This is a genomic window from Sorangium sp. So ce381 (genome assembly GCF_051473845.1).
GTDB classification, from domain to species: Bacteria; Myxococcota_A; Polyangia; order Polyangiales; family Polyangiaceae; genus Sorangium; species Sorangium atrum.
In genome coordinates, this window is record NZ_CP150336.1 from 10361832 (window position 1) to 10418750 (window position 56919).

50 protein-coding genes (1 of these 50 cut by a window edge) are annotated in these 56919 nt (G+C 70.4%); 22 read left to right on the forward strand and 28 right to left on the reverse strand.

Annotation, left to right across the window (positions count from 1 at the left end):
- Window positions 1-428 carry the final stretch of a hypothetical protein gene (locus tag WMF29_RS38865; RefSeq protein ID WP_437325141.1) on the forward strand. 835 nt of this gene lie to the left of the window's left edge, so the window shows 428 of its 1263 coding nt (coding positions 836-1263); the start codon falls outside the window, past its left edge; it ends in the stop codon at window positions 426-428.
- Window positions 429-440: 12 nt separating this feature from the next.
- Here WMF29_RS38865 and WMF29_RS38870 read toward each other — a convergent pair whose 3' ends face one another.
- Complete coding sequence (locus tag WMF29_RS38870) at window positions 441-3926, reverse strand: FG-GAP repeat domain-containing protein (RefSeq protein WP_437325142.1); 3486 nt, start codon at window positions 3924-3926, stop codon at window positions 441-443.
- Window positions 3927-4203: 277 nt separating this feature from the next.
- On the opposite strand from WMF29_RS38870, the gene WMF29_RS38875 reads away from it, so the two are divergent.
- The 5 genes from WMF29_RS38875 to WMF29_RS38895 all read left to right on the forward strand — a co-directional run bounded on the left by WMF29_RS38875 (window position 4204) and on the right by WMF29_RS38895 (window position 11918).
- A complete protein-coding gene (locus WMF29_RS38875; protein WP_437325143.1) occupies window positions 4204-6504 on the forward strand; it encodes a GumC family protein in 2301 nt (766 codons plus the stop codon).
- Window positions 6505-6516: 12 nt separating this feature from the next.
- The gene (locus WMF29_RS38880) at window positions 6517-8058 is read left to right on the forward strand and encodes a hypothetical protein (protein ID WP_437325144.1); all 1542 of its coding nucleotides are present in this window, start codon (window positions 6517-6519) and stop codon (window positions 8056-8058) included.
- Between the two features lie 171 nt (window positions 8059-8229).
- The gene (locus tag WMF29_RS38885) at window positions 8230-9039 is read left to right on the forward strand and encodes a hypothetical protein (protein ID WP_437325145.1); all 810 of its coding nucleotides are present in this window, start codon (window positions 8230-8232) and stop codon (window positions 9037-9039) included.
- A gap of 60 nt (window positions 9040-9099) precedes the next feature.
- The gene (locus tag WMF29_RS38890) at window positions 9100-10365 is read left to right on the forward strand and encodes a glycosyltransferase family 4 protein (protein ID WP_437325146.1); all 1266 of its coding nucleotides are present in this window, start codon (window positions 9100-9102) and stop codon (window positions 10363-10365) included.
- The gene (locus tag WMF29_RS38895) at window positions 10362-11918 is read left to right on the forward strand and encodes a heparinase II/III domain-containing protein (RefSeq protein WP_437325147.1); all 1557 of its coding nucleotides are present in this window, start codon (window positions 10362-10364) and stop codon (window positions 11916-11918) included. Before WMF29_RS38890 ends, WMF29_RS38895 begins: the two co-directional genes overlap by 4 nt.
- A 21-nt stretch (window positions 11919-11939) precedes the next feature.
- On the opposite strand, the gene WMF29_RS38900 is transcribed toward WMF29_RS38895, so the two are convergent.
- The 4 genes from WMF29_RS38900 to WMF29_RS38915 form a co-directional block, all read right to left on the reverse strand.
- Window positions 11940-12686: a class I SAM-dependent methyltransferase gene (locus WMF29_RS38900; protein WP_437325148.1), complete on the reverse strand. Its 747-nt coding sequence runs from the start codon at window positions 12684-12686 to the stop codon at window positions 11940-11942.
- A gap of 56 nt (window positions 12687-12742) precedes the next feature.
- Complete coding sequence (locus WMF29_RS38905; RefSeq protein ID WP_437325149.1) at window positions 12743-14098, reverse strand: MraY family glycosyltransferase; 1356 nt, start codon at window positions 14096-14098, stop codon at window positions 12743-12745.
- Between the two features lie 1036 nt (window positions 14099-15134).
- Window positions 15135-15599, reverse strand: a complete 465-nt coding sequence (locus WMF29_RS38910) for a serine O-acetyltransferase (protein WP_437325150.1) — start codon at window positions 15597-15599, stop codon at window positions 15135-15137.
- Window positions 15596-16702, reverse strand: a complete 1107-nt coding sequence (locus tag WMF29_RS38915; RefSeq protein WP_437325151.1) for a glycosyltransferase family 4 protein — start codon at window positions 16700-16702, stop codon at window positions 15596-15598. The genes WMF29_RS38910 and WMF29_RS38915 overlap by 4 nt, the downstream gene beginning before the upstream one ends.
- Before the next feature lie 505 nt (window positions 16703-17207).
- Between WMF29_RS38915 and WMF29_RS38920 the strand changes: the two genes are divergently transcribed.
- From WMF29_RS38920 to WMF29_RS38950, 7 genes are all read left to right on the forward strand, one after another.
- A complete protein-coding gene (locus WMF29_RS38920; RefSeq protein ID WP_437325152.1) occupies window positions 17208-17825 on the forward strand; it encodes a MerR family transcriptional regulator in 618 nt (205 codons plus the stop codon).
- Between the two features lie 18 nt (window positions 17826-17843).
- Window positions 17844-19061 (forward strand): IscS subfamily cysteine desulfurase, encoded by a 1218-nt coding sequence (locus WMF29_RS38925; RefSeq protein WP_437331210.1) that lies wholly within the window; start codon window positions 17844-17846, stop codon window positions 19059-19061.
- A gap of 72 nt (window positions 19062-19133) precedes the next feature.
- Entirely contained in the window at window positions 19134-19571 is a 438-nt protein-coding gene (gene iscU / locus WMF29_RS38930; protein WP_272102765.1) for a Fe-S cluster assembly scaffold IscU, read from the forward strand.
- Between the two features lie 73 nt (window positions 19572-19644).
- Complete coding sequence (locus tag WMF29_RS38935; RefSeq protein ID WP_437325153.1) at window positions 19645-20121, forward strand: HesB/IscA family protein; 477 nt, start codon at window positions 19645-19647, stop codon at window positions 20119-20121.
- A gap of 57 nt (window positions 20122-20178) precedes the next feature.
- Window positions 20179-20715 carry a Fe-S protein assembly co-chaperone HscB gene (hscB, locus tag WMF29_RS38940; protein ID WP_437325154.1) on the forward strand — a complete coding sequence of 179 codons (537 nt, stop codon included), beginning with the start codon at window positions 20179-20181 and terminating at the stop codon, window positions 20713-20715.
- Window positions 20712-22718 carry a Fe-S protein assembly chaperone HscA gene (gene hscA, locus WMF29_RS38945; protein WP_437325155.1) on the forward strand — a complete coding sequence of 669 codons (2007 nt, stop codon included), beginning with the start codon at window positions 20712-20714 and terminating at the stop codon, window positions 22716-22718. The genes hscB and hscA overlap by 4 nt, the downstream gene beginning before the upstream one ends.
- Window positions 22718-23074: a 2Fe-2S iron-sulfur cluster-binding protein gene (locus WMF29_RS38950; protein WP_437295123.1), complete on the forward strand. Its 357-nt coding sequence runs from the start codon at window positions 22718-22720 to the stop codon at window positions 23072-23074. Before hscA ends, WMF29_RS38950 begins: the two co-directional genes overlap by 1 nt.
- A 53-nt stretch (window positions 23075-23127) precedes the next feature.
- Here the strand turns inward: WMF29_RS38950 and WMF29_RS38955 are convergent, their stop codons facing one another.
- Complete coding sequence (locus tag WMF29_RS38955) at window positions 23128-23403, reverse strand: hypothetical protein (protein WP_437325156.1); 276 nt, start codon at window positions 23401-23403, stop codon at window positions 23128-23130.
- Between the two features lie 268 nt (window positions 23404-23671).
- Between WMF29_RS38955 and WMF29_RS38960 the strand changes: the two genes are divergently transcribed.
- Window positions 23672-24226 carry a DUF4142 domain-containing protein gene (locus WMF29_RS38960; RefSeq protein ID WP_437325157.1) on the forward strand — a complete coding sequence of 185 codons (555 nt, stop codon included), beginning with the start codon at window positions 23672-23674 and terminating at the stop codon, window positions 24224-24226.
- A 55-nt stretch (window positions 24227-24281) separates the two neighbouring features.
- Here WMF29_RS38960 and WMF29_RS38965 read toward each other — a convergent pair whose 3' ends face one another.
- The 4 genes from WMF29_RS38965 to ychF all read right to left on the reverse strand — a co-directional run bounded on the left by WMF29_RS38965 (window position 24282) and on the right by ychF (window position 27374).
- Entirely contained in the window at window positions 24282-24908 is a 627-nt protein-coding gene (locus WMF29_RS38965; RefSeq protein WP_012239945.1) for a hypothetical protein, read from the reverse strand.
- Window positions 24905-25543, reverse strand: coding sequence for a hypothetical protein (locus tag WMF29_RS38970; protein WP_272102758.1), 639 nt, complete (start codon window positions 25541-25543; stop codon window positions 24905-24907). The genes WMF29_RS38965 and WMF29_RS38970 overlap by 4 nt, the downstream gene beginning before the upstream one ends.
- Window positions 25544-25700: 157 nt before the next feature.
- Complete coding sequence (locus tag WMF29_RS38975; RefSeq protein ID WP_437325158.1) at window positions 25701-26105, reverse strand: hypothetical protein; 405 nt, start codon at window positions 26103-26105, stop codon at window positions 25701-25703.
- A 177-nt stretch (window positions 26106-26282) separates the two neighbouring features.
- Entirely contained in the window at window positions 26283-27374 is a 1092-nt protein-coding gene (gene ychF / locus WMF29_RS38980) for a redox-regulated ATPase YchF (RefSeq protein ID WP_437325159.1), read from the reverse strand.
- 204 nt (window positions 27375-27578) lie between these two features.
- Between ychF and WMF29_RS38985 the strand changes: the two genes are divergently transcribed.
- Window positions 27579-27782 (forward strand): hypothetical protein, encoded by a 204-nt coding sequence (locus WMF29_RS38985; protein ID WP_437325160.1) that lies wholly within the window; start codon window positions 27579-27581, stop codon window positions 27780-27782.
- Between the two features lie 24 nt (window positions 27783-27806).
- Here the strand turns inward: WMF29_RS38985 and WMF29_RS38990 are convergent, their stop codons facing one another.
- The 8 genes from WMF29_RS38990 to trxA all read right to left on the reverse strand — a co-directional run bounded on the left by WMF29_RS38990 (window position 27807) and on the right by trxA (window position 35305).
- A complete protein-coding gene (locus WMF29_RS38990) occupies window positions 27807-28919 on the reverse strand; it encodes a DegT/DnrJ/EryC1/StrS family aminotransferase (protein ID WP_437325161.1) in 1113 nt (370 codons plus the stop codon).
- A complete protein-coding gene (locus tag WMF29_RS38995; RefSeq protein ID WP_437325162.1) occupies window positions 28916-29590 on the reverse strand; it encodes an acyltransferase in 675 nt (224 codons plus the stop codon). The genes WMF29_RS38990 and WMF29_RS38995 overlap by 4 nt, the downstream gene beginning before the upstream one ends.
- Complete coding sequence (locus tag WMF29_RS39000) at window positions 29587-31230, reverse strand: hypothetical protein (RefSeq protein WP_437325163.1); 1644 nt, start codon at window positions 31228-31230, stop codon at window positions 29587-29589. Before WMF29_RS39000 ends, WMF29_RS38995 begins: the two co-directional genes overlap by 4 nt.
- A gap of 6 nt (window positions 31231-31236) precedes the next feature.
- Window positions 31237-31509, reverse strand: coding sequence for a preprotein translocase subunit SecG (secG, locus tag WMF29_RS39005; RefSeq protein ID WP_437325164.1), 273 nt, complete (start codon window positions 31507-31509; stop codon window positions 31237-31239).
- Between the two features lie 107 nt (window positions 31510-31616).
- Window positions 31617-32450 (reverse strand): triose-phosphate isomerase, encoded by an 834-nt coding sequence (tpiA, locus tag WMF29_RS39010; RefSeq protein ID WP_437331211.1) that lies wholly within the window; start codon window positions 32448-32450, stop codon window positions 31617-31619.
- A gap of 5 nt (window positions 32451-32455) precedes the next feature.
- Window positions 32456-33691, reverse strand: a complete 1236-nt coding sequence (locus tag WMF29_RS39015) for a phosphoglycerate kinase (RefSeq protein WP_437325165.1) — start codon at window positions 33689-33691, stop codon at window positions 32456-32458.
- A gap of 4 nt (window positions 33692-33695) precedes the next feature.
- Window positions 33696-34721, reverse strand: coding sequence for a type I glyceraldehyde-3-phosphate dehydrogenase (gene gap, locus WMF29_RS39020; RefSeq protein WP_437325166.1), 1026 nt, complete (start codon window positions 34719-34721; stop codon window positions 33696-33698).
- A 260-nt stretch (window positions 34722-34981) separates the two neighbouring features.
- Window positions 34982-35305 (reverse strand): thioredoxin, encoded by a 324-nt coding sequence (gene trxA, locus WMF29_RS39025; protein ID WP_437277059.1) that lies wholly within the window; start codon window positions 35303-35305, stop codon window positions 34982-34984.
- A gap of 359 nt (window positions 35306-35664) precedes the next feature.
- Between trxA and WMF29_RS39030 the strand changes: the two genes are divergently transcribed.
- Window positions 35665-36387, forward strand: a complete 723-nt coding sequence (locus tag WMF29_RS39030) for a polyprenol monophosphomannose synthase (protein ID WP_437325167.1) — start codon at window positions 35665-35667, stop codon at window positions 36385-36387.
- Between the two features lie 37 nt (window positions 36388-36424).
- Here WMF29_RS39030 and WMF29_RS39035 read toward each other — a convergent pair whose 3' ends face one another.
- Complete coding sequence (locus WMF29_RS39035) at window positions 36425-37822, reverse strand: serine/threonine protein kinase (RefSeq protein WP_437325168.1); 1398 nt, start codon at window positions 37820-37822, stop codon at window positions 36425-36427.
- Window positions 37823-37978: 156 nt separating this feature from the next.
- On the opposite strand from WMF29_RS39035, the gene WMF29_RS39040 reads away from it, so the two are divergent.
- Both WMF29_RS39040 and WMF29_RS39045 read left to right on the forward strand, forming a co-directional pair.
- The gene (locus tag WMF29_RS39040) at window positions 37979-38881 is read left to right on the forward strand and encodes a slipin family protein (protein WP_272102745.1); all 903 of its coding nucleotides are present in this window, start codon (window positions 37979-37981) and stop codon (window positions 38879-38881) included.
- A complete protein-coding gene (locus WMF29_RS39045; protein WP_437325169.1) occupies window positions 38878-39822 on the forward strand; it encodes a hypothetical protein in 945 nt (314 codons plus the stop codon). Before WMF29_RS39040 ends, WMF29_RS39045 begins: the two co-directional genes overlap by 4 nt.
- 10 nt (window positions 39823-39832) lie before the next feature.
- Here the strand turns inward: WMF29_RS39045 and WMF29_RS39050 are convergent, their stop codons facing one another.
- From WMF29_RS39050 to WMF29_RS39060, 3 genes are all read right to left on the reverse strand, one after another.
- On the reverse strand, window positions 39833-41047 hold the full coding sequence (locus WMF29_RS39050) for an STAS domain-containing protein (protein ID WP_437325170.1): 1215 nt from the start codon (window positions 41045-41047) through the stop codon (window positions 39833-39835).
- A 275-nt stretch (window positions 41048-41322) separates the two neighbouring features.
- Window positions 41323-41940, reverse strand: coding sequence for a hypothetical protein (locus WMF29_RS39055; RefSeq protein WP_437325171.1), 618 nt, complete (start codon window positions 41938-41940; stop codon window positions 41323-41325).
- Between the two features lie 180 nt (window positions 41941-42120).
- On the reverse strand, window positions 42121-42504 hold the full coding sequence (locus WMF29_RS39060) for a hypothetical protein (RefSeq protein ID WP_437325172.1): 384 nt from the start codon (window positions 42502-42504) through the stop codon (window positions 42121-42123).
- Between the two features lie 476 nt (window positions 42505-42980).
- Here WMF29_RS39060 and WMF29_RS39065 point away from each other — a divergent pair, with 476 nt between their 5' ends.
- Complete coding sequence (locus WMF29_RS39065; protein ID WP_437325173.1) at window positions 42981-44867, forward strand: APC family permease; 1887 nt, start codon at window positions 42981-42983, stop codon at window positions 44865-44867.
- A gap of 120 nt (window positions 44868-44987) precedes the next feature.
- Here the strand turns inward: WMF29_RS39065 and WMF29_RS39070 are convergent, their stop codons facing one another.
- Together WMF29_RS39070 and WMF29_RS39075 are read right to left on the reverse strand one after the other, a co-directional pair.
- Window positions 44988-45947, reverse strand: coding sequence for a gluconeogenesis factor YvcK family protein (locus WMF29_RS39070; RefSeq protein WP_437325174.1), 960 nt, complete (start codon window positions 45945-45947; stop codon window positions 44988-44990).
- 44 nt (window positions 45948-45991) lie between these two features.
- Window positions 45992-46750: a DNA methyltransferase gene (locus WMF29_RS39075; RefSeq protein WP_437331212.1), complete on the reverse strand. Its 759-nt coding sequence runs from the start codon at window positions 46748-46750 to the stop codon at window positions 45992-45994.
- Between the two features lie 778 nt (window positions 46751-47528).
- Between WMF29_RS39075 and WMF29_RS39080 the strand changes: the two genes are divergently transcribed.
- Window positions 47529-48416, forward strand: coding sequence for a hypothetical protein (locus WMF29_RS39080; protein ID WP_437325175.1), 888 nt, complete (start codon window positions 47529-47531; stop codon window positions 48414-48416).
- 178 nt (window positions 48417-48594) lie between these two features.
- On the opposite strand, the gene WMF29_RS39085 is transcribed toward WMF29_RS39080, so the two are convergent.
- Window positions 48595-49515 carry a transposase gene (locus WMF29_RS39085; RefSeq protein ID WP_437325176.1) on the reverse strand — a complete coding sequence of 307 codons (921 nt, stop codon included), beginning with the start codon at window positions 49513-49515 and terminating at the stop codon, window positions 48595-48597.
- 403 nt (window positions 49516-49918) lie between these two features.
- Here WMF29_RS39085 and WMF29_RS39090 point away from each other — a divergent pair, with 403 nt between their 5' ends.
- Together WMF29_RS39090 and WMF29_RS39095 are read left to right on the forward strand one after the other, a co-directional pair.
- Window positions 49919-50431 (forward strand): hypothetical protein, encoded by a 513-nt coding sequence (locus tag WMF29_RS39090; RefSeq protein ID WP_437325177.1) that lies wholly within the window; start codon window positions 49919-49921, stop codon window positions 50429-50431.
- Window positions 50432-50638: 207 nt separating this feature from the next.
- On the forward strand, window positions 50639-52498 hold the full coding sequence (locus WMF29_RS39095) for a hypothetical protein (protein ID WP_437325178.1): 1860 nt from the start codon (window positions 50639-50641) through the stop codon (window positions 52496-52498).
- Window positions 52499-52542: 44 nt separating this feature from the next.
- Here WMF29_RS39095 and WMF29_RS39100 read toward each other — a convergent pair whose 3' ends face one another.
- The 3 genes from WMF29_RS39100 to WMF29_RS39110 all read right to left on the reverse strand — a co-directional run bounded on the left by WMF29_RS39100 (window position 52543) and on the right by WMF29_RS39110 (window position 56826).
- Complete coding sequence (locus WMF29_RS39100; RefSeq protein ID WP_437325179.1) at window positions 52543-53403, reverse strand: hypothetical protein; 861 nt, start codon at window positions 53401-53403, stop codon at window positions 52543-52545.
- A 139-nt stretch (window positions 53404-53542) separates the two neighbouring features.
- Window positions 53543-54775: a hypothetical protein gene (locus tag WMF29_RS39105; RefSeq protein WP_437325180.1), complete on the reverse strand. Its 1233-nt coding sequence runs from the start codon at window positions 54773-54775 to the stop codon at window positions 53543-53545.
- 857 nt (window positions 54776-55632) lie between these two features.
- Complete coding sequence (locus WMF29_RS39110) at window positions 55633-56826, reverse strand: serine/threonine-protein kinase (protein ID WP_437325181.1); 1194 nt, start codon at window positions 56824-56826, stop codon at window positions 55633-55635.
- Window positions 56827-56919 lie beyond the last annotated feature (93 nt).

A 56919-nucleotide genomic window follows, 5' to 3' on the forward strand; every position in this document is an offset into this window, starting at 1 on the left:
CCTGGCTGCCGCCGGCCGCCCTGCTCTCGATCGTCGGCGCGACCATCTACGTGATCTTCACGGTCCGGATCCCCGCGCTGCCGTACTCGGGCGCCGCGCGCGACGCCATGACGATGACGATGCTGGTCTCGGGGATGGCTCCGCTCATCACGGACGCCATGTGCATCTACTTCTCTGGCCCGGGTTCGCGCCGCATGCTCGCGGCAGGCAGCTTGCTGAGCAGCGCATGTGTGGCCGGATGGCTCCTGCTGGCGCCGACGCTCCTGGTCCGCCATTTCGGTGTGTTCGGCCCCTCGGTGCTGGTCGGCGTGGCGCGCCTCGCCTTCGTGATCGATGCGCCGGTGCGACGGTACACGCTCGCCGCGATACTCCTGCTGACAGCAGCCTTCGCGCTCACGCTGGCGCTCGGTGGAGGCATCAGCTTCTAGCGTGCCGGCCTTCTAGCGTGCCGGCCGCCCGTCGTGCGGCCAGCGCCCGCGAGGTGCCCTGGTCGCGCGGCGGCTCGGCGAGGCGCTCGTCGAGCCGCGGGCCCTGCCGAGGGCGACGAGCGCCAAGGCGGCACCGCCGAGGCCGGCCGCCCACGAGGCCGGGCGCTGCCCTGGCACCTCGGTGCAGACGCAGCCACGGCCGTAGAGCAGCGTGTCGTCCCATCCAGCCGTGCCGGCTCCGCCGGGACCTGCGCCGCCGGCGCCCCCTGCCCCGCCATCGCCGGCGCCCCCTGCCCCGCCACCGCCGCCACCGCCCCCTGTCCCGCCACCGCCGCCAGCGCCTCCTGCTCCGCCGCCTCCCCCCTGACCCTGCGGCACCCTCACGATCACGCCGTCCGACCCCCGGTCCGGCGAGAGCCCGGCGGCAGAGACCGCGCGCACGCCGACGTAGTACTTCGCCCCGTCGAGGAGCGGCAGCCCGCCGATCGAGGCCTCGGCGGCGTCGCCGACGTCCTGCCACGCAGGCGAGCTCACGTAATCGCCTTGCCCCCCCACGACCGTCACCTGATACGACGTCGCGCCATCGACCTTCGACCATCTCATGTGGAGCGTGTCTCTGGTCTCGATCTCGTCGATGTCCTCGCCCTGATCGCCCCTGCTCGGATCGACATCCCAGACGAGCTCGGGCGCCGGCAGGATCTCGTGGCGCATGTCGTAGAGGTAGCCATCTGCCACGCTCACGAGGATGTCGTCGTGGCCGTCACCGTCGGTGTCTGCGAGGCTCGGTGAGCCGACGGGGCTGCCGAAAGCATACGACCACACGAGGCGCGCCGAGCACGCGTCGACCGCATAGAGAAAGCCGTTCGTGGAGCCGACGAGGGCGGTCGGACCGGCGGACGCGCGCCCGGTCAGGTTCCGCGAGATCGCCACGTCTCCGAGCTGGCCCATCGGGGCGCCCGCCTGCGCTGCGGCGGCCTCCGCGTCGAACGCGCCGTCGCCCGCGAGGACGATGAAGCTCGATCGCCCCCCGCCGGCGGCCTCCAGCACGGAGAACGTCAGTCGCGCCGGGTTCATGAACGACCCCTCGATGAGGACGGTCTTGCCGTCGCAGCTCGCGATCGCGCCGTGCGGGTAGGGACGGATGTCCTCCGCGCCCTTCCACAGCGCGGCGCTCAGGTCGTTCCGCAGCGCCCGCGCAGGGGCATACCCCCCCTGCAGGGTCATCTCGAGCCGATGATCTCCCGACACATCGGCGAGGATGGGCATGAAATAGAGCAGCGTCTCCGGGTTCTCGCCGAGGGGGGTGCCGTTCCGACCCGAGAGCACCTTGGCCTTGTTGATCGCGACCGCCACGTCCTCCGCCCCGTCGCCGTTCCAGTCGGCGATCGCGACAGCCTGGGTGCCGGCGGAGGCGTCGATACGGTGTTTCCACCGCTCTCCGCCGCTGCGTTCGATCGCGAGGACGTCGGTGTGCAGGCTCGGATCGACCGTGACCGCCACGAGCTCGCGCGCGCCGTCTCCGTCGAGATCCCCGTGCAGCACGTCCCACACGGGGGGCTTCTCGAGCGGCGTCTCGCTCGTCTGCCTGCCGTTCGCGTCGAGCGTCGTGACGGCGTACTTCACCGGATCGGTGAGCGGGTGCAGCCGCCTGAAGCACGCGAGCGTCGCGGGCGAGCTCCCCTCGGCGGGCACGATGGACGCGCCGAACGCGTCCTTCACGCGCCAGGCGGGCTTGGCCGGCGCCACATTGCTCGCGCCGTCGGACGCGATCCGGAGGAGGTCGCCCCGGCTGTCGACGACCACGACGCTGGCGGCGGCGTCCTCCGGAGAGAACCTCGCGGCGAGCGGGGCGCGGCCAAAATTGACGAAGGCGCCGGGACCTGTATAGAAGCCGCCGACGCGCATCCCGGGCAGGACGTCGCGCCCCTCCCGCACGAGGTTCGAGGGCTCGAACGACGCGTCGAGCAGCGTGAGGAACCCATCGGCCCGGGAGACCACCAGCCGCGGCCACGAGGGAGACGTCGCGACGGGCAGCTCGAGCGCCGCGACGCCGCTGCCGGACTCGACGGTGTAGACGGCCGCGATCGACGTCCCGCCTCCCCGCATGTCCACCGCGGTGAGCGCCACGGGCTCCGACGTCGACTCCAGTACGAGCTCACCACGTCCGTCGCCCGTGAGATCCGGAGTCACCAGCGAGAAGCCGAGGTTCGTCCTGCGCGATCTTGCCCAGTCGAACCGCGTGCGCACCCGCTCGCCGTCCAGCGACCAGAGCCGCTCCAGCGAGCCGCCGGCGGCGCGGCTGAATCGGAACGCCGACACGCGCTCTTCGAGCGACGTGACGAGCCCTTGCTCGGAGCCGGCATCTCCTGGCACCGCGCCCTGCGCTATCGCATCGGGAATGGTAGCGAGCTCGGCGCCCGTGGCTGCATCGAGCACGAAGGTCGTCCAGATTTCGCCCACCTTGCCGCTCGCCACCACCTCCAGCGCGCCGTCGCCGTCGAGATCCCACGCGAGGCGCGTCGGGGCGCGGGCGTCGCCGCTGTCCTTGGGGCTGAGGGTCTTTCGCCAGACCACTGCCAGCGACGGGCTCTCGTCCGGCCTGTACGCGAGCAGGGTGACCTCGCGCGCGCCCTGGTTGTTGCGGACCCGATTCTGGAAGCAGAGCGCGTGCTGACCGGGGCTGGCCGGGTCGCCCAGGGTCACCGCCTCGCAGACGGCCCCGCCGAGGTGGGCGCCGATGCTGGCCGACTGCGCGAAGACGTCCCCTGTTCCCGAGACGAGGAACAGCTGGTCATACGAGGACACGAGGAGATCGTCGGCGCCGTCTCCGTTCCAGTCGCCCACGGTGTCGATCGTCGCGTTGCAGCGCGTGCGCCGCGGAGGAGGCGGCAACCTCTCGACAGCACCGAACCCCCTAGCAAAGCTGTAGATGACACCAGGGCTGTCCGTGCGCACCGCGCAACAGCCGCACTCGTCCAGGAAGAGATCGAGATGACCGTCGCCGTTGAAATCCGCGAGGCGCGCGGCGCCGAGCGTCCCGAGCTCCGAGGCGTCCTCGCGCCACAGGATGGCTCCGCTCGATCCATCGATGACCGCTGCGCCCGCGCCGCTCAGCGCGACGATCTCGACCCGCCCGTCTCCGTCGAGATCGTCGAAGGAGTGCAGCGTCTGCAATCCCAGCGACGGGGTGCTCCAGCGGACGAACCCCAGCGGATCGGAGAGGACGACGCGGCCGCCGGACACAAAGATCAGGTCGATATCGCCGTCCTGGTTCACATCCCCTGCGAGCACCCGGCCTGTCGAGAGGACACCGCCGAGGTACGCCCGCCAGTAGGGCGCCGGCTTCACGATATTGCTCGTGGACGTCGTGGCGCCCGTGCGCTGCGCGTCGTGACGGGCAGATGGCCAGTCGGCGAAGGCCGAGGCCCCCTCGAGGAGGAGCGCAGAGCAAACGGCGCTCGCGACCGCGCCGCGCGCCATGAAGGACGATCGTTCCATTCTGACTGCCCGAGCGCGTTTCTCGCTTCCGAGCGCGCGGCCGGAGTGTACTCCATCGGCGCGAGCGTCGCACCGCGCGAGAATGTGCCGCACCTCGCCTCATCCGACGCCCCCCTCGACGCCCCCCGCCGCCAGGCCGCGCATTGTTACGATGCGTACATTATACCACATCGTCCCCCTATTGAGAGCCCCGGCTTGAATTTTGGAGACGCCGCGGGCACCTTAGCCCTCCGCGCGGACCTCTACCCTCCACGAAGGCGCTTCGAGCGCATGACTTATGGCCGACGAATCCAGAGCCCCTTCCACGATCGCTCCCCGCGACGACACCTCAGGCGAGCGCACGTTCGACCTCGTCGTCACCTGGCGAACGGTCAGCAAGCACTGGGCCATCGCGCTGACCACCCTGCTCCTGGTCGCCCTCAGCGTCACGTTCTATACGCTCGGGCAGAAGAAGATCTATCAGTCCGCGGCGACGGTGCAGTTCGATCCGAACCCTCCTCGTCCGCTCGGCCGCGGGGTCGACACCGTGGTCGACATGGGCGCCGGCTCGTACTGGAACAACCGCGAGTACTATGAGACCCAGTACAAGGTCATCCGGTCCATCCGGGTGGCGCTGGCGGTCGTCGCCCAGCTCAACCTGCAGAACGATGCCTATTTTCTGAAGGACCTCCCGAAGGACGCGACCTCGCCCGAGCCGATGTCCGTCACCCCGGAGGAGGCCGCGGAGCTGCTGCGCGAGCGGCTCGCGGTCGAGCCGGTGAAGGACAGCCGCCTCGCGGTGATCCGCTACAACGACGCGGATCGCGAGCGGGCTCAGCGCGTCCTCTCCACGTTGATGGACATCTACATCGAGCAGAACCTCGATGACGCGGTCGCCTCGACGAACTCAGCAGTCGATTGGCTCCGGGCGCAGCTCGACAAGCTGAAGAACGATCTCGAGACGAGCGAGACGTCGCTCCACGAATACAAGCTCAGCAAGAACATCCTCGACGTCGATTTCGAGGACAAGACGAACCTGCTGCGCGAGGAGATGAAGCAGATCAACGACGCTCTCACGTCCGTGCGCACGAAGCGTGAAGAGTTCGCGGCCCGGAGCCACGAGCTGTCGAAGCTCGACCCGAACAACCCGCTCGACCTCCCCGCCTCCGAGCTCATCCAGAGCCCGGTCCTCCAGATGCTGCGCGCGCGCCAGGAGGAGTGCGTCCGTGAGCGCGACGCGCTCATCGGCTCCGGCAAGGGGGAAAACCACCCCGACGTCCGCGCCGCGACCGAGCGGGTCGCCGCCAACAGGAGCGCGCTCGTCGCCGAGATCAAGAACGTTCAGGGCGCGGTCAACCGCGATCTCGCCATCGTGAAGCGCCAGGAGGGTGGCCTCGTGGGGCTGCTCGAGGACGCGAAGAAGCAGGCGTTCGAGCTGAATTCCCTCAAGATCGAGTACGATCGACTCCGCAGGACGAAGGACAACACAGAGAAGCTGTACCAGCTCGTCCTGGAGCGCACGAAGGAGAGCGATCTCCAGCGAATGCTGCGGGTGAACAACATCCACATCCTCGATCGGCCGAACCTCCCCCTCACGGCGCTGCGGCCGCGCGTCGGCGTCAACATCGGGATAGGCATCCTCGCCGGGCTGCTCCTCGGGATCGGCGCGGCGCTGGCGCGGGCGATGCTCGATCGCACGCTGCGGACGCCGGATGAGGTCGAGCGGGAGCTCGGGCTGCCCTTCCTCGGCCTCCTCCCGGAGTTCGACAAGCGGGACCAGAAGGAAGCCCAGCGCCGCAGGGCGCGCCACCGCGGCAAGGCCGCGCCCCAGCTGGGCCGGCGCGAGCTCGTCGTGCACGATCAGCCGACGAGCGGGATCGCCGAGGCGGCGCGCGCGATCCGGACCAACCTGCTCTTCATGTCGCCCGACCGGCCTTACAAGACGCTCCTCATCGCCAGCGCCGGGCCCAGCGAGGGCAAGACGACCGTGTGCTGCTGCATCGCGGTCGCCATGGCGCAGGCCGGACAGAAGGTCGTCCTCATCGATTGCGACCTCCGCAAGCCGCGCATCCACCAGATATTCGGCAAGAGCCCGGAGCTCGGCGTCACCAGCGCGCTGCTCGACGACTCCGTGGTGGACGACGAGAGCGCGCTCAAGACCGAGGTGGAGAACCTCTACGTCATCCCGGCAGGCCCGATCCCGCCGAACCCGGCGGAGCTCCTGCACAGCGATCGCTTCCAGGCGCTGCTCCAGAAGCTCCAGAGCCGCTTCGACCGGGTCATCATCGACAGCCCTCCCATCGTCGCGGTCACCGACGGCGCCGTGCTGTCGACGCTGGTCGACGGCACGGTGCTCGTCGTGCGCGCCTCCGCGACGAGGCACGACTTCGCGCGCCATGGGATCCGCGCGCTGCTCGACGTCGGCGGCAAGACCGTGGGCGTCGTGCTGAACGCCGTCGACCTGAAGCGCCAAGAGTACGGGCTTTACCACTACTATGGCGACAGGAAGGACGGCTATTACCACGCGCCGTCCGAGCCCGCGCCCCCGGCCCCGACGGACGGTCCTCCACCTCCCTCCCCACCCCTCTTGCCGAACTGAGGAGCGCCGCCGTTGCCCTCGCTGAGACTCCCCCGCGCGCGCGCCGCCGGCGCGGCGCCCGCGCGGCGGACGAAGACGCCCCTCGGCCGGATCACCGCGACGCTCCTCGTCGGGACGCTGGCGGCCCTCGGCCCGATCCTCGAGGGAGCGCTCGGCGACGGGCGCGGGTGGACGATCGGCCTCCTGCTCTTGCTGGCCGCCCCGTCGCTCGCCCGCGCCGGCGGCCCCCGCTTCCATCCGCTCGATCCAGAGACCTACATACCAGCCACCTATTTCCTCAGCGTCGCCTACTCACCTGTCCTGCGCCTCCTCATGTCCCGCGAGTTCTCCTTGTCGAGCCATGAGACGGCAGCCATGCGGGTGGCCTATGCCGGCGCGGTCGGGTGCGCCATCGCGTGCACCGCGCTGAGCCGCCCCCAGGAAGCGCCAGACACGCAGCGCATGGTCCCGATGCACAGGCCAAAGGCGACGCTGGACCAGGACTGGGCCACGATCATCGTCGGCATGGTCGGCCTGGGGCTCGTGGCCACGTGGATCGTCACGATCGGCGTGGGGCGGTTCTTCGCGTTGAACTACGCCTCCAATCACCTCGAGGCAGATGGCAAAGGGCTGCTCATCGGCGGCTGGCATCTCATCGGGGTGGCCGTCGTCTACCTCCTGCTCCGGGCCGCATCGCTCCGCAAGGCCGGGCTGGCCGTGCCGAGGGTGATCTCGCTCGCGGGGTTATGCTTCTTCGCGAGCTTCCTGCTCAATACGGTCATGGGCCGGCGGGGCCCCCTCGTCTGGCTCGTCCTCTCCATCGCCCTCGCCGTACATGCCTACGGCATCAAGATCCGACGCATATGGCTGGCCGTCGGGATGGTGAGCGTCGTCTTCTACGGCTTCTTCGTGGAAGGCGCCCGCGCCGAGCAGGGCAAAGGGATTGACGCACAGATCTCGTCGGCCAGCGCATACCTCGATCGGATCGAGAACCCGCTGGAGATCGGAGAGCTCCAGCGGGTTTACGCCAACCTCGTCACCATCGTGAACGAGCGGCCGCCCATCATCAGCTACCCGGGTGAGAGCTGGGTGAACGCGTTCCTCATCCTGGTGCCCAAGCCGCTCTGGAGCGAGCGACCGCTCGGCCTCGCGCAGCAATACGCCTTGTGGACGGCCCCCGACCTCGCGCGCCGCGGCGCCGGCTTCGCGATGGGCGCCGCCACCGAGGGGTACCTGAACTTCGGGCTCGCCGGCACGGCCATCGAGATCGCGGTCTTCAGCGCGTTCTTCTTCATGCTTCCGCTCCTCGTGGCCAGCGCGCGCGGCTCACCCCTGCTCGTCCGCGCTACGGCGGTGAACCTCGCCTCGTTCGCATACAACCAGTTTCGTGGTGAGCTGACCGCGCTGCTCAAGATCGCGGTGTCGCTGGGGATCGCGCTGCTCGCGGTGCTCGTGCTCACCTCGGTGGTCGCGCACCTGCGGCGCGGGATGGCGGCGCTCGGCCCGACACGCAAGAGCTCCGGGCGGCGCCAGCGCGACCCGCGCCTCGGCCCCTCGTCGGCGCTGGGGCGATAGCCGCACTGAGGCGGAGTTGGCCGGCGCGAGGACAACGCGGGACAGCGCGCCCGCAAGGATGAACCGTGCGGCGTGCGGCGTGCGGCGCCGGAACATGAAGAACGAAAAAGCCAGGTCCCTATCATCATGAGAGTCCCCGTTCGTTTGAACCGTTCAGGCTGGCCGGCGCGCATGCTGCCCCGCAGGGTCTGCTTCCCGGACCCGAGGGCTCTGCTCCGGCCCGAGGAGATCACGTCGCCCGAGGTGTTCTCGGAGCGCATCTCCGTCCTCTTGCTGGGCGGCACCTACAAGACGACGCGTCCGGGCAGGCACCGGCAGAGCGATGCCCTCCTCGTGGGAGCGCTCCGGCAGAAGCGCCCCGTCGTCCTCGATGTCGGTGCCTCCGACGGGAGCACCGCGCTCGATCTGATCGCGGCGCTCGGCGACGCCTTCGAGGCGTACTATGTGACGGACAGGGCGCTCTCGCTCCGGGTGCGCGCCGACGGCCGCGGGCGGGCGTTCTTCTATGATGCCGACGGCGCCTGCGTCCTTGCGGCCACCCCGCGCCTCCTGTTCTATCCCGCGGCGGCGGGGTCGCGCCGCTGGTCGCGCTGGGTGCTCCCAGGGTCGCGCGGGGCCATCCCGCCCTTCGACCCGGCCTATCCGGAAGTATCCCTCGTCCAGCCGAAGCTCCGCGAGATCGCGCGCCGGGACGCCCGCGTGCGCCTCAAGCCTCACGACATCTTCCAGCCGTGGGACGGCCCCGCGCCGACGGTCGTCAAGGCAGCGAACATCCTGAATCGCGCCTATTTCTCCGACGATCAGATCCGCCTGGCCGCGCGCAATTTCTGGCGCGCCCTTTCGCCTGACGGGCTTCTCCTTGTGATCGACAACCGCGACGCCGAGAAGGCTTCGCTCTTCGCGCGGACGGAGAGCGGCTTCGGGCACATCGACAGCATCCATGGCGGAACGGAGATCAAGGCGCTCATCCTGAGCTGCTGACGGCCCTCTTCCACCAGAAGCGCAGCTCGCTCTCCACGCAAGGACCTCCCCGAAGCCCTCATGCGCATCCTCTACGTCTCTCCCTACTTTCCCCCCGAGCCCGGGGCGCCGGCCGCGCGCGTCTCCGAGCTCGCCCGGGCCTGGCGGCGCGCCGGACACGAGGTCACGGTCCTGACGGGCATGCCGAACCACCCGACAGGGGTGATCCCGGCTGCGTACCGAGGTCGGATCCGCGTGGAAGAGGACTTCCACGGAGTGCGGGTCCTTCGCACCTGGATCTACGCAGCCGCCAACCGGGGCAAGGTGCGTCGCTCGGTCGCGTACGGGTCCTTCGCCCTGTCGGCGCTCTCGCTCGCGCAGCTCGGGTTGCCGCAGGCCGACGTCCTCATCGCGACGAGCCCCCAGTTCCTCGCGGCCGTGGCCGGCTATGGGATCGCCAGGCTCCGCGGGCTGCCGTTCGTGTTCGAGGTGCGGGACCTCTGGCCCGAGTCGATCGTGGCCGTGGGCGCGCTGTCGGCCGGGCACGCGGTCGTGCGCGGGCTCACGCGCGTCGAGGAGCACCTCTACGAGGCGGCCGATGGGATCGTTGTCGTCACGGAGAGCTTCCGGGAGCGGCTCACCCAGCGAGGGGTCCCCGCCGACAAGATCGACGTCATCAGGAACGGCGTGGACCTCGACCGTTTCACCCCCTCCTCGCGCGACACGCCGCTCCGGGAGAAGCTCGGCTTCGGTGAGCGGCTCGTCGTGGCGTACGTCGGGACGCACGGAATGGCGCACGGCCTCTCCGCCGTGCTCGACGTGGCGAACGGCCTGCGCGCCCGCGACGACATTCGCTTCCTGTTCGTCGGCGAGGGGGCGGAGCGGGCCAGCCTGGAGGCGCGCGCCCGGGAGCTCGGGCTCTCCAATGTGACGTTCCTCGGCGCCCTCCCGCGCGACGCGGTGACCGAGGTGTATGCGACCGCCGATATATGCCTCGTCCCACTGCGCAAGACCGAGCTCTTCCAGACGGTCATCCCGTCCAAGATCTTCGAGATCCTCGCCATGGAGCGGCCGATCGTGATCTCGGTCGACGGCGAAGCGCGGTCCATCGTCGAGGAGGCGAACGCCGGTGTCTTCGCTCCCCCTGAAGACGTACCGGCGATGACCCGGGCGATCGTCGAGCTCGCCGCCGATCCGGAGAGGCGAAGGCGCATGGGGCCCGCAGGGCGGGCCTACGTGATGCGGTCGTTCGAGCGCGACATGCTCGCGCGTGACTATGTCGATGTGCTGGAGCGCGTGATCCGCCGCTCGCGCTCTCCTGAAGGCCAGCGCAGGAGCGAGCGATGAACGTCCCGCGGATCGCCCGCACCCTCGTCCAGCTCCATCCGCTGCAGGTGCTCGCCCGCCCGGTCGCCCTCGGCCATCGCGCGCTCGGCGGGGGGCCGAGCGCGATCCTGGCGCCGCGCGTCCGGCCGGGCTTTGCCGCGTCGCGCCCGCGGTTCGCGGCCTTCGCCGACGCGGAGAAGGAGCGCGGGCGCGCGCGGCTGGCTGCCATTCCCGAGGGGTCGCTGCTGCACGCCTACGAGCGCGCCTACGGCTATGAGCTCGGGGCCGAGCCGACCCTCCCTGCCCCGAGCGCGTGGGACGACCCGATCGCGTCGCACCCGTTTCCCGCGTCGGTGCGCGCCCGCCGGCTCGCGGTGGCGGCGCGCCTCGGCCGCCCCGGGCTCTCCGCAGAGCTGGCGCGCGCATGTCGGGCCGTCGCGCTCGGCCTCGAGCTGCACCTGCTCGCCAATCACCTCCTCGAGAACGCGATCGGGCTCGTCTGCGGCGGCGCGGTAGCCCACGGGCCCGAGGCCGAGGCGTGGTGGCGGCTCGGCTCCGCGATCCTGGCCTGGCAGCTGCCGGAGCAGTTCCTCGCGGACGGCGGTCATTTCGAGCTCTCCGCGTCGTACCACCTCGCGCTGACGGCCGGGCTTCTCGAGGCCATCGAGCTTGCGCGAGCGGCCGGGCGCGAGGTGCCCGAGAGCTGGCGGACGACGGCGGAGAGGGCCCTCGGGTGGGCCGCAGCCGTGCGCGCGCCGGACGGCTCGTACCCCCTCTTCAACGATGCATCGCTCGACGCCGCGCCCGAGCTCGACCAGGTCCTCGCCCTTGGCGCGGACCTCGGCCTCTTCATGCCGGACAGGGCCTCCGGCGGCGAGCGGGGGGCCCCCGGCACGCCGCCGGACGATACGCCGTCGTTCGACCACCTGGCAGACACCGGCTGGGTGATCCTGCAGCTCGGCGACCGGGCCTGGCTCGCGCTCGACGCGGGGATGGATGGTGCCCCCTATCAGCCCGGGCACGTGCACGCGGACGCCCTCACCTTCGAGCTATGGCTCGGCGGAGAGCGCGCTGTCGTCGACTACGGGGTCTCTAGCTACAAGGCCGACGGCGACCGTCAGACCACCCGCTCCACACGCGCCCACAACACCGTGGAGCTCGGCGACGTGGATTCGAGCGAGGTGTGGAGCGCCTTCCGCGTCGGCCGCCGGGCGCGCGCGGAGGTGCGCAAGCTCGAGCGCGCCCCGGCGCACGTCGCCGTGGAGGCCGAGCACGACGGGTATCGAGCTCTCCCCGGAGCCCCACGACATCGCCGGAGGGTGGAGCTGTCCGCTCGGGAGCTCGTGGTCCTCGACGACATCCTCGGCGGCAGGACGAGCGCGTGCTCCCGGCTCAGGCTCGACGAGGCCGCTGTGCGGCGCCAGTCCATCGAGGTCGAGGGCATCCAGCTCGCGCCGGAGCGCAGCTCGGGCGTGTGGCATCCCTGCTTCCGTAAACCCCAGGCAGCCACGGTGTTCTCCGGGCGCGGCGACGTGCGCGATGCCTGGCGTGGCGGCTTCCGCCTCCGCTTCTAGAGCGGGGTGCAGGTTCGTGCGCTACTCGCGCACGAGGCTGCCTGTGAGCGTGATGCGGAAGGGTGCGAGCGCCTCGACCTTGTCGAGCACGAGGTGCAGCGCCACCGCAGCCTGGTGGAGCCCGGGGATCAACACCGTATACGTCGGGTGATCGACCCCGGTAGCGAGCTTGTCGACGCGGAAGCCCGCGGCCTTCGCGAGGCGGTTCACGGCCCAGACCGTGTTCATGCGGAAGTACGTCGGGTACGGCTTCGAATTGTCGCTGCCGCTCGTCCCCCGCAGCAGCCCGACGTAGAGCGTATGAAACCAGTGTGGCGTCAGGTGCGTCGCGAGCCCCGAATAGGAGAGGAGGTTCGGCGCCGTGAAGACGAACCGCCCTCCCGGCCGCAGCAGGCGGTGCGCCTCTCGCAGCACCTCCTCGGGCCTCTCGAGGTGCTCGAGCAGGTGGTCCGCGGCGATCACGTCCGCGCAGCCGTCCGGCAGCGGGACCGACTCGCCGTAGGCGCGGATATGCTTCTCCGCCGGGTTGCGCGCGAGCGCCTCCTCGTCCGGATCGACCGCGTAGATGGTCTTGCCGTCGAGCGGCACCGTCGCGACCTTGCCGAACCACAGCGGCCCGCAGCCGAGGTGGATGATGTCCGTCGCCGGGGCGACCGCCTCGTCCACGATGCCCTGATAGACCTTCCAGTAATGCGCATGATCGCTGAGACGATAATAGAGCTCGTTCGTCTTGCTGTTGAGACCAACGATGCTGCGGGCAATGTCCACGATATCTCCTCAGTCAGTCCGGCGACACGAACAAATCAGCGAGGGATGGATGCCCCTCACACCACCGAGAAGCGCCCCTGCGGGCGCGAATCCCGCGCACGCGGCGGCGGCGGCCGGCGAAGCAACAGGCGCTCTGCGGAGTCCACGACGAGCTGCAGCAGCATGTCGGCCTGCGGACTGACCGCGCACTCCTCGCTGTCCCAGCGGAACCGCAGCTCGACGGTCTCGCCCTCGAGCTGGATCGGGAACACCGCGACCACCGCCTCCCGGAGCTGCTGTGGCGTCGCCGTATCCTGCGCCCAGTTCCAGGGCTTCACGCGCGCGCTGCCGTTCGCGCCTGCGGAGCTCACCTCGAGCGCGACGAGCTTCGCCTCCTCGGCAAAGCGCTCGAGCACCGGACGCAGCTTTTCCACGCCGCTCGCGGCCTCGATCTCCATGAGCGCCCACGGCACAGCGCGGCGCAGCGCCTCCACGGTGGCCTCGCGCGCGCGCCGGGCGTCCTGTGGCTGCGCCCCGAAGAGCGGGAGCGAGCCTGCCGTGCGCACCACGATGAAGAGCACCACGCTGCAGGCGACGAGGGCGAACCCGATCTCGAGCGAGCGACCGACATACGCCACCAGCGCGACCACGGTGAACAGCAGGCTGAGCCCATACAGGATCAGCACCGCGCTGCGATGCGAGTGGCCCTTGTCGAGCAGCTTGTGGTGGATATGCGAACGATCGGCGGAGAAGATCGGCCGGCGAGCGACATAGCGCCGCACCATCGCCGAGATCATGTCGAAGATCGGCAGGCCCAGCGCGAGCAGCGGCACCATGACGGCGAGCGCGGTGCCGCCCTTGTGCGTGCCCACGCCGAAGAGAGGGATCGCGGCCAGCATGAACCCGAGGAACATGCTGCCGGTGTCGCCCATGAAGATCGTCGCGGGGTGAAAGTTGTGAAACAGGAACCCCACGATCGCGCCCGCGAGCGTCGCCGCGAGCAGGCAGATCACCATATTGCCGGGGTAGCCGCCGAGGTACGCGGTAATGAAGTTCGCGACGCAGGCGAAGAAGCCGACACCCGCCGCAAGCCCGTCGAGCCCGTCGATCAGGTTGACCGCGTTGATGATCGCGACGAACCACGGAATCGTCACCAGGAACGAGAGCGGCCAGAACGATACATGTCCGAAGTACGGCAGCGTCACGCACTCGAGGCGGAGCCCGAAGGCCCAGGCGATCGATGCGACGAGGACCTGCGCGGCCAGCTTGTGCCGCGCACGCATTCCCTTCGTGTCGTCCCAGGCGCCGACCGCGGCGATCCCCAGCCCTCCAGCCAGCAGCCCCACCACCAGCGAGTGCTGCGAGAACCACCTCAGCCCGATCTGCGTCCCCAGCGCGGCCAGGATGAACAGCGGCAGCACGAAGCCCGCCACGATCGCAAGCCCGCCCAGGCGCGGGATACACCGAGTGTGTACGCGCCGCGCGGTCGGTTCGTCCACCGCCCCCACAGTCACCGCCAAACGGCGCACGAGCGGCGTCGCTGCCCACGACAACACCAGCGCCAGAATGACCGCCGTGAGCGTACTTACCATCGCTCGCTCCTCTGGAAATCCCGCAGCTCTAAGGTGCGGCGCGGCGTGCGATATTCATAGCTCATCACCATGGCGGACAGCCCGTTGTTGGTGCGCACCTAGTACCCCAAGTCAGCACACGGAACAACCCAGGAGCAGGCTTTGGTCTGCTGCTGGCGTGTTAATATTTCCGCTGTCATTTACATTTTACAGTACTACGGCACAATTTTACCTACGTATGTGAACCGCGGTGCGTCGGCCTGGTGACATTGTCGTTTACCGGCCTCGGCAGTGCCGGGGTCTGCCGTGAAAGCGGAAATGCCTTCCTCGGGGCAGGCGCGTGGCCCGGCGAGCGCTCCATCGTCCCCACAGCGCCGGGAGCCCCTCCGCCAGGCGCGTGGTGTTCCGCAGCAGCGATGAATCCAGCGCCTGGTGCGAGGTTGTCGACCCGAGAATCCATTGTGTGACGGAGCCGGGACATCAGCTCTTTTCGGCAACGCCTTGTCTCGGGCCGACGACGCCGCGTTGCTCATCACGTCCTCGCTAGACGTCCTCGCTAGGGCAGGCCACCGGCGGGGCGGGTGCCTCGCGAAAGAAATCACGGTTTCCCAGCTCGGTCCAGGACAAATCTGGACAGATGCCGCAGCGCGGCACCCGGACGCTCGGGCTGCGTGCGCTGCCCGGCCGGGCGAAGCCAGTGCACCGGAGCCGAGGTCGCCGGAAGCGAAATCGCCGCCAAGCGCCCGAGCGACGCTGGCGCGGCGGCCCGCTAGCACGAGCAGAGGCGCGCGCATCCCGTGAACCATGCGGCGTGCCCGCACGGGCCACGCGCGCCATGGAACCGGGCGCGCCTGGAGATGCGCCCCGTCACGCGGTGGGGCTGACCTGATCCTGCGGATCAGGCGTTCGGGTCATCCAGCTCGTAGTACTTGAGCTTCCTGTCGGACGCGATGATCCTGAACGGATTCCCCGCGACGACGGAGTTGGACGGCACGTCCTTGTTCACGACGCTGTTGGCGCCGATGATCACGTTGTCTCCGATGGAGATGTCGCCAAAGATGGCGCTCCCCGCCCCGACATAAACGTCGTTGCCCAGCCGCGGGACCCCCTGGCTGCCGAAGTTCCTCCCTATCGTGACGTTCTGGCTGACGAGGCAGTTGTCGCCGATGGACGCCCTCGCATGGATCACCACCCCCAGCCCCCAGTAACCAAGCCTGAAATTCGCGCCGATCGTGGCCGAGGACGGGATGAACACCGAGAACAAGAACCTGTTCAGCCAGGTGATGGCCGTGGCGATGGAGCGCAGCTTGTTCCGGTAGAAGAAGTTCCCCATCCGGTAGAGCAGCACAGAAGGGTTCTTCATAGCGTTGACAGGAGCGACCTGAACTTGGTGATGGCATCATCGAGCCGGTTGGCCTGCCGCACCCGCTCGACCGAGCGCCGCGAGAACTCCTGCAGCAGCGCCGGCTCCCGGAGCAAGGTCTGGACCGCCTGCGCGATCTGGCCCGGGCTCCCGACGTCGACCAGGAGGCCGTTCTTCCCCGAAACGATGAGGTCATTCACGGCGCCCACCCTGCTGGACACGACGGGGACGCCGAGGGCCATCACCTCCAGCAACGCGTTCGGGAACCCCTCGCTGTGCGACGTGAACAGGCACAGATCGAACGACGAGATCACGTCCTTCTTGTCGCTGACGAGCCAGCCCGCGTACTCGGTGTTCCTGAGCTGATTCTCGGCGATGAACCGCTTCACGTTCTCGCGCTCGCTCCCGTCCCCGTAAATCTTGGCCTCGACCCAGGCGCCCGCGCCCTGCAAGAGGAGCATGGCCTCGAGGAAGTCGTAGATCCCCTTGCGCTTCTCGATCCGGTTGAAGTAGAGCAGCCGAAGCGGCCTGTCCATGACCCCGGGATAAGCCTTCTGCCCCCCCTCGCCAAAGCAGGAGTCAGGCAGCCAGTTCTCTATGACGACGAGCTTGTCCCCGTTCCCTTCGGGCACCAGGCCCAGGAAGAAGCTGCGCCAGTAGTCGCTCTGGCATATCAGCGCATCGCAGGCGCTCACGACGGCGCCCAGGTACGACCTGTACAGTCTGCTCCTGGCGACGTTGTCGATGATGGGCCCCGATCGAGGGAAGATGACGACCTTCTTGCCGAGCATCTTGCCCAGAAGCCCGATAGATCCCTTCTCGACGAAGCTCAACCCCGAGCTCGAGAACAAAAGGACCGCGTCCACCTCGGAGAGCAGCAGCTCCCGGACGCACCGGAGCACCCTCGAGCCGATCTTGGGGAGCCTCGAGAACACCGACGAGACCTGGATGCTGTCGATGGTGGAGTCGACGAGCAGGAAGTCGAAGTCATCCTTCAGATCGCTCTCGATCAGAGAGCGGCAAGCGAAGTACTGCCCACCTATCCTGCCGTCAGAAGGGGGATTGAACGAGCCGACGAACAGAATTCGTTTCTTGCCTGTCATCTCATCTCTATCGTCAGGGGCAGTAACATACATGTGCGTCGCTGTTTAGCAAGCCGGGGACTCGACTGCCATCGCCGCGCGCGCGACACGCGAGAAGGAAAGCCGCGCGCGACACGCGAGAAGGAAATCCGAGCGCATGCAGAGTCGGACGGCGAAGTCATCAGCGCCTGACGGACGCCGGGCGAGCGATGCCGATGACGCGGAGCCCGCTCCGCCGGCCGCCGATGCGGCCGCTGCGTGGCCCCCGGCGCAGCGCTCGACCGCTGCCACCTATCGGGCGCCGAGCGACAAGCCTGATCCGGACCATCCCGCATGACGCGACGCGACAAAACCAGCGTCCCGCGGTGCGCCCCCCTGGATGCTCCTCCGGAAGGTCACGCGGCGCTCGATTTCGCCTCCTTCCGCCATGTCACACAGACTCCCGTACAACCCGGTTGACAGTCTTGGCGGGGCGCCCTACAAGGTCCGCAACCCTAACGCGTACGTAAGGGTTAAGGTTTCCCCCATGACGACCCGCCACCACCTTCCCGTTGCCCACGAGCAAAGCATCGGCGGGCCCTTCGTGTCCAGCACGTCCAAGGCGGACGCGAGAACGGAGGCGCCTGACGGTGCCGAGGGGGAGGAAGACCGTCTGCTCCAGGTGGGGGACATCGCCAAGGCGACCGGCAAGACCGTGCGGGCGATCCACCACTACGAGGAGGTCGGGCTGCTCGTCCCGCACGCCCGCTCCAAGGGTCGCTACCGGCTCTACGACCACGCGGCCCTCACCCGCGTCCGGTGGATCGGCAAGCTCCACGACCTCGGCCTGTCGCTGAGCCAGATCCAGCAGATCGTCTCGACCTGGGAGTCGTCCTCGTCTGCCCCCGGCGCGATGTCGCAGATCCGCCACGTCTACCAGCAGAAGCTCGAAGAGGTGCGGGAGCAGATCGCGCACCTCGAGACCCTCGAGCACGAGCTCGTGGCGAGCCTCGCCTACCTCGACACCTGCGAGACGTGCGACCCGGCAGAGCTCGTCGCCGCCTGCACGAACTGTAACCTCCACGACAAGAGCACGGCCGAGCCCGAGCTCGTCGCCGGTATCCGCGGCAATGGGCATTGCCGCCACGGCTCGAATCACCGCTGAGCGAGAAACACCATGGGTATCCAGCTTCCGATCTACATGGACTACCACGCGACGACGCCGGTCGATCAGCGTGTCCTCGACGCCATGCTGCCGTATTTCAACGGCAAATTCGGCAACGCCGCGAGCCGGAGCCACGTCTTCGGCTGGACGGCCGAGGAGGCGGTCGGCCACGCGCGCGAGACGCTCGCCAGGTTCATCGGCGCCTCGAACCCCAAGGAGATCGTCTTCACCTCCGGCGCGACCGAGAGCGACAACATCGCCATCAAGGGGGTCGCCGAGTTCTACAAGGACAAGGGCAACCACATCATCACGAGCGTCATCGAGCACAAGGCGGTGCTCGACACCTGCAAGCGGCTCGAGAAGCTGGGCTACGAGATCACCTACCTCAAGGTCGACAAGTACGGGATGGTCGACCCGGACGACGTCGCCCGGGCGATCACCGACAAGACGATCCTTGTCTCGATCATGCTGGCCAACAACGAGGTCGGCACGGTCCAGCCCATCGCGGAGATCGGGAAGATCACGAAATCGAAGGGCGTCCTCCTCCACTCCGACGCGGTGCAGGGGGTCGGGAAGGTCCCGTTCAACGTCGAGCAGATGGGGGTCGACCTCGCGTCGGTGACGGCCCACAAGATCTATGGCCCGAAGGGCATCGGCTGCCTGTACGTGCGCAGGTCGAAGCCGCGCGTCCGCATCACCGCGCAGATGGACGGCGGCGGCCACGAGTTCGGCATGCGGTCCGGCACGCTCAACGTGCCCGGCATCGTCGGGTTCGCCAGGGCGGCCGAGATCCTCATCGAGGAGGGCGAGGCGGAGTCGGCGCGCATCCTGTCGCTGCGCGAGCGGCTCAGGAACCGGCTCTGGAAGGAGCTCGACGCCATCCAGCTGAACGGCTCGCCCGATCGGCGGCTGCCGGGCAACCTCAACGTGTCGTTCAGCTTCGTCGAGGGCGAGGCCATGATGATGGCGATCAAGGACGTGGCGGTCTCGAGCGGCTCGGCGTGCACGAGCGCCAGCCTGGAGCCCTCCTACGTCCTCCACGCGATGGGCATCGGCGACGACCTCGCCCACTCGTCCATCCGGTTCGGGCTCGGGCGCTTCACCACCGAGGAGGAGGTCGACTACGTGGCTGACCTCGTGATCCGGAAGGTGAACAAGCTGCGCGACATGTCGCCGCTCTACGAGATGCACAAAGAGGGGATCGACCTGAACAGCGTGCAGTGGGCGGCCCACTGACGAGCGGCGCGGGCGCCGCCGGCCCGACAGAGCGAGATTTCGAGACGAAAGGAAACGGTCGAGGAGAGAGCCATGGCATACAGCGATAAGGTCATCGAGCACTACGAGAACCCCCAGAACGTCGGCACGCTCGACAAGAATGACGAGCACGTCGGCACCGGGCTCGTCGGCGCTCCGGCCTGCGGCGACGTCATGCGCTTGCAGATCAAGGTCGGCGAGGGCGGCGTCATCGAGGACGCGAAGTTCAAGACGTTCGGCTGCGGGTCGGCCATCGCGTCGTCGTCGCTCGCCACCGAGTGGCTGAAGGGCAAGACGATCGACGAGGCCGAGACGATCAAGAACAGCATGATCGCCGAGGAGCTCCACCTGCCTCCGGTGAAGATCCATTGCTCGGTCCTCGCCGAGGACGCGATCAAGAGCGCCATCGCCGACTTCCGCGCCAAGCAGCAGGCGAAGAAGGAGCTCGCGGGCGCGGCGCCTTCGGCCACCGCGACGGCGAGCGCTGAGTAACAGCGCCGGGGCTTCGGGGCGGAGGCGGCCCACAGCACCGGAACCGGAACCGGAACCGGAGAAGGAACGACGCATGCAGAGCAGTGAGCAGACCACGACCAAGGCGGCGGACACCGGGCCGCACGCCGCGCCGACCGCGACCGCGGACGCCGCGCCCGCGCGCGGCGACGGGGCCTCGGGCGAGGCGGAGGCGAAGTCGAAGCGGACGCTCTCGGTGAGCGACGCCGCGGTGCAGGCCATCCGGGCGCAGCTCGCCAAGCGCGGCACGCCCGAGGGCGCCATCCGGGTCGGGATCCGCGGCGGCGGCTGCTCCGGGTTCTCCTACGTCATCGAGTTCGAGGACAAGCCGCCCCGGTCCGGCGACCTCGTCCTGGAGTTCGCCGAGCCGGACAAGGCGACCGTGCGCGTCTTCTGCGACAAGAAGAGCATCCTCTACCTGGGCGGCTCGGTGCTCGACTGGGAGAAGACGCTCATGTTCCAGGGCTTCAAGTTCAAGAACCCGCACGAGGCGACGCGCTGCGGCTGCGGGCACTCGTTCACGGTGGCCTGAGCCGCCGCAAGGGAGCGCGCGAGAGAGCTCGCCGAGGCGCCTCCCCCAGAGCACGCCATGACCGATCCCTTCGATACCCTGGGCGTCGAGCCGCGGTTCGACCTCGACCTGCGCACGCTGGAGCAGCGCCACCGCGACCTCTCCCGCGCGCTCCACCCCGATCGCTACGCGGGCGCCCCCGCGGCCGAGCGCCGGCTCGCGCTCGGCCGCGCGATCGAGGCGAACGACGCCCTGCGCGTCCTCAAGGATCCGATCCGCCGGGCGGAGGCGCTGCTCCAGCGAGCCGGGGTCGCGCGGGGCGAGGAGGGCGAGCAGAAGGCCTCCCCCGCCCTGCTCATGGAGATGATGGAGTCGCGCGAAGAGCTCGCCGAGGCGGCGAAGGGGCGCGATCCCGCGCGGATCGCCCGGCTCGGCGAGGCGATGCTCGCGCGCGAGCAGGCGACCCTCACGGCGATCCAGGGCGCCTTCGCCGCCACAGGGAATGATCCGGAGCAGCTGAAGGGCGTGCTCGCCTTGCTCAGCGAGCTCCGCTACATCCGGCGGTTCCTCGACGAAGTGAGCGCCATCGAAGAAGAGCTCGCAGATTTGAAATGACCCTCCTCGAAATTTTCGACCCCAAAGCAAGGCCCAGCCCGATCGGCATCGATCTCGGGACGACGAACTCGCTCGTCGCCCGCGTGCGCGACGGCCGCCCGGTGGTCATCGACGACTGCAACGGAGAGCGGCTCGTGCCTTCGGTCGTGCACTACGACGAGCGCGGGCACGCGGTCGTGGGCGACAGCGCGCGGCGGCTCGCGCAGAGCTACCCCCGCGAGACCATCGTCAGCGTGAAGCGCTTCATGGGCCGCGGCGCGAACGATCCGGAGACGCGGCGGCTCGGGCCGTACGAGTTCGCGGAGCCGAAGGGCCCCGAGGACGCGAAGAGCGTGCGCTTCAAGGTGCGGGACGCGGTCGTGACGCCCGTCGAGGTGTCGGCGGAGATCTTGAAAGAGCTCCGCACCTCGGCGGAGCGCGAGCTCCGCTCCGTGGGCGGCGCGGTGATCACGGTGCCGGCGTACTTCGACGACGCCCAGCGGCAGGCGACCAAGGACGCGGGCCGGCTGGCCGGGCTGGAGGTGCTGCGCCTGCTCAACGAGCCGACCGCCGCGGCGCTCGCCTACGGGCTCGACAAGCAGCAAAACGGCCTGTTCGCCGTGTACGACCTCGGCGGCGGGACGTTCGACGTCACCGTGCTCCTGCTCGACAACGGGGTCTTCCAGGTGAAGTCCACCGGGGGCGACAGCTCGCTCGGCGGCGACGACATGGACAGGGCGCTCGCAGAGCGGCTGCTCGAGGAGATGGGCGCGACGCGGCGCACGCCCGAGGTGGTGCGGCTCGCGCTCGACACCGCCCGCAGCATCAAGCACGCGCTGACCGACGCGACGCAGATCGAGATCGAGCTGCCCGTGCAGGCGGCCGAGGCGACGGGCGGCCCGGCGTCGAAGCTTGTCACAGTGACCCGCGACGAGCTGAACGCGCTCATCACGCCGCTCCTGGAGCGCACGGGCGTCGCGTGCCGCCGCGCGCTCCGCGACGCGGGCGTCCAGGCCGCGGACCTCGACGGCGTGATCCTCGTGGGCGGCGCGACGCGCGTGCCCCACGTGCGCGACTACGTGGCGAGCCTCTTCGGCAAGGAGCCGCTCAAGGACATCGATCCCGAGGAGGTCGTCGCGCTCGGCGCGGCCATCCAGGCCGACATCCTGGCCGGCTCGATGGATCGCGCGGACGAGGTGCTGCTGCTCGACGTGCTGCCGCTGTCGCTCGGCATCGAGACGATGGGCGGCGTCGCCGAGAAGATCCTGCCGAGGAACACGACGATCCCGGCAGGGGCGCGGCAGGTCTTCACGACGTACGCGGACAACCAGACCGGGTTCGATCTCCACATCGTGCAAGGCGAGCGGGAGCTCGCCGCCGACTGCCGCTCGCTCGCGCGCTTCGTGCTGAAGGGGATCCCGCCGATGCCCGCGGGCATGGCGCGGCTCGAGGTGACGTTCCGCGTGGACGCCGACGGCCTGCTCGGCGTGACCGCGCGCGAGCTGACGACGGGGGTCGAGCAGAAGGTCGAGGTCAAGCCGAGCTACGGGCTGACCGATGAGGAGGTCGAGGACATGCTCCTCGCGGCGCTGGACCACGGCGAGGAAGACCTGCTCAAGCGCCGGCTGGTCGAGGCGCGGGTCGAGGGCGAGCGCGTGGCGATGGCGACGCGCAAGGCGCTCGCCGCGGACGCCGATCTGCTCGAGCCGGGCGAGCGCGAGGCGATCGAGGGCGCGCTGAAGGGCCTCGACGCCGCGATCCGCGGGGACAAGCCGGGGCTCATCCTGGCGCGCACGGAGGCGCTCGACGAGGCGACGCACGGCTGGGCTGGTCGGCGGATGGACCGCGCCGTGGCCAGGGCGATCGCGGGCAAGCAGGTCGAGGACGTCGAGGCGAAGGTCGCCGCGGCGAAGGGCGTGGACGCGCACCTGGCCGAGCACGGCGGGGACGACGCGAGCCACCCGCCGGTCGAGGCGGGCGGCGTTGGCCCGGCGAAGGCCGGCGTCGAGGCGAGGAGGAGCTGATGGCCAAGGTCCGATTTCTGGCGCACGGCCGCGCGTGGGAGGTCGAGGCCCCGGTGGGCTCGTCCGTCCTCCAGGCGTCGAAGTCCGTGGGCGCGCCCGAGGGCGACGCGTGCGGCGGCGTCTGCGCGTGCTCCACCTGCCACGTCTACGTCACGAAGGGGCGCGAGCTCCTCAGCGAGGCCGAGGAGGACGAGGAGGACATCCTCGACAAGGCCTTCGACGTCCGGTCGACGAGCCGCCTCGGCTGTCAGGCGAAGATCTTGAAAGACGGCGATATCGAGGCGGAGATCTCCCGCGAGAGCCTCGACGCTTTCTACAACGAGCACCCGAACGTGAAGGATCCGCGCAAGGGCTGAGCCCTCGGCGCGGGCCGACCAGCGCCATCAGCGCGCAACGACGGCAGGGACGGCTACGGCGGCGGGCTCACCTTCGTGGTCGTCGGCTTCGGTTCGCGCTGCGCGGGCGGCGGGCGGCGGAGCTTGTCCAGCTCCGTGCGCGCCTCGACGGCGATGCGCCGAGCGATGTGGGCGAAGGCCGAGACGGCCTCCTTGGCGGGCGGCGTCGAGACGATCGCGACGAGGTGCTGCGCGGCCGTCTTCCTGCCGATGGGGACGAGGAAGAAGGTCAGGGCGGCGAGGAGGAACACGACGCCGTTCGTGAGGCGCTTGAAGAACTCGCCGACCACAGGGGCCGAGCGTAGATGGAGCGATCGGCCGGGGCCCAGTTCTCGGGCGCCTTTTGCCCTTCCGCGGGGCGCAGCCTGCTGCGCCGAGCCGAGCGCGTGGACGGCGGACCGCCCCATGTTCGCTGCCCCTTGCCAGAGCGCCGGCGACTCACGACATACGGCGAGCGCATCGACCCGGCGGCGCCGAGCAGTGGAGTCCGGCCGTCCCGGGGCGATGGAGCGATCGGCACGGCCGCCGGAAGGCGGCCGTGACAAGGAGGGGACTGAGATGCTCAAGCCTGTTCTATTCACCATCATGATGGCGGCGGCGTCCGCGCCGGCCTCTGCTGCGGCAGAGGGGCAGGGCTCGACAGGGCAGCAGGCCCAGGCCAACCAAACCAAGCTCAGCGAGTCAGATCGGGAGTTCGTCGAGAAGGCTGGTCAGGGAGGGCTCCTGGAGGTGCGGCTCGGGCAGCTCGCGAAGCAGCGCACCGCGAGCCCGGAAGTGAAGCGCTTCGCGCAGCGGATGGTCGACGATCACACGGCGATCAACAAGCGGCTCGCGGAGCTCGCGCACCGCAAGGACGCGCTCGTGCCGCAGGAGCTCGCGCAGAAGCACCGCGAGGACGTCGACAAGCTGTCCAAGAAGACAGGGGCCGAGTTCGACAGGGACTACATGAGCGCGATGGTCGATGACCACCAGCGCGACATCGAGGAGTTCGAGAAGGCCTCGAAGGAGGCGAAGGACGCCGACGTGAAGCGCTTCGCCGCCTCGACGCTGCCGCAGCTCCAGGAGCACCTCGCGATGGCGAAGCAGGTCCACGGCAAGGTGAAGGGGAAGTAGCGGCGCGAGCGCGCCGGCCCCGCGCGGCGCGGCCGGCGCACCGCCGTCGGCGCGCTCAGGCGACCACGCGCGCCGCGCGCTCAGGCCTCTCCGCCGGCGGCGGGGTCGTCCTCGACCTCGCCGCGCCGCGGACGGGCGCGAGCTTGCCCCGGAGCTTCTGGTACGCGGCCGTGTCGACCGGCTCGCCCCGGACCCAGGTGCGGATGAACGGCGCCACCCCGGACTCCCAGGCGGCCCCGAGGCGAAGCGCGAGGAACTCGCCGTAGAGCGCGGTGAAGAGCGTCTCGAGCTCCTCGATGAGGTACATGCGCTCGTAGAACTGCTCGTCCACGGCGTCCTTGACGACGCTCGGGATCTTCACGCCCGAGAGCGAGAACGCGTCGGCGTTGAACAGGAAGGCGTACTCGAGCTCTCCGCGCGTGACGCGGACGCGCGCGTGCGACGGGAGCTTGCCCTGGCGCAGCGCCTCGTGGGCCTCGGGGGCGCTGCTCGGCGCCGCGCCCTTGAGCCGGCTCTGCTCCTTCTCCTGGACGAGGGTGATCTGCCCCTCGAGCCAGAGCTCGCAGACGCCGAGGGCGTCCAGGGAGAAGCGGCCCTCGAAGAGCTCGCTCTCGAACCAGAGCCAGACGAGGAATTCGCGGCCGACGAACCGGCGCTGCTCGATCAGCTCAGCGAGGCTCACAGGGCACCTCCAAGGGTCGATTCAGCGTGGAAGACCGTGGGCTTGAGCAGCTCGAACGCGGCCAGCTGCTCGGCCGTCAAGCCGAGCTCACGGGCGGCCGTGTACGGGCTCTCCGGCACGAGATCGAGCTCGAAGGTCTCCTCGAAGAGCTCCGAGAGCCCCTCGTGCGCGCGCGGCGACTGGTTCCAGAACCGGACGACGCCGGCCTCCAGGTTCCAGGACAGATCCACGACCTTCATCACCGGCATGAGCTGCGCGCGGAGCTTCCTCGACACGACGGCCCGGAGCTCCTCCTTCTCGCGCCGCCCGAGCTTTTCGCGCCCGCGCTTGGCGAGGTGCTCCCGCTCCGCCTCGGCGAAATGCGCCTTGAAGAGCGCCGAGGGCACCTGCCAGCGATCGGTCCTGAGGCCGAGGTTGATGTACGAGTTGAAGAAGATCTTGCCGTGATCGAGCTCGCAGTCGAGCGGATTCTCGATGGAGCACCACCCGGCGCGCTGCTCCGCGTCCTCCTCGACCGTGAGCGGCCGGAACGCGCGGAGCTGGATTCGCTCGACGAACCTGTCGCGGAACCCCTCGGTGAGCTCGCCGCGGACATAGAACTTCGAGAATGAGATGGATCCTTTGAGTGCGCCCAAATGATCGTCCTTTCGTCTCGTGAAGGGCGAAGGAGGTAGCCGAGCGGATCCAGGGGGTCAAAAAACCGGACGGCGCGCCGCGGCCATCGGCCACCATCGGCCAGACGACGCCGACGAACGGCGACGGCCGCCAGGCGGGCTGGGCAGCGAGGCGCGGTCAGAGCGGCTGGACCAGCGGCGGGCGCAGCCAGCGGCCCGAGAACGGGCCCGTGAGGTAAAAGCGGTAGTGGAGGAAATAGGGCTCTTCGTCGGGCCCGCAGAAGACGACGGTGGATCGCAGGAAACGGCCGAAGACGTCGTCGCCGGGCTCCGCGGACAGGCGGTGGCCGATGGCCGGCGCGGGCAGCGCAGGAAAGCGGGGCGGCGCGCCCTCCGAGAACCCGCGCGGCAGATCGCACGGAGCGGGCGGAGCAGGCGCCCGCTCCGCGCCGGCGTCCGGGTCCGGGGCGCCCGCCTCCTCGGGCGGGACGTCGGTGGAAGCCGCGACGCAGCCCGTTACGGCGCTCCCCGACGAGGCAAGGAGAACCAGCACACGCCACGCGCCGACGCTCGCCCTGGGCACCGTCCTGCCTCCGTCCGAGAAGCGCGAGTCCGCGGAGGGCCGGCGGTCGTGGCCGGCACACCGCGCCTGCGCGAACGCCGGAGGAGCAACGGCGGTGCCGCGCCGCCCGCGCAGCAGGGGCGCACCGAGCGCGCTCGCGGAGCCCGAGGGCAGCGGGCGCGCTCGTGGGACGGACGGTCAGACGTTGAAGAGGAAGTGCGCGACGTCGGCGTCCTGGAAGACGTACGTCTTGCCCTCGACGCGCAGCTTGCCGGCGGCGCGGATGGCGGCCTCGGTCCTGTGCTCGACGAGGTCGTCCACCCTGTAGACCTCCGCCCGGATGAAGCCCTTCTCGAAATCGCTGTGGATGACGCCCGCGGCCTGCGGCGCCGTGCACCCGATCGGGATCGTCCAGGCGCGGATCTCCTTGGGACCGGCCGTGTAGTAGCTCTGGAGGCCGAGCAGCCGGTAGGCCTCGCGCGCGAGCGTCGAGAGCGCCGGCTCCTTCATGCCGAGGCTCTCGAGCATCTCCTTGCGCTCGTCGGGCGCGAGCTCGTTCAGCTCCGCCTCGAGCTTGCTGCAAACGGGCACGACGCCGCTGCCCTCGGAGGCGGCGCGCTCGCGCACCTTCGTCGCGAGCGGGCCCGTGCCGGAGACGTCGGACTCGTCGACGTTCGCCACGTAGAGGACCTTCTTCGCCGTGATCAGGCCGAACGTCTTCACGACCTTCCGCTGCTCCTCGTCGAAGGAGAGCCCGCGGACGGGCTTGCCGGCCTGGAGCGCCTCGAGGCACTTCTCCATGAGCGCGATCTTGGGGAGGAGCTCCTTGTCGCCCTTGGCCTGCTTCCGCGTGCGCTCCAGCATCCCCTCGAGGGAGCCGAGGTCGGCCAGCATCAGCTCCGTCTCGATCGTGTCGATGTCGCGGAGCGGGTCGACCCCGCCGTCGACGTGCACGACGTCCGCGAGCGTGAAGCAGCGGACCACGTGGAGGATGGCATCTACCTCACGGATATGACTCAGGAATTTGTTCCCGAGCCCCTCGCCCGTGCTCGCGCCGCGCACGAGCCCGGCGATGTCGACCACCTGCACCATGGCGGGGATGATCTTCTCGGTCTTGATGAACTTCGCGAGCGTCGTGAGCCGGTCGTCGGGGACAGGGACGGCGCCGACGTTGGGCTCGATCGTGCAGAAGGGGTAATTCTGCGCCTCGGCCTTGGCGGCCGTCAGCGCGTTGAACAGGGTGCTCTTGCCCACGTTGGGCAGTCCGACGATGCCAACCTCGACGCTCATGGCGCGCACGTCTAGCACAGGCAGGGTCGCGCGGCCCGGCCACGTGGGCATGACCACCCCAGCGAGATTCCCGGTTTGCCGCGCCGCCGTCCGCCCTCAGCGCCGCGCGCGGCCGGGCGCGCGGCGCTGACGGCGAGGTGCTCGACGAACGCGCGCCCGCGCGGGCAGGAAGCGCGACGGGAGGTACACCGCGACGACCTGGCGGTGCATCGGGAGCCACCCGGCGAGCACCTCGCGCAGCCTGCCCGCGGCGACGTCGGGCGCGGCGAGGTGCGCGGGCAGCTCGGCCGGGCCGAGGCTTCACGCGCGGATGGTACGCTCCGGAGATCGGATTCACCGCTCGCGAGGCTCCGCGCGAAGGTGCCGCTGGACGAGGGCGCGCTGCGGATCATCGACGCGGCGCCTTGACGCCGCTGCGCCGAAGCGTCCGGCTCAGCCGAAAAACGAGGCGATAGCGGCCGCCACACGGGCGACCTCCTCGCCTGTGAGCTCGGGAAAGATGGGGAGCGCGAGCGTGTCGCGCGCCGCCGCCTCCGCGACCGGAAGGGAGCCCTCCGGCGGACCAAGGCGCGCGAAGCAGGGCTGGAGGTGGAGCGGCGCGGGATAATAGATCTCGGTGCCGATGCCCTGCTCCGCGAGCGAGCTCCGCAGCGGATCGCGCAGAGAGGCGTCCTTCAGGCGAATGACATACTGATTGAACGTGTGCCCCGCAGCGCCGGCGTCCGGCAGCGTCAGATCTCGCCCGCCGAGCAGCGCGGCATACCGCGCGGCGTGCTCGCGCCGCCGCTCGAGGAGCGCGCCGAGCCGCGGGAGCTTGCGCCGGAGGAGCGCCGCCTGGAGCGCGTCGAGCCGGAAGTTGCCGCCGATGCGGGTGTGATGGTGCTTCCTCCGAGCGCCCTGCGCCCTGAGCGTCCGGACGCGCTCCGCGTGCTCGTCGTCGTCGGTGGTCACGAGCCCGCCATCGCCGAAACCGCCGAGGTTCTTGGTCGGGAAGAACGAGAAGCACCCCATGAGCCCGAGCGCCCCCGCGCGGCGGCCGCCGCGCTCGGCGCCGAACGCCTGGGCCGCGTCCTCGATGACCGGCAGGCCACGGCCGCCCGCGATCGCGAGGAGCTCATCCATGGGCGCGCAGTCGCCGAAGAGGTGGACGGCGAGGATCGCCCGGGTGCGCTCCGTCAGGGCGCGCGCAGCCGAGGCGGGGTCGATGTTCAACGAGCCAGGGAGCACGTCCGCGAAGACCGGCGTGGCGCCGGAGCGGTGGATGGCGCCCGCGGTCGCGAAGAACGTGTACGCGGGGCACACGACCTCGTCGCCCGCGCCGACGCCGAGCGCCATCAGCGCGGCGAGCAGCGCGTCGGTGCCTGAAGAGACGCCGATCGCGTGCCGGACGCCGAGGTACGCGGCGCACTCCGACTCGAAGGCCTCGACCTCCGGACCGAGGATGTAGTGGCCGCTCCGGAGGACGGACTGGAACACGGCGGAGAGCTCGTCCTGCAGGGCGAGATCGCCGCGGGCTCGATCGAAGAAGGGAACAGGGGCGGTCATCCGTCGGTGTCCTCCGCGGAGAGGGGATCGCGGTAATGGCGCGTGGCCGCGGCGCGGGGCCGGGCGAGCGGCGCGTCCTCGTCGAGATCGAGACAGCGGACGATGTCGCCGCGGCGCTCGTAGCGATAGCCGCTCTCGGGGCAGCGCAGGAGGCCGTCGCGCGCGGCGACGAGCTTGTGGCCGTGGCGGCTCATCCAGCCGGTGCGCCGGGCCGGCAAGCCGGTGACGAGCGCATAGTCGGGCACGTCGCGCGTGACGACCGCGCCGGCGCCGACGAACGCATGGCGCCCTATCGTGACGCCGCAGACGATGGTGGCATTGGCGCCCACGGTGGCGCCGCGGCGGATGCGCGTCGTGTCGAGGAACGCGCGGCGGTCGATCGGGGCACGCGGGTTGACGACGTTGGTGAGCACCGCGGACGGGCCGAGGAACACGTCGTCCTCGACCAGCGTGCCGTCGTAAAGAGACACGTTGTTCTGGATCCGGACGCCATCGCCGATGACGGCGGTGCCCGCGACGAAGACGTTCTGGCCGAGGACGCAGGCGCGGCCGATCCGCGCCCCCGCCGAGATATGGCAGAAGTGCCACACCTTCGTCCCCTCGCCGATGTCGCAGGGCTCGTCGATGCACGCAGACGGGTGCGCGAAGAATGGCTTTGCAGGCTCGCTCATGGCGCCCTGTCCGCGGGGCCCCTGGAGTCCCCCTCTGGCAGCGCACCCAGCGGGCCGCCTGCCGGAGGCACCGGCCAGATCCCCCAGGCGCCGCGCGTCGCCAGCGGCGGGCCGGCGAAGTCGATGACGGGCGACCTGACGCGCCCGATGAGGTAGGCGGCGCCCAGGCCGGCGGCGCGGCGCGCGAGCGAGGCGGGGTCCTCGAAGCTCGAGCGGACAGGCGGATCACGGGGATCGATCGAGCGATCGGGGTACACCCCCTCGGGACGTCCGAGGGCAGCGAGCGCCGCGAGGTGGCCATAGTCGACGACCTCGAGGAGGAGGGGCGCGGATGGAGGCGTGAGCTCCGCGGCGGCGCGGCCGATGGCGACCTCGTCCCTCCGCGGGTTGAAGTGCTCGCGGCGCAGGTGCGGCCGGAAGAAGGCGCCGAGGGCGAGCACCACCAGCAGCGCGCCGCCGAGGGCGCGCCGCGCGCCGGCCGAGGCGCCCCGGAACGCGCGCGCCGAGAGATCCCCGACGGCGAGCGCGAGCAAGAGCAGCGCGAGGAGGGTCGCTCGCTCGGGGTGGTGGGTGGGCGCGCCGTCGCGCACGAGGGCGAGCGAGAGCGCCGCGATCTGGAAGGCGGCGACCGCGCCGGGGAGCGCGTACGGACGGGTCGCGCGAAGGAGCGGCGGGAGCGGGCGCGCTGACCCCGGCGCAGCGCCGCGGCGGGCGCGCCAGGCGACGAGGGCGATGGCGATGGGCCACACGAAGAGCTCCGGCTCCTCGCGGACCATCGCGGCAGGGTACGCGAAGAGCCGCAGCAGGGCGCCGTCGCCGCCCGGGCCGATCGCGTTGCGGTAGGAGGCGACGCGGGCGAGGAAATGCAGCGCGTCGCCGTGGGCGGCGCGGTTCCACGCGATCCACGCGGCGGGCCCGGCGAGCGCGACGAGCGCGGCGAGCGCGAGCTTCGCCTGCGCGCCGCGGCCCTGGCCGAGGCGGGCGGCGGCGAGCAGCGCCATCGCCGCGAAGGTGACGGCGACGGACCAGGGCTCGTAGCGGGAGAGCGTCGCGAGCACGAGCGCGAACGCGCCGAGGAGGGCGCGCCCGGCCGGCGGCGCAGGCCCGGCCGGCGGCGTGACGAGCGACGCCACCGCGAACAGCGAGAGGGCGGCGGTCGGCAGCTCGGGGACCGTCGCCACGCCGAGGCAAGCGCTCCAGGGAAAGGCGCCGGCGAGCAGCGCGCCGGCGAGCGCGGCGCGGCGGTCGCCCGTGATCCAGCGGGCGGAGAGGTGGACGAGCGCCGCCGAAGCGAGGCCGAGGGCGAACGCGATGGCGCGGGCGACCTCGAGGGTCGGCGCGAAGACCCGGAAGAGCGCGCCGTTGAGCCAGAAAGGGACGGGCAGCCAGCTCGTCCCCGTCGGGTCGAGCCGGGGCGCGTGGGCCCACGCCTGCGCGAGGACCACGCGCGCGAAGTCGTCGTCGCTCACCGCCCGGAAGCCGAGCGCGAGGACCAGGGCGGAGACAACCGCCTTGGCGAGGGCGACGAGGGCAAGGTCGCGCGCGAAAGGGACGGAGGCGGCCGACGCCGCCTCCACGGACGACCCCACGTCGAGCGCCCTGCCCGCTTCCCTCCCCGGCGCGGGGGCGGGCCCTAGCACGCGAGCCTACTTTTCCTGGGACTTCTCGAACTCGCGCAGCTCGCGGTCGCCTGCCGACGAGAGGTAGGCGAGCGACACGCTCGTCGCCATGAAGACGGCGGCGCAGATGGCCGTGAGGCGGGTCATGAAGTTGCCTGCGCCGCGGCCGCCGAACACCTGCGCCGTCGCGCCGCCCATGGCCGAGCCCATCCCGCCCCCGCGGCCCTGCTGGAGGAGCACGACGAGGATCAGGAACAGACAGACGAACACGTGCACGATGTTGAGGAGCGTGTGAAGCATCGGCGTCTTTCAGCTGGGTGAGTCTGGCCCGCGCGAGGGGCCCAGGGGGGCAAGTGGGCGGCAGGACAGGCCGGCGCTCCCGTGGCGAGACGGGAGCGGCCTGCGATCTACCCCTGTTCCGCGCGCTCCGCCAGTCGGTGAGCGGCCTCGACGATCTTGGCGAAGCCAGCGGCGTCGAGCGAAGCCCCTCCGACCAGCGCGCCGTCGATGTCGTCCTGGGCGAGCAGCGCCTCGGCGTTGTCGGCCTTGACGCTGCCGCCGTAGAGGATGCGCGTGACGCCCGCGAGGTCCTCCGAGGCCTTCGCGAGCAGGCCGCGGATGAACGCGTGCACCTCCTGGGCGTCCTCGGCGCGCGCGACCTTGCCCGTCCCGATCGCCCAGACCGGCTCGTAGGCGATGACGCCGAAGCCGGGCTGCTTCGCGAGCTCGTCGAGGACGGCGCGGACCTGCCGCTCGACCACGGCGAGCGTGTCACCCGCCTCGCGCTGCTCGAGCGTCTCGCCGACACAGACGATGGGGCGCAGCTCGGCGGCCATCGCCGAGGCGACCTTCCGGGCGACCGACTCGTCGGTCTCGGCGAACAGCTGCCGCCGCTCGCTGTGCCCGAGGATCACCCAGGTCGCGCCCGCGTCCTTGAGCATGCCCGAGGAGACCTCGCCGGTGAACGCCCCGGAGACCTCGGCGCTCATGTTCTGCGCGGCGATGCCGACCTCGCTCTTCGCCTCCGCGAGCTCGTGGGCCACGGCGGCGATCGCCGTGAACGGCGGAGCGACCACCACCTCGGCCCGGGTGAGCTCGCGCGTCGCCTTGGCGACGGCCGCCGAGAGAGGACATGCGTCCTGGCCCCCGGCGTTCATCTTCCAGTTGCCGGCGATGAGCGGACGACGCGGGGCCGCCCGCGAGGCGGCGCCCGCCTCTCCGGGCGTGCCCCCATCGTTCACGGGCTTCACTCGCTCACCTCGGCCGACCGGAGCGCCTCGACGCCCGGGAGACGCTTGCCCTCGATGAGCTCGAGCGAAGCGCCGCCGCCGGTCGAGATGTGATCGAAGCCCTTGGCGATGTGCTCGCCGGCCTGCTTGACCGCCGCCGCGCTGTCGCCGCCGCCGACCACCGTGAAGCCGGTGGCGCCGCTCATGATGCGCGCGACGTCGAACGTGCCCTTGGAGAAGGCGGGCGTCTCGAAGAGGCCCATCGGGCCGTTCCAGAACACCGTCTTCGCCCTCTCGATCGCCTGACCGAACAGCTCGATCGAGCGGGGGCCGATGTCGAGCGCCATCGTGCCCTCGGGGATCGCGTCGACGGACGCGGGCTCGCCCTGCGTCGCGTCGATGCTCGAGGCGACGACGGCATCGACGGGCAGGAGGAGCTGGATGCCCCGATCGCGCGCCTTGCTCATGATCGTGCGCGCCAGCGGGAGCTTGTCCTCCTCGATCCGGCTCTTCTGCAGGTTCTTGCCCTGCGCGGCGAGGAAGGTGTTCGCCATCGCGCCGCCGATGCACAGGGTGTCGACCACGTTGAGGAGCGCCTCGACGACGTCGATCTTGTCGGAGACCTTGGCGCCGCCGAGGACGGCGACGTAAGGCTTCTCCGGGCGATCGACGAGCCGGGTCAGCGCCTTGAGCTCCTTCTGGAGGAGGAGGCCGGCGGCGCGCTCGCGCATGAGGCGCGGCAGCGCGTGCACCGACGCGTGGGCGCGGTGCACGGCGCCGAAGGCGTCGTCGACGTAGACGTCGCAGAGCTCGGCGAGCTGGCGCGCGAAGCCCTCGTCGTCCTTCTCCTCCTCCTCGTGGAAGCGGAGGTTCTCGAGGAGGCAGATCTGGCCCGCCCGGAGGTCGTAGATGACCTTCTTGGGCGAGTCGCCGACACAGTCGTCCGGCAGGTGGACCTCGTAGCCCGTGAGCTCACTGAGCCGCCCCCCGCACGGCTCCAGCGAGAGCCCCTCGGTCTTGCCCGGCTTCGGGCGGCCGAGGTGCGACGCGAGGATCACCTTCGCGCCCGCCTCCATGACGAGCTTGATCGTCGGGATCGCCTCGCGGATGCGCGAGTCGTCCGTGATCTTGCCCGTCTTCTTGTCGAGCGGGACGTTGAAGTCGACGCGGATGAAGACGCGCTTGCCGCTGAGGCCAGCAGCGCCCCCGGCGGCGGCGAGGTCTTCGACGGAGCGGATTCCGGTGAGCTTCACGGCGCTAGACGCCCTTCCTCGCCACGAGCTGCGCGAGGTCGATCATGCGGTTCGAGAAGCCCCACTCGTTGTCGTACCACGAGAAGATCTTCGCGAAGCGATCGCCGAGGACCGTCGTCATGGTCGCGTCGAACGTGCTGGACGCCGGCGAGCCGATGAAGTCGCCCGAGACGAGCTCCCGATCGGTGTAGTCGAGGACGTCCTTCATCGGCCCCTGCTCGGCGGCCTGCTTCATCGCGGCGTGGATGCTCTCCTTCGTGACCGGCTTCTCGGTCTCGAGGGTGAGGTCCACGAGCGAGACGTCGACCGTGGGGACGCGGACCGCGAGCCCGTCGAACTTGCCCTTGAGCGACGGGATGACCTCGGAGAGCGCCTTCGCGGCGCCGGTGCTCGAGGGGATCATATTGACCGCGGCGGCGCGCGCGCGGCGCAGGTCGCCCTTGCGGTGCGGGATGTCGAGCAGGTGCTGGTCGTTCGTGTACGAGTGGACCGTCGTCATCAGGCCGCGGACGATGCCGAAGTTGTCGAGCATCACCTTGGCGATGGGGGCGAGGCAGTTCGTCGTGCAGGAGCCGCACGAGATGACCGTGTGCTTCTGCGCGTCGTAGAGCTCGTCGTTCACGCCCATCACGACCGTGAGGTCGTGGCCCTTGGCCGGCGCGCTGATGATCACGCGCTTGGCGCCGGCGTTGATGTGGCCGGCGGCCTTCGCCTTGTCCGTGAAGAGGCCGGTGCACTCGAGGACGATGTCGACGCCGAGGCTCTTCCACGGCAGCTCGGCCGGATCCTTCAGCGCGAGGACCTCGATCTTCTGGTCGCCGATGCTGATGTACTTGTCGCCTGCGCCGACCTTCGCCGCCTTGAACTCGCGGTGGATCGAGTCGTACTGGAAGAGGTGGGCGAGGGTCTTCGGATCCGTCAGGTCGTTGATGGCGACCAGCTCGATATCCTTCACGCCGCGCTCGTAGAGCGCGCGGACAATGCAGCGTCCGATGCGCCCAAAACCGTTAATTGCGATCTTCGTCGCCATCACGAACTCCTGGGAAAGTGGCCGGCGCGAGTCGTAGTCACCTCGCGCGCGACGGTCAAGCAAAGCCTCAGCCGCGGGGCGCCGGCGACGTGGAGCGCCGGCGGCGGCGGGGCCGCGGTCGGCTGGCCGGAGCGGCGCCTCGCCGGGAGGGCTTTCGGTCGGTATTTGGGGTGGTTTCGGTCTGTGGGAAGGGGAGCGCCGGCGCGCTCGGGCTCTGTCGCGCCGGGCTCTATCGCGCCGGCGTCACGCGCGGCCGCGGATCAGACGCCGAGCTCCTTGAGGAGCTTCTCCTTGCTCGCGACGCCGGTGTACGAGCCCGCCTTCTCGCCGCCCCGGAACAGGATGCAGGTCGGAACGGCGCGGACGTTGTATTTCTGGGCGAGCTTGGGCGCCGCGTCGATGTCGAGCGAGCCGACCTTCAGCGTGCCCTGGGACTCGGCGGCGATCTTTGCGACGATCGGCGCGAGCTGCTTGCAGGGTCCGCACCAGGTAGCCGTGAAGTCCACGAGCACGGGGATGGGGGAGTTGAGGACCTCGGACTCGAAATTCTCGTTGGTGAGGGTGAGGACGTGCTCGCCTGCCATGATTGTCTCCGTCGGTGCCGCGCTGTTCATGTTCGGGGCCGCGCGGGTGGTGCGCGGGGCGCGCCCCGTGAGTTGACCGAGGCCGCGCCAGCCTATCGGCCCGATGCAGAGCGGACGCCCTGTCGGGAAAGGAAAGTACCCGGCGCGCACGCCTCCGGCAACCCACAAGGCGCTCGCGGCGCACCCCGCGGAACCTTCCGCCTGCGCCATCGTTTTGGTAGATCGCCCGGCGGAGCGCCCCTGCCGGCCGACGCAGCGGAGGCCTGAGGGCGAGCGGACGCCCGCGAACCCGGCGCGCGGCGCTGCACGGTGCGCACGACCACGCGTGCGAGCGCCCGCTCGCGCGGCGCCGAGCCAGGATGGCCCCCCGAACCCTCATCATCACGCCGACGTACAACGAGCGAGACAACCTCGCCGAGTTCGTGAGCTCCGTCCTCGCGGCGGCCCCGGACGCGCACGTGCTCGTCGTGGACGACGCGTCGCCCGACGGGACAGGCGCCCTCGGCGACGAGCTCGCCGCGCGCGACGGGCGCGTCCGCGTGCTCCACCGCGCGGCGAAGCGCGGGCTCGGCACGGCCTACCTGGAGGGCTTCCAGCGCGCGCTGGACGGCGGCTACGACGTCGCGCTCGAGATGGACGCCGACCTCTCGCACGACCCGCGCCACCTGCCGGCGTTCCTCGACGCCATCGCCCGGGGCGCTGACGTCGTCCTCGGCTCGCGCAACATGCCGGGCGGCGGCGTGGAGGGCTGGGGCCTCGGGCGGCACGTGCTCTCGAAGGGCGGCTCCCTCTACGCGCGGGCCATCCTGGGCGTCGGCATCCGCGACCTCACGACCGGCTACAAGGCGTTCACGCGGCGCGCGCTCCTCTCGCTCGATCTCGGCAGCGTGCGCTCGAACGGCTACGCCTTCCAGATCGAGACGACCTACCGCGCGCTGCGCAAAGGGCTCCGCGTGGTCGAGGTGCCGATCGTGTTCGTCGACCGCCGCGCAGGCCGCTCGAAGATGAGCCGCCGGATCTTCGCCGAGGCGATCGTCGAGGTCTTCCGCCTGAAGCTCGACGCCGCGCGCGGCCGCATCTGAGCGCGCGGCCCCGCCGGAGCGCGAGCGCGCGCTGGGCTCAGCGTTCCCCCGCGCGAGGCGGCCGCGACCCGGCGTGCGCGCGGCCCTGCTCGTCGGCCTCCAGCTCGTCGAGCTCCTCGTCCAGCGCGACGTCGCCGTCGTGGATGCGCGATCGACCGGGGGCCTCCTGCTCCTCGAAGCGCACGCGCGCCGCCTCGGCCTGGCCGCGCTCGGCAGCGGCGTCGGGCTCCGGGCGCCCGCGGACGGCGCGGGTGGCGCGGCGCAGCGCGAGGTCGGCGACCCGCCCGGCCCTGCGCACGTTCGGCGCTGCCTTCTCGCGCAGCACGCGGCCGAACACCAGGGACAGCAGCGTCAGCACCGTCGGGACGATCACCCCGAGCGCGAGGCCGACGGCGATGCGCGCGACGGTGAGGCCGAACAGCGCGGCCACGAGCGGCAGGCCCACCAGGCCGCGATCGAGCGACGGGCGCCCCTCGTGCCGGCGCGCGCGCCGCTCCTCCTTGCGCGCGCGCCTCACCTCCCTGCGCTCGTCCTTGCGCGCGCGCTTCTCTTCCTTGCGCTCGTCCTTGCGCGCGCGCCGCTCGTCCTTGCGCGCGCCGCGCTCCTCGGGCTCGCCACCGCGCGACGCCTCGGGAAGCGCGCCGCCCGCTTCGAGCCCCGAAAGGAGCGGCGCGATACGCGCGGCGCGGCGGTCCGGGTCGGGCTCCAGCATCGCGGAGAGCGCCCGGACGAGGCGCGGGTCCGCGCGATCGCCGAGGGCAGCGGGCACGTCGATCGCGAGCCCTCGGTGCGGCAGGTTCTCCGGCTCCTCGCCGGTGAGCAGGCAGAGCGCGGTCGCGCCGACGGCATAGACGTCCGACGCGGGCAGCGCGCGGCCCTGGAACTGCTCCGGCGCCATGTACCCGAACGTGCCGACCACGGTGCTCCCGCCCTCGGGACGCATGCGATCGCGGACCGCGCCGAAGTCGACGATCGCGAACGAGCCGTCGGGCCGGCGGATCACGTTGTTCGGCTTGATGTCGCGGTGGATGACAGGCGGCGCGCGGCCGTGCAGGTAGTCGAGCACGCCCGAGGCGTCTCTCAGGAAGCGGAGGATGTCGTCCCGCCCGAGCACCGCGCTGCGACGGCGCATCGCGCCCAGGCTCTCGCCGTCGATCTTCTCCATCACCAGGAAGAGCGCTCCGTCCTCCTCGAAATGATCGAGGTAGGCCGGCAGGCTCGGGTGCGAGAGCGACGCGAGCACCCGGGCCTCGCGCTCGGCGAGCTCCACGCTCTTCCAGCTCGAGGCGCCGCGGATCTGGAACCGCTTGATCGCGACGAGCTTGCCGAGCCGCTTGTCGACCGCCTCGAGCGTGTGCCCCTGAGCCCCTTCGCCGAGGGCGCGCGTGATCACGTAGCGCCCGTCGCGCAACGCCTGGCTCGGCTCGGCACCCATCGAGGGAGCGAGAGTACACCGCCCGGGCAACGACACCAGGTCGAAGCCGCGCCTGGGCGCCCGCGAGCGCGCGCGAACGTCCGGACGTCCGGACGCCCGCCGACGCGCGCGCCGCTCGCGCGGCCCGCGCCATGCGCTCTGCTAGAGTCGCGGGCGATGTCCCTGATCCTCACCGTGCTCGGGCTGTTCGCCGCGCTCTACCTGCTGTCGGGGCTGCGGCAGATCAACCAGTGGGAAGTCGCGCTGCGCTTCACGCTCGGCAAGCTGACCGGCCGCCTATCTCCCGGCGTGACGCTGTTCCTCCCGGGGCTCCAGGAGCTGCGGCGCATCGACACGCGGATGAAGAACCGCGATCTCCTCCAGCAGATGGTGATCACCCGCGACAACGTGACCACGATGGTCGATGCGGTCGTCTATTACCGCGTCGTCGATCCGGAGAAGGCCACGCTGGCCGTCGAGAACTACGAGACGGCGATGAAGGACCGCGCCAAGGTCGTGCTGCGCGACGTGGTGGGCGAGACGCGGCTCGACGAGCTGCTCGCGCACCGCGAGGAGGTCGCCGCCAAGGTGCGCTCGCAGGTCGAGGCGGTGGCGGCCGCGTGGGGCCTGCACGTGGAGATGATCGGCCTCCAGGACATCGCGCTGCCGCCCCAGATGCAGGAGGTGCTCGCGAAGGGCGCGATCGCCGAGCGCGATCGGCGCTACGTGGTCATCAAGAGCGAGGCCGACGTGGAGAGCGCGAAGAACTTCGCGGAGGCGGCGGGCATCCTCGCGCGCTCGCCCGGGGCGATGGAGCTGCGCCGCTTCGAGGCGCTGGCGAACCTGAGCCAGGGCAACACCAAGGTGATCTTCGACCTCGCGAAGCCGTACGACGACGTGCGGCACGCGGCGGTCGCGATGGCCGAGGCGGCGGTCACCGAGGCGAAGCCCGTGCGCGTGCAGCAGGGGCAACGCGCGGTCGACGCCGAGGCGCAGCGCGAGGCCGAGGCGGCCCTCGAAGAGGAGGCGGCGCTCGAGGAGCAGCGGACGGCGCGGCGCGGGCGCATGGGCGGGGCGTGATCCCGGCGCTGACCGCGCTCAAGGCTGCGGTCGCGGCGCTGCTCGAGGCGCGCGGCGAGCGCGGGCTCTCCGCCCTCGTCGTCGGCGGGGAGCTCGCGCTCGCCGCCCCGCCCCAGCGGTGGACGCTGGGGTCGCGCGAGGTGAGCGCGTCGCGCCTCGCGCTGGCCGTCGACGCGCCCGAGTTCGCGGCGCTCACCGCGGATCCGAGCCGCCTCGCGGCGGTGAAGGAGGCGTTCGCGAGCGCGGTCCGCACGCCGGAGACGGAGCTCGCCGATCTGTCGCTGGTGCTGCGCCTGCCCGGCGTCGGGCGCGGGTGGAGCCATATCTACCGGGAGGCCGCCCTGCCGGCGGCGCCGGAGCGGCCGGCTCCGGACGCGGTGCTCGGCGGCGCGGCGGCCCTGCTCGAGGCGTCGGGCGACGCGCGGGGCGCGGCGATGCTCCGCCGCGCGCGGCTCGAGGAAGCGCAGGTCGCGGGCGGCGGGGGCGCCGCGCTGGTGCGCTGCGTGGTGCGGCTCGAGCCGGCGGATCGCGCGGCGCTCGACCGCGACGGCGAGCGCGCGGAGCGGCTGCGGCGAGCGGTGCGCGACGCGGGGACGCGCGCCTCCGAGGCGATCGCGTCCGTGGAGCTCGCCACGGCGCTCTACCCACTCGGTGGAGCGGCGGCGCCGGAGGCCCGGCTCGCGCGGGCGCTCGCGGCGCGCGGCGCGGCGGCGATGACCATCCGCCGCGATGACGGGCCGGAGGGCGAGCGCGTGGAGCTCGCGGTCGTGGCGTCCGGCGAGCTCATGCGCATCCGGATCACGGCGGCCCCGGAGCGCGAGCACAGCGGCTGGAGAGCCGAGGGGATCCGCGCGATCACGGTCGCGGCCGGAGACCTCGCGACGCCGGAGCGGACGGAGGAGCTCGCCGCGCTGCTCTGCGGAGGCGGCGAGCTCCCGTGACGCGCCCCGGTCAGCCCCGCGCCGGCAGGCCGGGCGTCGCAGCGCCGTCGCGCGGGGAGCTCTCCGGGCGGGTCATGTTCCGGATCGCATGCTGGAGCGCCGCGCGCAGATTACGTTGCGTGTTGAGCTGCGAGAGGTCGAGCCCGAGCGCGACCATCGTCTGCGCGACGTTCGGCTTGATGCCTGCCACGATCCCGTCGGCCCCGAGCAGCCGGATCGCCGTGACGAGCTCGATCAGGTGGCTCGCGACCTTCGTGTCGACCACCTCGACGCCGGTCAGGTCGAGGATGGCGAAGCGCGCCTGCTTCTCCACGATCTTCGAGAGCAGGCTATCCATCACGTCGGCGGTGCGCATGCTGTCGACCGTCCCCACCATCGGCAGTGTGAGCACGCCGTCCCAGACCTCGATGATCGGCGTCGAGAGATCACGAATGACCTTCTGTTGCGCCTCGATCTGCTGCAGCTGGGCGCGCAGCTCCTCCTCCGTGCGCCTGGATTCCGAGATGTCGAACGACAACCCGAGCAAGCCGCAAACGGGCCCGCCGGCTCCGTCCCGGAGCGGGGTGATCCAGTTGTCCCAGTAGATATCGTTCGTGTCGGTGCGAAAGCGGCGCACCGTCCCGTCGAACCAGTCGTTCATGTCGGAGTCGACGTCGGGCACATCGATGGCAGACGCTCGTGGCTGCTTCCCATAAAGCTCGATCCAGTTGACCCCCAGGAGCTGACCGGGTTTGAGCCCGGCGTTCGGGAGCGCTTTGCCGTCGTGGTAGAAACAGATTCCATCGCGATCGAGGGCCCAGAACGCCAGTTTGTCCACGTGGTTGACGAGGCTATCCAGGATGCGCGCCTTGTTGCGCGCGATCGCCAGCTCCTCCTCGGCGAGCTCGGGTGCCGCCCGGAGCGATCCGAAGACCGCGCTGCGATCAGGCGAACGCTTCGCGTTGCACACCATCGGACGGTACGCCCCGCGCGCATCGCGAAGGCGGACGCGAAATGAGACGGGTTCACCGGTCTGCTCGAGCTTCGCCCACGCCGCGAGCAACGCTGCGCCATCCGCCGGGTGAGCGAGCTCAGCGAATGTGACGCCTCCCTCGCTCGCAGGGCCGATGACCTCCCGCAAGGCATCGTTCTCGTGGAGCAGTCCGCCCGCCACCGAGGCGACGAAGAGCAGCTCAGGACAGCGGGCGAAGAATTCCGCAAACAGGGTGTCCGAAGTAACATTCATCACACGAGCACTCTCCCCTGGAGCTCAGAAAGGCAGCAGGGTATCGCACGCGACGCTCTCGGGGGGAAGAGACTCGACCGCAGCGGCTCATGGCGACGAGGGCACGTACGACGACATCTACAACGACGTATGAAAGAGGACGACGATACGCGCAGCGCAAGCGACTCGGGGCATGAGAGCACCCACTCTTTGCTGGATTACGGTCGCTGGTTCGTCGCTGATCGCCAGGTCGAGCTCAGGGATTGGCAGGCTGCTGCGACGGCGAGACCCTGCGCTCACCGATCCGCCGGCAGCTCGGAGAGCCACGCCGGATACCCCTTCGATTCAACGGACGTAAGGCCGAGATCGGGCACCTCCACGAACACCGCGCGGCCAACGGCGTAGAGCGATTCGAGCAGGATCGCTGGCGGACCGAACGCTTCGAGGCCCAGCGACCACGCCGCCGGAGCAGCCGCGCCCTCGCCTTCCGCCACAGCGACGCGCGTCAGCTCGACAGCACATCCGGCTCCGGGGTGCCCGCCGTCCATCACCTCGACGGCGCGTCCGCCCACCAGCCCGAACACCCTCACGCGGCGCTCCTTCGTGAGGGTCGTCCACGCGCTGTCATCGGCGTCCGTCGACGAGAGGGTGAGCTTCGTCCACCGCTCCAGCTCACCCAGCACCGTGGGAGAGAGGTGGATGGAGCCGAAGGTGCAGACCCGATACTTGACCTCCAGGCTCGTCGGCCGACCGCCGCGCTTCTTGATCCCGAGATCGGCGCGCCGGAGGCGCCGGTAGCGGTCATGCCGGGGCGCCTCGGAGAACGCACGCGAGAACCACGACACGAGCCGCGCCGCCCGAGCGTCGTCTGCGGGCAGGAACCAGCGGACCTCGATGCTCTCCCGGATATCCATGGCATCCTCCCGGCCGCGCGCTGGCGGCGCGTCGGCACCACCACCTCCATGATGCCAGAAATGGGGGCAGGTGTGCCGCCGGCGCGGCGAAGGTAGGCTCAGGCCAGGCTCCCTTCCGCCGGAGCTCGCACGGCTGCACGCGGGGCAAGCGCGCCCCTGCGCGCCGCGGCGCGTCCCCGGCTAGACCCTCGACGACGCCCTGAACGAGTCCGACACGACCTTCTTTGCAAAGTCGACGATCGGCTCCCTGGGGACGTTCTGGATCGCGTACTTGACCGCGTAGCCGCCGGCGAGAAGGGTGAGCTGGCGCAGGATCTTCGAGCTGGCGAGCACGCCAATCGTAAACGCTGCTCCGCCGATCGCGATCGGGACGATGTACGGGACGTCCTTGACCTTGGCCTGGATGTCCTTGGCGAATTTCAGCAGCATGTCGAGGCTCACCGCGCCCTCGCCGCCCTGCGTCTGCGGCGCGCCAGGCTCGTGCGAGCCGGACTCCTGCGAGCCGCCCTCGTAGATCCCGTTCTTGTACCCGCCCGAAGTGTACTGTTCGTTACTGATGCTCATAGCGCTCTACCTCGTCCTGAGATGATCAGCCACGGAAGTGGCGATAGCCCCCCCGGCGCTATGCGAAGCACATACCAGCAGGAATCGCCGGAGCGGCCGACGCGCAGCAACGGTGAGCCCGCGCGGCTCGCGCCAGCAGCAGGCGAGCCGCTTGCGCCAGCGGCGAGCGCGCTCACAGGCGAGGGCGCCCGCCTGCGATGAGGCAACTTGGCCGGGCGTGGCAAATGATCCCACCTCGATCGGTTCGCACGCCATCGCGTCGCATCGGAGGAGAGGCTGCCCGTGCAAACGTCGAATGCGGCGGGCTGCGCCCACGCTCATGGAGACGATGCCCGTGCTCGATCAGCACCGCTGACAGCACCGCTGACGAGCGCTCGGCGCGAGCTTGGAGCACCGGTTGCACGCCGCGGCTACGACCGACGCACGGGCAACGGAGCTCGCTCCCGGCACACGCCTTGCGTGAATCGCCTGCACCCATGTCGCTCACGACGGTGCTGTTCGGCCGGCGGCTGGCCTCGGATGAGGAGGAGAAGGAACAGATCGGCCCGCTCTCCGGGATCCCGGTCCTGGGCCTCGACGCGCTCGCTTCCGCGTCGTACGGCCCCGAGGCCGCGCTCACCGTGCTCATCCCCCTCGGCGCGCTCGGCGTCCACTACATCGTGCCGCTCAGCGCCTTGGTCATCGGGCTGCTCGCGATCGTCTACGTCTCGTACCGCCAGACGATCGCGGCGTACCCGAACGGCGGCGGCTCGTACATCGTCGCGAAAGAAAACCTCGGCACGCGCGCCGGCCTCGTCGCGGCGGCGGCGCTGCTCATCGACTACGTGCTCAACGTCGCGGTCGCCATCTCCGCGGGGGTGGGCGCGCTGGCCTCGGCGGTGCCCGCGCTCCTGCCCCACACCCTGGTCCTCTGCCTCGCCGTCCTCACCCTGCTCACCGCGGCCAACCTGCGCGGGCTCCGCACCGCAGGCCTCGTGTTCCTGGCGCCGACGTACGCGTTCCTCGGCTGTCTCTTCGCGGTGATCGCGATCGGGATCGGGAAGACGATCCTGCACGGCGGGCACCCGACGCCCGTGGTCGCGCCGCCCTCGCTGCCGGTCGCGCTGGGGACCGCGAGCCTGGCGCTCCTCTGCCACTCTTTCGCGAGCGGGTGCACCGCGATGACCGGCGTGGAGGCGGTGAGCAACGGCGTCCCTGCCTTTCGCAAGCCGAGCAGCGAGCAGGCGCGCCGGACGCTCTCGTACATCGTCGCCTCGCTCGCCATCCTGCTCGCCGGGATCGCGATCCTCGCGCGGGTGTACGGCGTCACCGCCACCGAGCCCGGCAGGAGCGGCTACCAGAGCATCGTCTCGCAGATCGTGGGCGCGGTCGTGGGGCGCGGCCCGTTCTACTACGTGACCCTGGCCGCCGTGGTTGCTGTGCTGATGCTCTCCGCCAACACCAGCTTCGCCGACTTCCCCCGCCTCTGCCAGCTCCTCGCGCTCGATCGCTTCCTGCCCGAGCCGTTCATCCACCGCGGCAGGCGCCTCGCCTTCTCCTACGGCATCGGCGTCCTCGCTGGGCTCTCGGCCCTCCTGCTCGTCGTCTTCCAGGGCATCACCGACGCCCTCATCCCGCTCTTCGCGGTGGGCGCCTTCCTCGCCTTCACGATGTCGCAGGCGGGGATGACCGCGCACTGGCGCAGGGTCCGCGGCAAGCGCTCCCGGCTCCACCTCGCCGTCAATGCGACCGGCGCCACGGCCACGGCCGCCACGCTCGTCGTCATCATCATCTCGAAGTTCACCGAGGGGGCGTGGATCTCGACCCTGCTCGTGATCGCAGCCTTTCTCATCTTCTGCAATGTGCGACGCCACTACAAGCACATCGACGAGGTGGTCCGCGACCGCGCGCCGCTCGATTTCACCCCACCTCCGCCGCCGATCGTGGTGGTCCCGATCAGGCGCTGGGACCTCGTGGCGCAGAAGGGGCTCCGCTTCGCGCTCCGCCTCTCGCCCGAGGTCTACGCGCTCCAGGTGCTCCTCGACGATCCTCGCGTCGAGGACCTGAGCGGCGAATGGCACGATCTCGTGGAAGCGCCCGCGAAGGAGAAGGGGGTGCCGGCGCCGCGGCTTTCGGTGGTGCGGTCCCGCTTCCGGCGGCTCTTCAGGCCGCTGCTCCGCTTCGTCACCACCCTCGCGCGCGCCCACCCGGATCGGCAGGTGGCGGTCGTCGTGCCGGAGGTGGTCGAGTCACGCTGGTACCATTACCTGCTTCACAACCACACGGCGTCGATCCTCAAATGGCTCCTTCTCTTCCGGGGCGGGAAGGGCGTTGTGATCGTCAACACGCCCTTTCATCTGCCCGACGCGCCGAATGCCGCCTGATCGTCGTGCGCGGCCGCGCCGGCCCGAGGCCGCCGGGCCAACCCGGGAGCGCCGCGTGGCTGCGCGCCGCCGGTGGCCGTCGAGGGCGGAGCCAGGCGCGGCGGAGCCCGGCCCGGGGCCTCACCACCACGATCGCTGGCGGGCGAGCGATACGATCGCGGCTGAGAGCTTCTGCGGGTCGTGGCGAACCAGCTTGCCGCCGAACAGCAGGTCGGCGGGGACGAGGAGGTCGGAGGCGAGCGGTTTGTCCGGCGAGGTCACGACCGGTTCAGAGCCGGCGGAGGCGTACTCCTCGAGGCCCTCGGAGGGCCAGACGTCGTTGACCAGCACCGCGTCGAGCCGGGCCTCGCCGAGGTACATGGCGATGGTCCCCACGAAGTCCTCGACCGTGTAGCCGGGGGTCTCGTTGGGCTTCGTCATCAGGTTGCACACGAACATCGCGCGGGCGCGGCTCGCCGCGATGGCCTCGCGCACGCCCTTGACCAGGAGGTTCGGCACGAGGCTCGTGTAGAGATCTCCCGGCCCGAGGATGATGAGATCGGCGTCCGCGATCGCGTCGAGCGCCGCTGGATACGCCCGAGCCTCGGGATCGAGATAGACCGAGAGCACCGGCGCATCGAGCATGTCGGAGAGGTTGTCAATCGACGCTTCGCCGCGGATGGTCCGGTCGTTCTCCAGGTGCATCACGAGATCGACGTGATCCATCGTGACCGGGAGGACGCGGTTCTTGACGGAGAAGATCTCGTGCAGGCGCTCGACCGTGAGGGGGAGCGAGCCGGTGATCTCCTGCACCGCGGTGAATATCAGGTTGCGCAGGGTGTGCCCGCCGAGGCTCCCCGAGCGGAAGCGGTGGCCGAGCAGCTCCTTCAGCGCCTCCGGGTGCTCGGACAGGGCGACGAGGCAACGCGTGAAGTCGCCTGGCGGCAGGAGGCCGTACTCGTCCCGGAGCCTCCCGGAGCTCCCGCCCGAGTCCATCATGGTCACGATCGCGGTGATCCGGGCGCTCAGACCACGCAGGCCCGTGAGGAGCGTGTAATGGCCCGTCCCCCCTCCCACGGTCACGATCTTCGGCGTCGCCATCGGGAGCAGGCTACCATGCGGACGAGCGGGGCCGATACCGACCGTCAGGCCGCCGAGATCTCGGCGCGCGGCTGCGGCGCGCACTTCGCGAGGCGGCGCGACGCGACGGCGTGGTACGTGGGCGCGATCTCGGCGCTGTAGCAGCGCCTGCCTGCGGCGAAGGCCGCCACCGCGACCGAGCAGAGCCCCCCGAATGGCTCCCAGACGACATCGCCTGGATCGGACGATGCGCGGATGATGCGATCGAGCAGCTTGAGGGGCTTCTGATTGCCGTGGATCGACCGGGTGTCCTCCTTGAAGCGTTCGGGGCCGCGGACCGCGGGCTCCTGCCAGACGTTGGTCACGCCGACCTCGCAATGGAATTTCGCTCTCAGGGTGGCCCACTCTTCACCCGTCAACGGCCGCTTGCCGTCGACCGAGAAGTAGGGTCGTCCCTCGGGGCGGCCGTGCGCGTTCGCGAAGGCGGCGATCTGCTCGAACGCCGAGGCCGGGGGGTAATACCAGAGGTGGCAGCGTGTGAAGTACTTCCTCGTGGCCGCGTTCTTCACGCCGCACGCCTCGTTCGTCTGGCACAGGGGGAGGCCCGAGCGCTCCCACTCGTGCCGCAGCCAGGCCTTGAGGGGCAGCCGCACGCCGCCGCTCTCCAGGAGGACCTTGCGCACGTACTGCACGCACACCTCGCTCACCACAGGGAACTTGCGCAGCGTCCGGGTGTTCGCGTTGCCCGCGATGTGGGCGATTCCCTTGTCCCAGACGTGGCAGGTCCGGTACTCCCATCCGTGCTGCTCGAGCAGCGGGTGCACCGTCGCCCAGCCGATCTCCGTCGCCCAGAACCAGAGGGTGGCGGACGGCAAGGCGCGCTCCGACCAGACGGCGACGTGGGGCGCGTACCATGCGGCGAGCCCGTCGTGCGTCGGGGGATCGCCGGGAAAACCGGAGACGCCATAAGCACCGTCGGAGACAATCACGGTGGGTCTCGGCCAGGAGGCATAGTGCTCCAGCGCGTCGCCGAGCGTCAGGGTGGGGTGGAGGTTCGTCGATGCGCGCTTCACGGGGGGCACGCGGCCATCCAATCGAACTGCGCGGATCTGTCAACAAAACGGCGGACGTCGGCCCCGGCGAGCCGCGTGGACCCGCGCGCCAGGGGGCGCGGGCCTCCGCCGGGGGCGTGCTTTTCCTGGCGCGCTCCGCCAGCGCCTCGGGCTCTCGCCGACCGCGCTCCCCGAGCGCCCGGGTTCGGCCGATCCGTACGACATCGCCGCCCTCCTGTCGACGCCGGGCGCAACGTCGGTCACGTCGGTCGCGACGGCCGCCGGGCGCAACGTCGGTCGTGACGGCCGTCGGACGCTACGTCGCTCGTGACGGCCATCGGGCGCAACGTCGGTCGCGACGGACCGCCGCGCCGCCCCTGCGGTGGGCGTCGACGCGCGGATCTACGAAGACGTGCCCGGAGGTCGCCCGGAGGAGACAGCCTGTGGAAATGAGGGGAACACTATCCGCGCAGGATCGCGCACGACCCGTGTACCGCCTTCGTGCCGGTGATTGAAGAGATCGCTCGTTCGGCGTATGTTCGGTGGCTTGGTGCGCAACTTCGCTTTGCCGGCGCTCCGCGGCGATGCCCGCGATGAGGCCGACACCGGTGTGACCAACCTACGCGGGGCCATCGATTCCACACGGGAGGAAATCATGAATGCATTGAAGCGCATGAGCTCGAGAGCCGCTGTTCGCGCGCTCCCGGCCGTCGTTCTGGCGGGGTTGAGCCTGCTCGCGCCGCGCCCGGCTCAGGGCCAGACGGCCGAGGAGCCAAACCATCTCTACTGGGCCGACACGCTCGTGACCCACATCGCACCGGTAAACAATGAATATGGTAGCAGCACGACCTACGTTTATTGGGCCGGCGTAGGAGGAGCCACGGAGTATCGGAGCCGTAGCTTGTGCGCGTCGTTCGTCACGAACGTCCTCAAGCAGGCCTATCAGCTGTCCGTCTACGACATCAACACATGGTTCGGCAGCATGAGCCCGAACGCCGCGCTGTACCACGACAGGATCATCGAGGAGGTCGGCTTCGAGCAGATCATGACCGTGAGCGAGATCGAGGCCGGCGATATCGTCGCGATCGAGTATCCGGCGGGGAGCACGGCGAGCGGGCACGTCGCCATCGCAGCAGGCGCTGCGGTGCCACGCGTGGCGACCTATCCGTTCGTCACGGGGACAATCCAGTATGCTCTCCTCGTCCTCGACTCGAGCACCACGGGCCACGGGACAACCGACACCCGGCGCAACGCGGACGGCTCCTGGCACCCGGGTGTTGGCAGGGGTGTCATGCGCCTCTATGCCAACAGCAATGGAACGATCGTGGGACACGCCTGGAGCACGCAATCGGGATCGACCTACTATGGGACGCAGGTGCGCGATATCGCCGTCGGCCGGATCACCGAGCCGTATATCGAGCTCCCTCTACCGCTGTAGCGACGCGCTCGAACCGCCCGCGCTTCCTCAGCCACCAGGCCCGCTCACGCGATCGCGGCGCCGTTGACGTGTAGCTTCACACAAATTACACGATCGTGCACGCGAACGGAGGGCGTCCGCCGCTCATTCGCCCTCGATCAGCAGCCCAGATGCCGCATCGGCGTCCCGATCGTTCCTGTCACGACACCAACGCATCATTGTTCACGGCCACGCCGTGGAACACGCGCATCCACCACGTTTCTGCGGGAAACACCACGCTGCGCAGCCCTGCACGCCATTGTTGGAGCGCGTCACGGTATGCCGCACGAAATGCGCGGACGGCGGCAACCGCGGTCCTTCGTGCGTCTGAACACCCTCTCCCCACCGCAAACGTTGGATTGAGGCCGCGAGGCGCCTCGAAGCTCGTCGCGCGAGCGTCGGGCGACACCGTGCATGCGCGCTCAGGGCCGAGGAAATCGCGGCCATTTCGATGAATCGCGGCGCGCGCCTCGGCTTCCTTCCGCTCGAGCTCCGCCGCCACCTCGCGCCGAAAGGCGTCCGCGTCACCATCCGCCACATCTGGCGGAAGCGAGATCGCAATGGCGGCGTGCTCAGGCCATGCGGGGTTGCTCGAAGCAAAGTAGACGTCAGGACGCCTCGCCCGCAGCTCGCCACGGCCGATTTCGTTGACGAGCACCTTCGCTCCCGGCCATTCCTTCGCACGTCGCACCAGCCCCGCCTCCACCGGGTTCGCCAGTGAATATGAAATCTTTTCCACCACGGCCGCCCGCGTCAAGAGGCGAACAACGCTGGTCGCTTCGTGGCCCCAGACCGGCCCGTCCCAGGTTCGGAGCACCTTGGTCCCCAGCGCCACGAGGCGATGAAACAGCTGCAGGAATCGCGGAAGTACGCCTTCGACGTCAGTGACGACGATGTGCAGGTGCGTGGACATGGCGCACAACGCATGCAGGCGAATGCCGTAGCGCCTGGCCGAAACCGCAAGTGCATAGATGATCAGCTGAGTGATCGCGGCATCTGGCCTGAAGAGGAGGTGTCGCCGCAACGCGCGTCGTGTGAGGAGATAGGTGGCACCTGCAACAATAGCGCGAGGCTGGCTCATGGCTGCCGACTATGCCAAACGCGTGCCGGGGCCCGCGGCCAATGATTTCGCACACTTAATTTTTCGAGACCCTGGCGACTGCTGTTTTCCGCTGGCGCCCGCCATGACTTAGGGACCGCCCCGTAGACAACACGTATCGGGTCTCACCAAGGCACCGTCGGTCCACCAAGGCAACGTCGGTCAGGCACCAAGGCAACGTCGGTCAGATCGGCCGGGCCGGCAGGCCGGCAACGTCGGTCAGGTCGACAGTCAACAGCAACGTCGGTCAGCCCGGCACGGGCCCAACAGGGGCCTCCGTTTCCGGTTGACATCTGGCACGGCGCATGGATCAACCACATTGCGCGCGTTCATGGTGGTCGACCTCGTGCGATGCTCTCGCCCGCCATGCTGCTGGAGAACTCCCATGCACCGACCCCTCCTCGCCCAAGGCCTCGTGCTGTCGCTCTCGCCGTTCGGGTGCTCTACTAGCCCGGAAATTCCTGAAGCGTACGGCATGGCGGTCATGACCGTGAACGGGGAGAGCTTGGTGCTTGACACGGGGGATAGCGGCAAGCTGCCTGTCCCCGGATTCGACGACAGCTGGGACGTTGACTGCTCCCGCCTCAATGGCGAAACCAATCTGGAGCTGGTGGATCACTCGAAGGACAGGAGGGGCTTCTACTACCTCGATCTCCATCTGCTCGGCAGCAAGCGCAAGGGCGGCGACGCTGCTGTCGTGAACATGCGAATGTACGTCGACGATGCGCTTTTCTATGGCTCTTGCCGTGCGACGCTCCGGACATCGTCCGAGGACTCGCACGAATGCAGGTTCTCTTTCGCTGACTGTGGCCTGAACTCGCTCGGCGCTGCCCAGGACGTTGTCCCAGCGCGCCTCGAGTTCGCGTCATTCCACTTGAAATGGTGCTTCGTCCCGTGAAGGGGCGGGGCGCGGTATGTCCGAGGACAGCTCCTCCGCGGCGCGTCGTGGCTCGAGACGACCGACGCCGCTCCACAGGGCGTCCCCACAGAGCGCGAGGCGCTCGCACCGGGCGCGAGGTCGGGCACTGCGTGCCGCAATGAGGCTTGGCGGAGTGCCCCGAGGCGGCGCTGGCCGGCGCGTCTGCCCGCAGGTACACCTCGATCCATGGTCGATGCGTCTCCCCGGCGGAGGTTCAGCGCCGCGTTCGTTCGGTGGTCTCGCCGGGTCCGGCGGCGGCTCGCGCTCGATCTGGTCCTCGCCGGCGCCGCCGCCGGGATGATGCTCGGCGCGGTAGGCGCAGCGGTCGCCTGGCACATGCGGCAAGGCGCGCTGCGCCCCTGGATGGCCGCGGGCGGCGTGCTCGGCGCTGTGGCTGGCGCAGCGGTGGCGCACCGGCGCCGGTGGACTGCCCCGAATGTCGCGTTGTTTCTCGACGGCAAGCTCGGCTCCGCCGAGTCGGTCTCCACGGCCGTTGAGCTCGCAGCAGCCGAGGACGCGACGGACGGCGCGCCCGGCGCCAGCGCATCCGCGGCCCGCGAGGTGGTGTTTGCCCACGCGGCGGCGGCTCTCGATGCCGCAACCGCCCGGCAAGTCCGCACGCCCCTGTGGCGACGCTGGCATGCCGGAGCGCCCCTCGCGGCAGCGGCCATTGGCTATCTCAGCTGGCTCCCCCTGCCACCTGCGCCCGCGGCGGCAGCGCCCCCACCCGGGGCAGAGCAGGTGCGCCTCGCCGAGATCGCCGGCCTCGAGCGGGTGGTCCGGCTTGCCGAGATCGACGCTCGGGACGCGGAGCAACACGATCGGCTGAAAAAGCTCTCGGACGACGCGAAGAGGCTCCGCGAAAAGCTGAAGAGCGGCGTCGAGCGCCGCGAAGCGCAGGCCGAGCTCGGCAGGCTCCGCGACGCGATCACGGCCGAGCGGCTGTCGCTCGGCGAGGGCGAGCAGCGTCATGGGACGGAGTCGGCGCTCGGCAAGCTCGGAGAAGACCCTCAGCTGAAGCGGGCCGCGAAGGCGCTCGGCGATCGCGACCTCGTGGCGTTCGACGAGGAGATGTCGCGGCTCGCGAACAAGCTCGAACGGGACGACCGCGAACGGGCCAGGAAGGTGCTCGAGGAGGCCGCCGAAGCCGCCAAGAGGGCCGGCGCCCCCGGCGTGGCGGAGGCGCTCGAGGAACAACGCAAGCTGCTGGATCAGCGCGGCAAGCAGGCCGACGCGTTGAGGGAGCTGGCGGAGGCGCTCGGCGACAGGCTCGGCGACGAGGGGCGCGACGCGCTCCGCGAGCTCGCCCGGACGGGCAGCGACCGCGACGCGCGGCGGCTTGCTGGCAGCCTCGAAAAGGCGCTTGAAAAATTGAGCCCCGAGGAGCGCAAGCAGCTCGCCGAACGCTTGAAGCAGCGAATGGCGCAGTCCCCGGAGAGCGCGCTCGGAGAGCCCATATCGAAGGAGCAGATGCGCGAGCTCGCACGGCAGCTCGAGACGCCGGACGGACGGCAGCAGCTCGAGGAACAGCTGCGCCGGATGGCCCAGGAGGGGAGCCCGAGCAGCGAGGAATCGAAGCGCCAACGAGCGCTCGACGATGCGCAGCGCGGGGCGGGCGAGGCCGAGGGGCAGCTCGGGGGGACGCCGCTCCCGATGCCGATCGCAGGCGGGTCAGGCCAACCGGGGTTGGGCAGCCAGGAGCGCGGACAGGGCGGGCAGCAGGGGTCGTCGGGGGGCGGGGACGGCAAGCAGGGGCCGGCGCAGCCAGGTCACTCGGAGGGCGGCGAATCGGGCAGCCACGAAGGGCAGACCGGCGCGATCGCCGGGGGTGAGCTGCGCTCACGCGCCAGCGCAAGGCTCAACCCGGGTAGGCCGATGCCGGGGATCGTGACGGGCCGAGCAGCTGGGCGCGCCGGAGACACGGCCAACGTGCGCGGCGAGAGCGCGCTCGGTGTCGTGGGTCCCCAGGAGCTCGGCGGTGTCGAGCGCAGCGATGTCCCCGAAGAGTACCGCGAGCAGGTAGGCCGTTACTTCCAGCCGCGCTGAGTCCGGGGACGAAATGTGGAGCGCGCAGCGCCCACCGGCCTGGCCTAGAAGCTCGCGCCCAGCAGCAGGCCGTTCGCCTCTCCGCTCACGAACGGCGCGGCATACAACCGGGGGAGCCCGGCCTTGGTGACCGGCGTGCGGCTCGACGCGGAGAACGCGTACAGGGCCGTCCCCGCGAGCACCACGCCACCGCCGAGGAAGCTCCAGAACGAGACGTTGGCGAGCGTGGTCTGGGCGTCGCGCAGGTCGGTGCGCCTCGCGCTGCCGAACGGCTCCGTCGCCGCGGACTCGCCCTTTGCCGTGGAGAGGATCGCGAAGGTCACGCCCGACGCGAGCCCGAGCAGCCCGACGGCCCCGCCCGCGACCACCAGCGGAATGTTCGGGCCCGAATCGAGGCTGAGGGCGATGCTCTGGTCCGAGCCCCTCGCCACGAGCAGCGAGGTCGACGTCCTGGCGCCAGCGCGGCGTGCGTCGATCGTGCGCTTGCCGGGATCGACGAACACCTCGGTCGCGAGGGGCGAACGCCCGACGAGCTTGCCGTCGATGAGCACCTCGGCATCGTCGACGTTCACGCTGATGCGAAGCGCTCCGACCTGCGACCGGGCGACGGCGAGCCGCTTCTGTAGGAAGCTCTTCTTCTCGGCCTTCTCGCCGAGCGGAAAGGTATTGAGCGCGTACAGGAGGTGCTCGGCCGCCTCGCGGGGCTGGTTCACCTCCAGCTCGACATTCCCGAGGTTGCCGGCCACGTCAAAGCTCTGCTGGAGATCCCACGCCGCCTGATAACGCGCCTCGGCCTCGGCGAATCGCGCTTCATCGTAGAACCTGTTCCCCTCCCGGTAGAGCTGCGCCGCGCGCTCGCCTGCGCGCGACGTCGCAGGCGGGGCGTCGGTCGGAGAGTTCGGCATCAGCCGAGCCTCGCCGGTCGCGCTCGCGACGCTCGGCCCCAGAAGAACCGCCGCGCACGGGAGGAGTAGAGGCAGGTATTTCAAGAATGGCTTTCGCATGGTGGCTGGCGGGAGAAATGCAATCCGGAGAGGCGACGCCTCAGGGGAAGGGACGCGGGGGAGCGGTCGTCCCCGGGGGCGTTGTGGGCGACGCAGAGGGCGCGGACGGCGGGACCGGTGGTGGGATCGGAGGGCTAACAGCCGAATCGTAGATGTCGTCCGCCGCGGTCGCAGGCTTGGTGGGACGCTTCACCTGCGCAGCAGGACGCGTTGATGACGGACGGGCGGCGACCGTGGCCGCCGAGTGTGCGGGCGGCGCGCTCGGCTCCGCGGAGGGCGACGCCGTCGGAACCTCGGCAACGGCGGGAACGGGTCGCTCAGCGGTGGGCGGCGGCTCGATCGCCGCCGGAGGCGGATGTTCGGGCTGCGCGCTCGGCGTGGGGGTCGCGAGGCCGGCGGGATCGGGCGTGGGAACGCGGCCGCCCTCGGCCAGCGTCGGGTCCTGCCCGCTCGTCGGATTGGCCGCACGCCACAGCACCCAGAAGCCTGCGACCGTCGCGCTCCCCAGAAACACGAGCAGCGCGAAGAGCGCCAGCGTGGCGCGGCGGCGGCGCGCCGCGAGCACCGCCGCGGCGGCCGCTGCGGTCACCGCGGCGGCGTCGGGCCGCGCAGCGGCCGGCTGCAGCCCCGCTCGAGAAGCGGCGGCTGCTGGCTGGGGGGCGGCTGTTCCCATCGGCCTCTGCTTCCGGGACGACGGCCCGCGCGGACCGGACGACTCGTCTTCGGGCGGTGGCCAGACGCCGCTGCCGACACCGACGCGGGCCGTGCGGACGCCACCGGGACGCGCGCCGCCCTGCCCATCGGGAGCCCCCGGGGGGCCCGGCAACCCCTGCACAGGGATCCTGCGCATCGTCGGCCGGTTCCGTTCGTCGACGCCCTTCAACAGCGACGGCGCTACCTGGATCTTCTGCTGATCCATCGCCTGGTGCTCGCGATTCGGGGGCAGCGTGACCGGAGGAACATACACCTGCTTGTCGCTCGGCCCCGCCTCGCGATCCTGGCGGCGCCGCGGCCTGGGCTCGCCCCACTGCACCATCCGCTCCGCGGGTGGCGCTGCCGGGCCGGTGTTTCCATCTTCAGGTCTGCGGCGCGGCTCCTGCGTAAGCGCTCGCTGTTGCGCCGGCGAGGGGTGCTCTTGCGATGCAAAATTCGGCGTGTCGTACCCGCGCGGCGGCTGCTGCGGCAGCGTCGGTTGCTGCGGCGCGGCGTCGCCCGCAGCGCCCTGACCAGCCGGCTGCCCTGGCGAGCTCTTGTTCGCGTTCCTGTTGGTCATGCCTGCCCCTCTCGCCACGCGCAAAAGGCGCGCTGCTGCCCAACGTGGGCAGCAGCGCATCGAGCCCTCGGTGCAAGACGTCGCGCTGTCATGGGCGCACTCCCGAGGTGATCTGCCTCGACCGCTGCACTGCAGACGGCGTGGCGGGTGCCGCGACAGCGCTCCGACGAGCCCGGGGGCACGGGAGGCCAGCGTCGAACGTGCGCTGGCCCGCGCACGATACCTCGGAGCTCGCTCGGGGACAGGGCCACGGCATGGACCCGAAGATACTCCACCCGGCCGCCACCACCACGCACCCAAGCGTCACCACCCCCTCCGGAGCGATGCCAGGGTCGCCCGACCGGAGGGCACGGGCAGCGGGAGCCGGCGCCGTCATGGACGTGAAGGTGCCGGCTCCTGATGCTCGAAGGCTCCGATGTCGCGAACCATGACGTCGCGCGAGGCGCGGCTCCGCGGATCGACGGCGCGCAAAGTCGACTCTGGCCACCTTCTTGCTTCCTCACCGAACCACGCGAGTGTTGCCCACTACTACGCCGTCAAACTTTCTGTGTGCCATGGCATCGATTTTTTGCACCCAGATCGCGTCCACGGCCCGCACCCAGGTTGAGCCTCTCTCCTGCCTTGGCCCTTGGCCCTCACCCAGGGTTGAGCTGCCTTGCCTCGTGGCCCACACCCAGGTTGAGCCCTCCAGGGTTGAGCCTTCCACCACGCCGAGGTTGACCCCTCCGAGGTTGCCCCTTCGGACCCAGGTCGGCCCTCTCAGCCTCAGCGCTCCCATTCCGCAGCGCGCATCGTAGCGGGTTCGTCGCGCCGGGTGACGTTCCTGGCATCCGCGGCGACGACGCCGTACCGGCCTGTCAGCCCACGAAGCTCACCAGCAACGCCAGGGTGAAGCCGAAGAGCACCACGCTCACCACCAGCAATCCCATGGCCGCCCAGCTGGCCTCAGGGCGCGCGGGCCGTCGCGCGCGGCGCGCCCTGCTTCGCTGCGCCTCCGAGGCGCGCTGCTGCGCAGCTCCTGGGGTGGCCTGCGCAGCCATGTCCAGCGCCGTCAGGCCGAACGCCTTCACGGTCGCGCTCAACGTCGGTGGGAGCACCGGCGCCCGGACCGGCGGCAGCGTAAGGGGCGCCGTGCGCTGCCAGTACGACCCCGACGGTATGACCGACCCACCATCCACCCCGCTCGATAGCCCCGCGGCGATGCGCGACAGCTCCGCCGCGAACGCCGCAGCGTCCGGGAAACGGAGCTCCGGACGCTTCTCCAGCGCCCTCATGATCGCGTGGTCGAGCTCCGGCGGCACCGGTCGTGGCGCATGGCTCGACGGCGGCGCCGGGACCTCGCTCGCGTGGGCGCGCACGAGCTCGTGGACGCGCCTCACATGCTCGAACGGATCGCGACCGGCGACCAGCGTGTAGAGCACCACGCCGGCCGCATACACGTCGGTGCGCGCATCGACGGCGAGCCCGCAAGCCTGCTCGGGCGAGAGATAGCGCGGCGTACCGACGAGCACCCCCTCCTCCGTCTGGTAGAGCGACGGCGCCGGCGCGCGCCCATCGCCGCGCGGAGCGACCACCTTGGCGATCCCGAAATCGAGCACCTTCACCACGCGCCGCCCCTGCGCGTCCGCGTCGCACACGAAGAGGTTCTCGAGCTTCACGTCGCGGTGGACGATGCCCGCGCCGTGCGCCGCGGCGAGGCCCGCCAGCGTCTGCGTCACGAGATCGAGCGCCTCCACCGCCGGCAGCGCGCCGCGCGCCGCGAGCTCCTCGCGCATCGTCCGGCCATAGAGCCGCTCCATGACGAGGAACGTCCTCCCCTCGGCGGTCCGCCCGAAATCGGTGACGGTCACCAGGTTCGGGTGGGCGAGCCGCGCCAGCGACTGCGCCTCGACGCGCATCCGCTCCACGAGCCGCGGCTCGCGGTTCAGGTCGCGGTGCAAGAGCTTCACCACCACCGGCTTGTCGAGGCCCACGTGCGCCGCCTCGATCACCTCGCCCATGCCCCCTCGCCCCAGCCGACGCACGGGCCGGTACGGCGTTCCATCCAGCAAGGTATCGCTCAGCTCAGGCGCCGCGCATCGGCAGTCTTCGTGCGAAGGCAAGGCCATCCTCTGCGGGTCGAGGTGGTGCCGCCGTCGTCACAC

Bases quoted from the DNA above. Each gene is read 5' to 3' on its own strand.
- WMF29_RS38920 (WP_437325152.1), top strand. From the start codon at position 17,208: ATGACGACCCGCCACCACCTTCCCGTTGCCCACGAGCAAAGCATCGGC.
- trxA (WP_437277059.1), bottom strand. From the start codon at position 35,305: ATGGCAGGCGAGCACGTCCTCACCCTCACCAACGAGAATTTCGAGTCC.
- WMF29_RS39065 (WP_437325173.1), top strand. From the start codon at position 42,981: ATGTCGCTCACGACGGTGCTGTTCGGCCGGCGGCTGGCCTCGGATGAG.
- secG (WP_437325164.1), bottom strand. From the start codon at position 31,509: ATGCTTCACACGCTCCTCAACATCGTGCACGTGTTCGTCTGTCTGTTC.
- WMF29_RS39090 (WP_437325177.1), top strand. From the start codon at position 49,919: ATGCACCGACCCCTCCTCGCCCAAGGCCTCGTGCTGTCGCTCTCGCCG.
- WMF29_RS38870 (WP_437325142.1), bottom strand. From the start codon at position 3,926: ATGGAACGATCGTCCTTCATGGCGCGCGGCGCGGTCGCGAGCGCCGTT.
- WMF29_RS39070 (WP_437325174.1), bottom strand. From the start codon at position 45,947: ATGGCGACGCCGAAGATCGTGACCGTGGGAGGGGGGACGGGCCATTAC.
- WMF29_RS38915 (WP_437325151.1), bottom strand. From the start codon at position 16,702: ATGACAGGCAAGAAACGAATTCTGTTCGTCGGCTCGTTCAATCCCCCT.
- WMF29_RS39100 (WP_437325179.1), bottom strand. From the start codon at position 53,403: ATGCCGAACTCTCCGACCGACGCCCCGCCTGCGACGTCGCGCGCAGGC.
- WMF29_RS39060 (WP_437325172.1), bottom strand. From the start codon at position 42,504: ATGAGCATCAGTAACGAACAGTACACTTCGGGCGGGTACAAGAACGGG.
- WMF29_RS38960 (WP_437325157.1), top strand. From the start codon at position 23,672: ATGCTCAAGCCTGTTCTATTCACCATCATGATGGCGGCGGCGTCCGCG.
- WMF29_RS38935 (WP_437325153.1), top strand. From the start codon at position 19,645: ATGCAGAGCAGTGAGCAGACCACGACCAAGGCGGCGGACACCGGGCCG.
- gap (WP_437325166.1), bottom strand. From the start codon at position 34,721: ATGGCGACGAAGATCGCAATTAACGGTTTTGGGCGCATCGGACGCTGC.
- WMF29_RS38910 (WP_437325150.1), bottom strand. From the start codon at position 15,599: ATGAAGAACCCTTCTGTGCTGCTCTACCGGATGGGGAACTTCTTCTAC.
- WMF29_RS39095 (WP_437325178.1), top strand. From the start codon at position 50,639: ATGGTCGATGCGTCTCCCCGGCGGAGGTTCAGCGCCGCGTTCGTTCGG.
- WMF29_RS38895 (WP_437325147.1), top strand. From the start codon at position 10,362: ATGAACGTCCCGCGGATCGCCCGCACCCTCGTCCAGCTCCATCCGCTG.
- WMF29_RS38890 (WP_437325146.1), top strand. From the start codon at position 9,100: ATGCGCATCCTCTACGTCTCTCCCTACTTTCCCCCCGAGCCCGGGGCG.
- WMF29_RS39055 (WP_437325171.1), bottom strand. From the start codon at position 41,940: ATGGATATCCGGGAGAGCATCGAGGTCCGCTGGTTCCTGCCCGCAGAC.
- hscA (WP_437325155.1), top strand. From the start codon at position 20,712: ATGACCCTCCTCGAAATTTTCGACCCCAAAGCAAGGCCCAGCCCGATC.
- WMF29_RS38950 (WP_437295123.1), top strand. From the start codon at position 22,718: ATGGCCAAGGTCCGATTTCTGGCGCACGGCCGCGCGTGGGAGGTCGAG.
- ychF (WP_437325159.1), bottom strand. From the start codon at position 27,374: ATGAGCGTCGAGGTTGGCATCGTCGGACTGCCCAACGTGGGCAAGAGC.
- WMF29_RS39105 (WP_437325180.1), bottom strand. From the start codon at position 54,775: ATGACCAACAGGAACGCGAACAAGAGCTCGCCAGGGCAGCCGGCTGGT.
- WMF29_RS38995 (WP_437325162.1), bottom strand. From the start codon at position 29,590: ATGAGCGAGCCTGCAAAGCCATTCTTCGCGCACCCGTCTGCGTGCATC.
- WMF29_RS38875 (WP_437325143.1), top strand. From the start codon at position 4,204: ATGGCCGACGAATCCAGAGCCCCTTCCACGATCGCTCCCCGCGACGAC.
- hscB (WP_437325154.1), top strand. From the start codon at position 20,179: ATGACCGATCCCTTCGATACCCTGGGCGTCGAGCCGCGGTTCGACCTC.
- WMF29_RS39040 (WP_272102745.1), top strand. From the start codon at position 37,979: ATGTCCCTGATCCTCACCGTGCTCGGGCTGTTCGCCGCGCTCTACCTG.
- iscU (WP_272102765.1), top strand. From the start codon at position 19,134: ATGGCATACAGCGATAAGGTCATCGAGCACTACGAGAACCCCCAGAAC.
- WMF29_RS39085 (WP_437325176.1), bottom strand. From the start codon at position 49,515: ATGAGCCAGCCTCGCGCTATTGTTGCAGGTGCCACCTATCTCCTCACA.
- WMF29_RS39050 (WP_437325170.1), bottom strand. From the start codon at position 41,047: ATGAATGTTACTTCGGACACCCTGTTTGCGGAATTCTTCGCCCGCTGT.
- WMF29_RS39035 (WP_437325168.1), bottom strand. From the start codon at position 37,822: ATGGGTGCCGAGCCGAGCCAGGCGTTGCGCGACGGGCGCTACGTGATC.
- WMF29_RS39030 (WP_437325167.1), top strand. From the start codon at position 35,665: ATGGCCCCCCGAACCCTCATCATCACGCCGACGTACAACGAGCGAGAC.
- WMF29_RS38885 (WP_437325145.1), top strand. From the start codon at position 8,230: ATGCTGCCCCGCAGGGTCTGCTTCCCGGACCCGAGGGCTCTGCTCCGG.
- WMF29_RS38990 (WP_437325161.1), bottom strand. From the start codon at position 28,919: ATGACCGCCCCTGTTCCCTTCTTCGATCGAGCCCGCGGCGATCTCGCC.